Source organism: Paenibacillus sp. 2TAB23 (assembly GCF_052115165.1).
GTDB lineage: Bacteria > Bacillota > Bacilli > Paenibacillales > Paenibacillaceae > Pristimantibacillus.
This window is the reverse complement of record NZ_JBFRGD010000005.1, coordinates 57672-115342: the sequence shown is the minus strand read 5'-3', so window position 1 is coordinate 115342 and position 57671 is coordinate 57672. Positions and strand designations below refer to the sequence as shown.

Annotated in this window: 49 protein-coding genes and 1 pseudogene (2 of these 50 cut by a window edge); 8 read left to right on the top strand and 42 right to left on the bottom strand. The window is 44.6% G+C overall.

What is annotated here, in order from left to right:
- Nucleotides 1-656 carry the 5' portion of a histidine kinase N-terminal 7TM domain-containing protein gene (locus AB4Z29_RS10035; protein WP_441942917.1) on the bottom strand. It extends 1162 nt beyond the left edge of the window, so only the first 656 of its 1818 coding nucleotides appear in the window; the start codon lies at nucleotides 654-656; its stop codon lies off the left edge, out of view.
- Nucleotides 657-856: 200 nt separating this feature from the next.
- Here AB4Z29_RS10035 and AB4Z29_RS10030 point away from each other — a divergent pair, with 200 nt between their 5' ends.
- The gene (locus AB4Z29_RS10030) at nucleotides 857-1774 is read left to right on the top strand and encodes an aldo/keto reductase (RefSeq protein ID WP_441942916.1); all 918 of its coding nucleotides are present in this window, start codon (nucleotides 857-859) and stop codon (nucleotides 1772-1774) included.
- A gap of 54 nt (nucleotides 1775-1828) precedes the next feature.
- On the opposite strand, the gene AB4Z29_RS10025 is transcribed toward AB4Z29_RS10030, so the two are convergent.
- A complete protein-coding gene (locus tag AB4Z29_RS10025) occupies nucleotides 1829-3022 on the bottom strand; it encodes a YhgE/Pip domain-containing protein (RefSeq protein WP_441942915.1) in 1194 nt (397 codons plus the stop codon).
- 181 nt (nucleotides 3023-3203) lie between these two features.
- Here AB4Z29_RS10025 and AB4Z29_RS10020 point away from each other — a divergent pair, with 181 nt between their 5' ends.
- A complete protein-coding gene (locus tag AB4Z29_RS10020; RefSeq protein ID WP_441942914.1) occupies nucleotides 3204-3842 on the top strand; it encodes a TetR/AcrR family transcriptional regulator in 639 nt (212 codons plus the stop codon).
- Between the two features lie 189 nt (nucleotides 3843-4031).
- On the opposite strand, the gene AB4Z29_RS10015 is transcribed toward AB4Z29_RS10020, so the two are convergent.
- The 6 genes from AB4Z29_RS10015 to AB4Z29_RS09990 all read right to left on the bottom strand — a co-directional run bounded on the left by AB4Z29_RS10015 (nucleotide 4032) and on the right by AB4Z29_RS09990 (nucleotide 10538).
- Nucleotides 4032-4889, bottom strand: a complete 858-nt coding sequence (locus AB4Z29_RS10015) for a class II fructose-bisphosphate aldolase (RefSeq protein ID WP_441942913.1) — start codon at nucleotides 4887-4889, stop codon at nucleotides 4032-4034.
- Between the two features lie 275 nt (nucleotides 4890-5164).
- On the bottom strand, nucleotides 5165-7093 hold the full coding sequence (locus AB4Z29_RS10010; protein ID WP_441942912.1) for an S-layer homology domain-containing protein: 1929 nt from the start codon (nucleotides 7091-7093) through the stop codon (nucleotides 5165-5167).
- Nucleotides 7094-7251: 158 nt separating this feature from the next.
- A complete protein-coding gene (locus AB4Z29_RS10005; protein WP_441942911.1) occupies nucleotides 7252-7533 on the bottom strand; it encodes a putative quinol monooxygenase in 282 nt (93 codons plus the stop codon).
- 14 nt (nucleotides 7534-7547) lie between these two features.
- Nucleotides 7548-8285, bottom strand: coding sequence for an NADPH-dependent oxidoreductase (locus AB4Z29_RS10000; protein ID WP_441942910.1), 738 nt, complete (start codon nucleotides 8283-8285; stop codon nucleotides 7548-7550).
- 132 nt (nucleotides 8286-8417) lie between these two features.
- Complete coding sequence (locus AB4Z29_RS09995) at nucleotides 8418-8879, bottom strand: MarR family winged helix-turn-helix transcriptional regulator (RefSeq protein WP_441942909.1); 462 nt, start codon at nucleotides 8877-8879, stop codon at nucleotides 8418-8420.
- 78 nt (nucleotides 8880-8957) lie between these two features.
- The gene (locus AB4Z29_RS09990; protein WP_441942908.1) at nucleotides 8958-10538 is read right to left on the bottom strand and encodes a stalk domain-containing protein; all 1581 of its coding nucleotides are present in this window, start codon (nucleotides 10536-10538) and stop codon (nucleotides 8958-8960) included.
- 181 nt (nucleotides 10539-10719) lie between these two features.
- Between AB4Z29_RS09990 and AB4Z29_RS09985 the strand changes: the two genes are divergently transcribed.
- The gene (locus AB4Z29_RS09985) at nucleotides 10720-11514 is read left to right on the top strand and encodes an AIM24 family protein (RefSeq protein ID WP_441942907.1); all 795 of its coding nucleotides are present in this window, start codon (nucleotides 10720-10722) and stop codon (nucleotides 11512-11514) included.
- A gap of 106 nt (nucleotides 11515-11620) precedes the next feature.
- Here AB4Z29_RS09985 and AB4Z29_RS09980 read toward each other — a convergent pair whose 3' ends face one another.
- From AB4Z29_RS09980 to AB4Z29_RS09950, 7 genes are all read right to left on the bottom strand, one after another.
- Entirely contained in the window at nucleotides 11621-12748 is a 1128-nt protein-coding gene (locus AB4Z29_RS09980; protein ID WP_441942906.1) for a response regulator, read from the bottom strand.
- A complete protein-coding gene (locus AB4Z29_RS09975; protein WP_441942905.1) occupies nucleotides 12748-14478 on the bottom strand; it encodes an ATP-binding protein in 1731 nt (576 codons plus the stop codon). The genes AB4Z29_RS09980 and AB4Z29_RS09975 overlap by 1 nt, the downstream gene beginning before the upstream one ends.
- A gap of 475 nt (nucleotides 14479-14953) precedes the next feature.
- Nucleotides 14954-17953, bottom strand: coding sequence for an S-layer homology domain-containing protein (locus AB4Z29_RS09970; protein ID WP_441942904.1), 3000 nt, complete (start codon nucleotides 17951-17953; stop codon nucleotides 14954-14956).
- 527 nt (nucleotides 17954-18480) lie between these two features.
- The gene (locus AB4Z29_RS09965) at nucleotides 18481-19332 is read right to left on the bottom strand and encodes a DUF5666 domain-containing protein (RefSeq protein ID WP_441942903.1); all 852 of its coding nucleotides are present in this window, start codon (nucleotides 19330-19332) and stop codon (nucleotides 18481-18483) included.
- Nucleotides 19313-19810: an RNA polymerase sigma factor gene (locus AB4Z29_RS09960; protein ID WP_441942902.1), complete on the bottom strand. Its 498-nt coding sequence runs from the start codon at nucleotides 19808-19810 to the stop codon at nucleotides 19313-19315. Before AB4Z29_RS09960 ends, AB4Z29_RS09965 begins: the two co-directional genes overlap by 20 nt.
- Nucleotides 19811-20127: 317 nt before the next feature.
- Nucleotides 20128-21864 carry a sensor histidine kinase gene (locus AB4Z29_RS09955; protein ID WP_441942901.1) on the bottom strand — a complete coding sequence of 579 codons (1737 nt, stop codon included), beginning with the start codon at nucleotides 21862-21864 and terminating at the stop codon, nucleotides 20128-20130.
- Complete coding sequence (locus AB4Z29_RS09950; RefSeq protein WP_441942900.1) at nucleotides 21854-22579, bottom strand: response regulator transcription factor; 726 nt, start codon at nucleotides 22577-22579, stop codon at nucleotides 21854-21856. The genes AB4Z29_RS09955 and AB4Z29_RS09950 overlap by 11 nt, the downstream gene beginning before the upstream one ends.
- Nucleotides 22580-22775: 196 nt before the next feature.
- Here AB4Z29_RS09950 and AB4Z29_RS09945 point away from each other — a divergent pair, with 196 nt between their 5' ends.
- A complete protein-coding gene (locus AB4Z29_RS09945) occupies nucleotides 22776-23801 on the top strand; it encodes a M23 family metallopeptidase (RefSeq protein WP_441942899.1) in 1026 nt (341 codons plus the stop codon).
- A 19-nt stretch (nucleotides 23802-23820) separates the two neighbouring features.
- A complete protein-coding gene (locus AB4Z29_RS09940; RefSeq protein WP_441942898.1) occupies nucleotides 23821-24591 on the top strand; it encodes an alpha/beta fold hydrolase in 771 nt (256 codons plus the stop codon).
- 138 nt (nucleotides 24592-24729) lie between these two features.
- Here AB4Z29_RS09940 and AB4Z29_RS09935 read toward each other — a convergent pair whose 3' ends face one another.
- Genes AB4Z29_RS09935 through AB4Z29_RS09925 form a run of 3 tightly spaced genes read right to left on the bottom strand, consistent with a single transcriptional unit; the run spans nucleotide 24730 to nucleotide 26923 of the window.
- Nucleotides 24730-25161 carry a hypothetical protein gene (locus tag AB4Z29_RS09935; protein ID WP_441942897.1) on the bottom strand — a complete coding sequence of 144 codons (432 nt, stop codon included), beginning with the start codon at nucleotides 25159-25161 and terminating at the stop codon, nucleotides 24730-24732.
- Nucleotides 25162-25171: 10 nt separating this feature from the next.
- On the bottom strand, nucleotides 25172-25711 hold the full coding sequence (locus AB4Z29_RS09930; protein WP_441942896.1) for a LytTR family DNA-binding domain-containing protein: 540 nt from the start codon (nucleotides 25709-25711) through the stop codon (nucleotides 25172-25174).
- A 30-nt stretch (nucleotides 25712-25741) separates the two neighbouring features.
- A complete protein-coding gene (locus AB4Z29_RS09925) occupies nucleotides 25742-26923 on the bottom strand; it encodes a serine hydrolase domain-containing protein (protein WP_441942895.1) in 1182 nt (393 codons plus the stop codon).
- Nucleotides 26924-27228: 305 nt separating this feature from the next.
- Here AB4Z29_RS09925 and AB4Z29_RS09920 point away from each other — a divergent pair, with 305 nt between their 5' ends.
- Complete coding sequence (locus AB4Z29_RS09920) at nucleotides 27229-28608, top strand: SMI1/KNR4 family protein (protein ID WP_441942894.1); 1380 nt, start codon at nucleotides 27229-27231, stop codon at nucleotides 28606-28608.
- A gap of 432 nt (nucleotides 28609-29040) precedes the next feature.
- Here the strand turns inward: AB4Z29_RS09920 and AB4Z29_RS09915 are convergent, their stop codons facing one another.
- The 3 genes from AB4Z29_RS09915 to AB4Z29_RS09905 all read right to left on the bottom strand — a co-directional run bounded on the left by AB4Z29_RS09915 (nucleotide 29041) and on the right by AB4Z29_RS09905 (nucleotide 31697).
- Nucleotides 29041-29538 (bottom strand): DinB family protein, encoded by a 498-nt coding sequence (locus AB4Z29_RS09915; protein WP_441942893.1) that lies wholly within the window; start codon nucleotides 29536-29538, stop codon nucleotides 29041-29043.
- A gap of 12 nt (nucleotides 29539-29550) precedes the next feature.
- On the bottom strand, nucleotides 29551-30366 hold the full coding sequence (locus AB4Z29_RS09910) for an alpha/beta fold hydrolase (protein WP_441942892.1): 816 nt from the start codon (nucleotides 30364-30366) through the stop codon (nucleotides 29551-29553).
- Nucleotides 30367-30458: 92 nt separating this feature from the next.
- The gene (locus AB4Z29_RS09905; RefSeq protein WP_441942891.1) at nucleotides 30459-31697 is read right to left on the bottom strand and encodes a YbfB/YjiJ family MFS transporter; all 1239 of its coding nucleotides are present in this window, start codon (nucleotides 31695-31697) and stop codon (nucleotides 30459-30461) included.
- Between the two features lie 117 nt (nucleotides 31698-31814).
- Between AB4Z29_RS09905 and AB4Z29_RS09900 the strand changes: the two genes are divergently transcribed.
- A complete protein-coding gene (locus tag AB4Z29_RS09900) occupies nucleotides 31815-32711 on the top strand; it encodes a LysR family transcriptional regulator (RefSeq protein ID WP_441942890.1) in 897 nt (298 codons plus the stop codon).
- 249 nt (nucleotides 32712-32960) lie between these two features.
- On the opposite strand, the gene AB4Z29_RS09895 is transcribed toward AB4Z29_RS09900, so the two are convergent.
- The 3 genes from AB4Z29_RS09895 to AB4Z29_RS09885 all read right to left on the bottom strand — a co-directional run bounded on the left by AB4Z29_RS09895 (nucleotide 32961) and on the right by AB4Z29_RS09885 (nucleotide 36800).
- Entirely contained in the window at nucleotides 32961-35510 is a 2550-nt protein-coding gene (locus AB4Z29_RS09895) for a LuxR C-terminal-related transcriptional regulator (RefSeq protein ID WP_441942889.1), read from the bottom strand.
- 322 nt (nucleotides 35511-35832) lie between these two features.
- The gene (locus AB4Z29_RS09890) at nucleotides 35833-36297 is read right to left on the bottom strand and encodes a phage tail protein (protein ID WP_183563272.1); all 465 of its coding nucleotides are present in this window, start codon (nucleotides 36295-36297) and stop codon (nucleotides 35833-35835) included.
- Between the two features lie 23 nt (nucleotides 36298-36320).
- Entirely contained in the window at nucleotides 36321-36800 is a 480-nt protein-coding gene (locus tag AB4Z29_RS09885; protein ID WP_441942888.1) for a GyrI-like domain-containing protein, read from the bottom strand.
- 106 nt (nucleotides 36801-36906) lie between these two features.
- Here AB4Z29_RS09885 and AB4Z29_RS09880 point away from each other — a divergent pair, with 106 nt between their 5' ends.
- Nucleotides 36907-37872 (top strand): helix-turn-helix transcriptional regulator, encoded by a 966-nt coding sequence (locus tag AB4Z29_RS09880; RefSeq protein ID WP_441942887.1) that lies wholly within the window; start codon nucleotides 36907-36909, stop codon nucleotides 37870-37872.
- Nucleotides 37873-38059: 187 nt separating this feature from the next.
- On the opposite strand, the gene AB4Z29_RS09875 is transcribed toward AB4Z29_RS09880, so the two are convergent.
- The 18 genes and pseudogenes from AB4Z29_RS09875 to AB4Z29_RS09790 form a co-directional block, all read right to left on the bottom strand.
- Nucleotides 38060-38536 carry a hypothetical protein gene (locus tag AB4Z29_RS09875; protein WP_441942886.1) on the bottom strand — a complete coding sequence of 159 codons (477 nt, stop codon included), beginning with the start codon at nucleotides 38534-38536 and terminating at the stop codon, nucleotides 38060-38062.
- Complete coding sequence (locus tag AB4Z29_RS09870; RefSeq protein WP_441942885.1) at nucleotides 38526-39728, bottom strand: glycosyltransferase family 39 protein; 1203 nt, start codon at nucleotides 39726-39728, stop codon at nucleotides 38526-38528. The genes AB4Z29_RS09875 and AB4Z29_RS09870 overlap by 11 nt, the downstream gene beginning before the upstream one ends.
- Before the next feature lie 54 nt (nucleotides 39729-39782).
- The gene (gene cysC / locus AB4Z29_RS09865; RefSeq protein ID WP_441942884.1) at nucleotides 39783-40346 is read right to left on the bottom strand and encodes an adenylyl-sulfate kinase; all 564 of its coding nucleotides are present in this window, start codon (nucleotides 40344-40346) and stop codon (nucleotides 39783-39785) included.
- A 52-nt stretch (nucleotides 40347-40398) separates the two neighbouring features.
- Nucleotides 40399-42195, bottom strand: coding sequence for an ATP-binding cassette domain-containing protein (locus AB4Z29_RS09860; protein ID WP_441942883.1), 1797 nt, complete (start codon nucleotides 42193-42195; stop codon nucleotides 40399-40401).
- 24 nt (nucleotides 42196-42219) lie between these two features.
- Nucleotides 42220-44061 carry an acyltransferase family protein gene (locus AB4Z29_RS09855; protein WP_441942882.1) on the bottom strand — a complete coding sequence of 614 codons (1842 nt, stop codon included), beginning with the start codon at nucleotides 44059-44061 and terminating at the stop codon, nucleotides 42220-42222.
- Nucleotides 44062-44102: 41 nt separating this feature from the next.
- Nucleotides 44103-45173 carry a glycosyltransferase gene (locus AB4Z29_RS09850; RefSeq protein ID WP_441942881.1) on the bottom strand — a complete coding sequence of 357 codons (1071 nt, stop codon included), beginning with the start codon at nucleotides 45171-45173 and terminating at the stop codon, nucleotides 44103-44105.
- Entirely contained in the window at nucleotides 45170-48166 is a 2997-nt protein-coding gene (locus AB4Z29_RS09845; RefSeq protein WP_441942880.1) for a sulfotransferase, read from the bottom strand. The genes AB4Z29_RS09850 and AB4Z29_RS09845 overlap by 4 nt, the downstream gene beginning before the upstream one ends.
- A 184-nt stretch (nucleotides 48167-48350) precedes the next feature.
- Nucleotides 48351-48548 (bottom strand): annotated as a pseudogene (locus AB4Z29_RS09840) (phage tail protein); the annotation flags it as partial.
- 162 nt (nucleotides 48549-48710) lie between these two features.
- A complete protein-coding gene (locus AB4Z29_RS09835) occupies nucleotides 48711-49892 on the bottom strand; it encodes a hypothetical protein (RefSeq protein ID WP_441942879.1) in 1182 nt (393 codons plus the stop codon).
- A gap of 224 nt (nucleotides 49893-50116) precedes the next feature.
- Nucleotides 50117-51814: an ATP-binding cassette domain-containing protein gene (locus AB4Z29_RS09830; protein WP_441942878.1), complete on the bottom strand. Its 1698-nt coding sequence runs from the start codon at nucleotides 51812-51814 to the stop codon at nucleotides 50117-50119.
- A 69-nt stretch (nucleotides 51815-51883) separates the two neighbouring features.
- Nucleotides 51884-52735: a glycosyltransferase family A protein gene (locus AB4Z29_RS09825; RefSeq protein WP_441942877.1), complete on the bottom strand. Its 852-nt coding sequence runs from the start codon at nucleotides 52733-52735 to the stop codon at nucleotides 51884-51886.
- Nucleotides 52732-53397: a glycosyltransferase family A protein gene (locus AB4Z29_RS09820; protein ID WP_441942876.1), complete on the bottom strand. Its 666-nt coding sequence runs from the start codon at nucleotides 53395-53397 to the stop codon at nucleotides 52732-52734. The genes AB4Z29_RS09825 and AB4Z29_RS09820 overlap by 4 nt, the downstream gene beginning before the upstream one ends.
- A 4-nt stretch (nucleotides 53398-53401) precedes the next feature.
- The gene (locus tag AB4Z29_RS09815) at nucleotides 53402-53821 is read right to left on the bottom strand and encodes a hypothetical protein (protein ID WP_441942875.1); all 420 of its coding nucleotides are present in this window, start codon (nucleotides 53819-53821) and stop codon (nucleotides 53402-53404) included.
- Between the two features lies 1 nt (nucleotide 53822).
- Nucleotides 53823-54863 carry a hypothetical protein gene (locus AB4Z29_RS09810; protein ID WP_441942874.1) on the bottom strand — a complete coding sequence of 347 codons (1041 nt, stop codon included), beginning with the start codon at nucleotides 54861-54863 and terminating at the stop codon, nucleotides 53823-53825.
- 38 nt (nucleotides 54864-54901) lie between these two features.
- The gene (locus tag AB4Z29_RS09805) at nucleotides 54902-56074 is read right to left on the bottom strand and encodes a nucleotidyltransferase family protein (protein ID WP_441942873.1); all 1173 of its coding nucleotides are present in this window, start codon (nucleotides 56072-56074) and stop codon (nucleotides 54902-54904) included.
- Between the two features lie 398 nt (nucleotides 56075-56472).
- Nucleotides 56473-56745: a heme oxygenase gene (locus AB4Z29_RS09800; protein ID WP_441942872.1), complete on the bottom strand. Its 273-nt coding sequence runs from the start codon at nucleotides 56743-56745 to the stop codon at nucleotides 56473-56475.
- 130 nt (nucleotides 56746-56875) lie between these two features.
- The gene (locus tag AB4Z29_RS09795) at nucleotides 56876-57583 is read right to left on the bottom strand and encodes an ABC transporter ATP-binding protein (RefSeq protein ID WP_441942871.1); all 708 of its coding nucleotides are present in this window, start codon (nucleotides 57581-57583) and stop codon (nucleotides 56876-56878) included.
- Nucleotides 57583-57671, bottom strand: partial view of an ABC transporter permease gene (locus AB4Z29_RS09790; RefSeq protein ID WP_441942870.1) — the end only. 1033 nt of this gene lie beyond the right edge of the window; 89 of the gene's 1122 nt are visible here — the last part of the coding sequence; the start codon falls outside the window, past its right edge; its stop codon occupies nucleotides 57583-57585. The genes AB4Z29_RS09795 and AB4Z29_RS09790 overlap by 1 nt, the downstream gene beginning before the upstream one ends.

Genomic DNA, 57671 nt, shown 5'->3' with positions numbered 1-57671 from the left:
TAGAAAATACCCGAGATGACAAAGCCAAATGGGGAAATGTCAATTGGCATGTACACTATACCGCTTACATAAATCAGAGCAAATCCAAAAGGCCCCCAAGACCCAATAATCATTAATGCGACTTGTTTTTTTATGCGCGGCGTTTCTTTCAGGAACATTCGGACCAGCATGACCGTGCCAATAACAAAGAAAACGTAAGAATAATAGACATGCATATAGTATAGAGGTCCCTTTTCCAACACGAGCACCGGGAATCCTTCTGAATAATCGAGTGTCATACTTTTATAGAATAGATGATGTAATTCATTCGTGTGGTGGGCAATAAACGTAAGCATTGGGACGGACATAAGCGCGGCCACGACCCGTTTGTTAACGAGCGCTTGGCGCCCCGTGTACTGGAGAACCATTATGAACCAAAAGAGTGTGCCGAAGGGTATGCCCATGTATTCCAATCTAAGCCAGAAACGAATGTGATCGAGCGAGGTACTTACAATCTCAAAAGCATATCCGAACGTGTAAAAGACGCCCGTAAGCATTCCCAAACCATAGCTCACGGAAATGGGAAGATCCCTTCTTTTCCAGCAAAGGTAGCAAATGATTATAGCACAGCAGGCCGCTGCCATCAGAAAGACCGATAAATATATATTGTAGCTCATAAAGGGCTATCCCCCACGCTGGATATGGTCTTCTATTAAAACGGAAATATTATTCATTTAAGTATATCACTTTTGAATGACGTAAAAATGACAAACTTCGACAAGATTTGCAAGCAAGGTTTGAAAAGAGTGCCTTATGTGTGAGACAATCATTTCGTTCCCTACATATTTCAACCCAAGTACCGAGGAGGAGTTTCATAATGAGAACAATAAAGCTTGGAACAAGCACGCTAGACGTGCCAGTCGTTGCGGTAGGCTGCATGCGGATCAATTCACTCGATAAAACCGAGGCCGAGCGTTTTGTCCAAACGGCACTTGAAGAAGGAGCTAATTTCTTCGAGCATGCCGATATTTACGGCGGCGGCACATGCGAGGAAATTTTTGCGGAAGCGGTCCATATGAGTGCAAGCGTACGTGAAAACCTGATTTTGCAATCCAAGTGCGGCATCCGTCCAGGAATGTTCGATTTCTCCAAAGAGCATATTTTGAATTCTGTAGATGGCATTCTAAAACGATTGAACACGGAGTATTTGGATGTTCTTCTGCTCCACCGTCCGGATACATTGGTTGAGCCAGAGGAGGTAGCGGAAGCCTTCGATCGATTGGAGAGCTCAGGCAAAGTACGTCACTTCGGTGTATCCAACCAAAACCCGATGCAAATCCAGCTTCTCAAAAAATCGGTCAAACAGCCGCTTGTCGCCAACCAGCTTCAACTGAGCATTACCAACACAACCATGATTTCTGCCGGGTTTAACGTGAATATGGAGAATGAGCCAGCCGTGAACCGCGATGGCAGCATATTAGATTACTGCAGATTGAACGATATGACGATTCAGCCATGGTCGCCGTTCCAATATGGCTTCTTCGAAGGTGTTTTCTTAGGCAATGAGAAATTTCCGGAGTTAAATGCAAAAATCGATGAGGTTGCAGCCAAATATGAGGTGAGCAATACGACGATTGCCGTTGCTTGGCTTCTGCGCCATCCTGCTCGCATGCAGCCGGTCATTGGCACAATGAATATAGAGCGGTTGAAGGACTGCTGCAAAGCTAGCGAGATCTACCTAACCCGCGAGGAATGGTATGGTATTTATCGCGCAGCCGGCAACGTGCTGCCATAATGCCCTTCACGTTAAAACAGCCTCCTGTCCACGCGGACAGGAGGCTGTTTTGGTTTAATTTATTGGTGCTGGCACTGTCGAAGCATGGGATGCCTCGATCGGTGCCTTCCCTTTTTTGAACCCTGAAGCAAGCAGCAGTAAGAGAAACGCTCCGCCGATGCTCCACACAATCGCTGCATTCGATGCAGCCGCCTTCAACCCGCTAAAGTACATGACCTCTCTCAGGCCATCCGCAACGAATCGAAGCGGTGTCCAAGAGTAGATCCAATCCCGCGTCGTTTGGGTTAGGAATTCAGGCGCAGCGTTCAGGATCGGCATCGAGAAGAACATCAGCAGCACCATGATCGCCATCGCGGGGAATCCAATCCAATTGAGCAATGCAGACTGAATCAAGAAATACATCGATCCAGCCAGCCACAGAAACAACCAGGTTTCCGACGCGTGAGCCAGCTCCATCCCGTACCACGAAGATGCCATCCATATAAGGAAGCCAGAAGCTGCTCCAATTATAATGACGCCCATACCGAGCTGTGCCAGAATGCTCACCCAGCTATTCGCCCCAGCCTTCCTCGCGTTCCCTCTAGCGAGGAACAAGATTACGGCTGCAATCAGGCTGCCCATCCACATAATCTGCGTCAATAAGCCAGGCGCACTTCCTGAGGCATTGTTCGCTCCGACGGCGTGAACAGCCTCTTCTTGTACCTGAATAGGGGATAACAAAGCCTGAGCAACAGTAACCGGCAATTGCTCTGTCTGGTTACCTATTTGTGATAGCATCGTCTTCGCAAGCTCTGCATTGACCATCCGCATAGCTTGGCCCAGCCCTTGCTTCACGGCAGTAGACGCCTGAGTATTGAGCCCGTCATTGCTTATAATGCTTACAGATGCTTGAGCTGGCTGTGCGCTCATTAGCGATGAGACATTGGCGCTTAGATCGGCAGGCAGCACTAACGCACCATAATATTTTCCTTCGTCTAGAGCTCCGCGTGCAGCTTCTTCTGATTCAATCATAGTAAACGTAAACGGCATCTGCTCGTTAGTAAGTAGCACCTGCTTTATCATTTCTCCCACAGCGACCGCTTCACCATTCGCTGTCTGAACAGGCTGATCAGCAACGATTAGCGCTACAGGCAAATGCTGAGGCTTCATGCCAAGCACAGAACCCATCATTGCCGCGCCGAATACAATCAGTACGACAAAAACGCCAACAAACCCAATCCAAGTTATTTTTTGCTTAAATAATGCCATCCTATACATTCACTCCTCTATTTTAATGGACATTCTGTTGATTAAAGGTCACAATGCTTATTATAATAAGCAGCAGTGAAAGTACAATAATCAGTTCTTCCCGTACTGTTTATTACTCAGCAGTTCAAGGATAGAGTGTTGATTTTCTCATAAAATAGTGACGAAGAGGTGACAGGATTAGATGAGCAATCAGTTGGATAAGCGCCAGGTCCGCACGAAGCGCCTGCTTTATGAAGCACTAATGGGCTTAATTGAGGAAAAAGGCGCTGATCACGTAACGGTTACGGATATCGCGAACCGCGCCGAAATAAACCGCGGCACTTTCTACCTCCATTACCGTGATGTGCCCGATATGCTGGAACAGTTGAAGGAACATGTATTTGATAAAGTAAGGAGCCGGATTACACAGCTGAACTTTCAAGATGCCATTCACTATATGGACAGAAACGAAGTATACCCTGTGAGTGTTCAACTGTTCGAGGAGATCGCCGAGCATGCCGATTTTCTCAAGACGATGTTTGGTCCCAAGGGCGATCTTGCCTATGCGATACGATTCCGGGAGCTGTTCGCAAGCCATATCTATGCCAAAACACAGCAGCTCGGCGGTACGAGTCCTACTGCTATTCCCCCAGATTATATCGTCGCTTATGTGACATCTGCCAACTTTGGCCTAATCATGCATTGGCTTGAGACTGGCCTTAATCGAACTCCGAGCGAAATCAGCTCCTATATGGCGCGAATCATTAAATTGGGCCCGATGCTGGCTTTTGGCTTGCATGGGTTGCCAAATGTGGATCATACCCTTAACAGGGAACGGTAGTGAAGATCATGCTTTAAAGGATTACGCCAAGCGTAAACGGCTGTCGCCGTCCTCTTCGGCAGAAGCAGTCGTTTCGAGGAGATGTATAAGCATATATATATATGTGAATACATATAGATACTTATGTATAAAAAAAGGTTGGGTTGAATGCTTATCGCATTCTTCCCAACCTTTTTGCATGTATATGGATTACGCTTTGTTTGAAGAACCAAACTCACGAATTTTGCCTTGAACGGTTGCTTTGATTGCATCGCGGCCTGGGGACAAGAATTTGCGCGGATCGTAAACTTCGGAGTCGGAAGTTAAGATTTCACGAGCAACTTTTGTAAACGCGATTTGGTTTTCTGTGTTTACGTTGATTTTTGCAGTTCCCAGCGAGATGGATTTCTTAATGTCTGCAGTTGGGATTCCTGTACCGCCGTGCAATACCAATGGAAGCTTGATCGTTTGGCAGATCTCTTCCATCTCTTTGAAGCCTAGGTTTGGTTCGCCTTTGTAAGGACCGTGTACAGAACCTAGTGCAGGAGCTAGGCAATCGATGCCTGTAAGCTCAACCAATTGTTTACATTCTTGAGGATCAGCGTAGATAACGCCATCAGCGATAACGTCGTCTTCTTGTCCGCCAACAGTACCAAGCTCAGCTTCAACCGAAACGCCGCGCTCGTGAGCGTAAGCAACCACTTGTTTTGTCGTTTTTACGTTCTCGTCGAATGGCGAGTGCGAAGCATCTATCATAACGGAAGTGAATCCAGCATCGATCGCTTCTTTACATTTCTCGAAGCTTGAACCATGGTCCAAGTGGATCGCAACAGGAACAGTGATCTTCATTTCTTCGATTAGGGATTTCACGATTGCAGTTACAACTGTGAAGCCGCCCATGTAACGAGCTGCACCTTCGGAAACGCCAAGAATAACAGGGGATTGCTCGGCTTGAGCAGCACCTAGAATCGCTTGTGTCCACTCTAGGTTATTGATGTTGAATTGACCAACTGCGTAACCTTCTTTTAAACCTTTGTTCAACATTTCTTTCATTGATTCCAAAGCCATGATAAATCCTCCTTCAAAATAATTGCAATTTAGTAACTCGACCTTTCAATCATACCCAATTCATCCGCAGTTTAAAAATGCGTCCGCAAACTGCGGTGATACTGGCACGAACGGAATCGGCTTTCCCACGTTCACGTTCTACTTGTCAGTCTACATGTTATCACAAATTTCGTTATAAGACTACCTATAGGCACTGTGCTGCAGGTTTCGAACGACTCCGATTTAACGAAAAACTGCAGCGGTTAGCTGCAGTCTCCGATTGAGAAAGATATGTTTTATTGCAAAAGCTCGTTAATCGCTGCTGAAGTTCGCAATGAACGAATAATAAGCGCCAGTGCCTCAGCACGTGTTGCCTTATTCTCTGGAGCGAATTGATTCGTGCTCACCCCATTAATCATACCTGCACCTGCTGCTTCCTCGATAGCTGCTTTTGCCCAGTATTCGTCCGAGATATCCGAGAATTCTGCAGGGGCATCGTTCTGGCTCAATGCTTTCAAGTTCACAATTCGAGAAATAACAGTCAGCATCTCCGCACGCGTAATTTCATGGTTTGGCTTGAAAGTACCATCTTCATAGCCGTTGATGATGCCGCTCGAAGCCAAGCTTTCGATGTAGGTGCTTGACCAATTCTGTGAATCCAGGTCGCTAAATGACGTGCCTGTGGAAGCCTTGCTCAAACCAAATGCCCTTACGATCATCACGCTGAACTCTGCTCGAGTTACCGATGCGTTTGGCTTGAAGCCACCGTCTTGGAAACCTTCAATGATCTGAAGCCGTGATGCAATACCGATATCCTTGAATGCCCAATGAGAAGCCGTATCCGTAAAAGCAACCGGTTCAGAGGCTGTCCACTTTTGTTTCAGCTCAGCTGTCAGTTTGTCGACATCGATGGCCGCAGCCGACAAGAAAGGGTTGGATGCCGCTGGCGCAGGCGTAGGTGCAGTCGTCGGACTTGGTGTTGCCGGCGATGGTGTTGCTGGTGTTGGTGTCTCTGGCGCGGATGCCCTTGTGACAGCCACTTTATAAACTTGATTGCTGCCGTCCTCGGCTGTAACGACGACGCTAATATCATTTAAACCTACTTGCAAGGCAATCGGATTGCTTACTGGTGTTTCATCTCGTTTGTAAGCAACAGCAGCGAAGCTATCATCTGGCGTGTAAGTCGCCGTTGTTACAGATACCTCATGAGGTGCCTGCCCCGTATACGAGAGAACTTGACCGCTAAAAGCTTGATCTAATACGACCCCGCTTAAACGAAGCTCGCTTAGGGTAGCTACATAGCTGAAGGTATCGCCTATCACGCGAAGGTCAAACGATTTATTGATAACAAGACCATAACCGGATATCGTTGCTGTCATCGTGACGTCTGAGAATCCGGTGCTCGTTTTAGGCTTATGAATAATCCCAGCCTCAGTCATGACATCTGGATTGCTGCTTGCCCACGAGATGCTAATTTTCTGGTCATTAGATGGTGGCAAACTAATATTTTGTGTTATATTCTGTTCGGTATCACCTTCAGCCAATCCAATTGACAATGCTGAAAAAGCTCTATTAATATTGGAATCGTATATTAATTTCGAGCCCGAGTACAAGGAAATGGGCAGCTCTGAGACTTTATCAGCAGTTGTCTTGATTTTAAAAGTAACCTCCCCTTCTTCTGTATAAGAGGAAAAACCCGTTTTTACTTCAGTTTCGCCAGATCCAGTATTAAAAAAAATCACATCTGAATTAGTCGAATGAGCAAATACTTCGGTATAGTCATCTACCGATTTGCCGCTCGCCTCATAAACTGAATAGGTCACACTTACAAACTCAGAATTGGAATCCGCTACAGGATCGGGCTGTTGAACGACATAACCAACCGGTGACAATGGTTTAGAATAGGTAATGTTTGTAACCGTAACAGAATTAAGCCCATAAGACAAAGATGGTACCCAGCTTACATTACCATCGCTGACATAGCCGCCTACGATCGTTTTTTCCTCATCTGTCTCGACTATTGTTGGTGAAGGATCGTTAGAATTAATCTCCACAAGCTTTACTGATTTATCTGAATATCTAACATACATCTGATCGGATCCTTCTAGAGCTTCTCCTAGGCCGAAATAAATGGTGATTGAGCTTGTATTGGTTACGCACCCGCTTAATAGTAGCAAAATCACTGCAGGGATAAATAAAGAACGACCTATCGAAAAACGTTTCATTACATATTCACTCCTAAATAATAGTTTAATCCGATGTATGAACCATCTATCTAAGCATATAACATCCCAATGACGGGAAAATGACAAACTTCGACAAAATCACTAAAGCATATGAATCAATAAAAAAGAGGAGAAGCTCGGTGGCTTCCCCTCTATTCCTACTCGTTCAAGCGATTTATTTTCACAGGTTCAACGAGTACTTGGCGTGCATAAGCAAAAAATCCGGTGAAGTGCTCCGACTGGTTATGCATGTCAATCGCTTGCTCATCCTGCCACTCCTCCAGCATAACGAACTTGCCCGGTGTAGACACATTCTCGAACAACTGGTAGCTGATATTGCCTTCCTCAGCTTGCGTCGCGGACAGCAGTGCCATCGATTTAGCAAGAAACGCCTCACGCTCTTCTGCCGCCACAGTCATTTGTACTTGTAAAATGATCATATAAAGCCCCCTAATTATTTGGTATCGAATTTTTGCTGCTCCAGCATCTTTCTCACTTCCGGATAATAGATCCGGTTGTACAAGGAAGACACGGCTTGCGACCAGCCTCTGGACTCCTTCCCGTCCGTGCGTTTCAGCATGTAGGCAGAAACCTCTTCGTCATATTGCTTAATCATGCCTTCCAGCTCCGTGTTGTACTTCTCCTTATGCCAAACGGCCGCTTGCGGCAGCCGATGCTTCTTCTCGGAAGCTCCTGCCGGGTGACCGACCACTAGACCGCTAACGGGGAATACGTAATCAGGCAGCCCCAGCAGCTTAATCAGTTCAATCGGCTGTCTTCTCGCGCCGCCAATTGGCACGATACCGAGACCTAACGATTCAGCAACGGCAATTGCATTGCCCATGGCAATTCCTGCATCGGTAGATCCTACAATGATGGACTCTACCCCATCCGTCACGACCAGCTCTTCACCGTTCAGCTCGGCTGCAATTTTGGCACGGTAGAAATCTGCGCAAAACAGCAAGAAAACAGGTGCCTGAGCAATCCACGGGTTGCCTCCAGAAAGCTCTGCAATTCGCGCTTTCGTCTCTGGATCCTGTACGCTGATGACCGTTACTTGCTGTCCATTAATGGATGATGGCGCAGCCTGTACGGCTTCAATAATCATTGTCAAATGCTCTTCGCTCACGGGTTCATTCGTATAGCTTCTAATTGATCGGTGGTTTGTCACGGTATCATATACTTTATTCATTATAGATCGCTCCTTCATTTATCATTTATTCAAACCTATATTTCCCACTCATTCAAAACGAGTCCTCACTTCACGCAACTAATGAATTATTACATAATTGATATTTGCAACTATTAGTGAGAGAAAACCTTCTTACTGGGAAGAAGGCTGTTTCTTGAATGGGGTATTGTTCAGTGCCTGGTTCATCAAACGTAATGTTTCGAAAACTTGTTCATGCTTCTCAGCCGGAATACTTGCAAATACATCCCCCAAATATAGCTCCATTGATTCTGTTATATGCAGCTGCTTCTTCTCGCCATCAGAGGTCAGCGACAGCACAACATAACGACGGTCATTCGGATCAGGCAGCCTATTAATCAAATTAAGCTCTACAAGCTGTTGTACTTGCCTGCTAAGAGAGCTTGTATCCGTCATAAGCAACTGCGCAAGATCATTAAGCGAGATGTTTGGCCGCTTGCCCAGCTCGTATAAAATATGGCTCTGGATAACGGAGACGCCGCAGCCTTGCGCGCCATCCTTCTGCAGCATACCGAAAACCCTAACCAGCAGTTGAAAAGTTTCCCGTACATTTACGTAGGGAGAAATCTTAGTCATTGTTATCACCTGAATAAATTGTATCACACAATAGTTTAACTTTGCAGCTATTGTAATATTCAACAACAGACGATTATATTAAGCATGGACCGGATCACTTAATTTTTTAAGTGCTAATGACAGATCCTGAACCCCACCTCCGCCATTAACCGTAAACGTAACGTCTACCGTATGCGGTTTACCTGAGTTGTCTCGATAGCTTATAATACGATACTGTCCAGCAGATGCATACAGATTAAATGTCGATTCGCTTACACTAACATACGAAAGAGAAGCATTTTGGGAATTATACACCATAAGTAATCCACCATCTATGGAGATCGAATCACTGGTTAACTTAGCACTTACATTTAGCTCAGGCAGCTTGAACGTAGTAGGCGTGGTGGTCGTTCCTTGAATCGTGAAAGAACTATTTTGTTGTAAAATATAGGTCGTACCGTAAAACATCAAATCCATGATTTGATATCTCCCGCTTGGCACGTCTATATTTGCTTGTCCATTGGTCCAGCTAACATAAGTAGACAACTCATTGGGCGCGTCCAGGGAGCGAATGTTCATGTTGCCTTCATCGATTTGGCGTCCCTTGGCGTCCGTTATGATGATCGAAGGTAATTCAACGCGCACATCCTGAATGATCAACCAGCGATTAATATTTTTTTGAAGACTTAATTCGTAAGGTGTCGTACCGTACTGATTTACTTTATAGGGATCAGCGCCGGCCCTGAGTAGCGATTGTATGATACTATAATTTTGGGACTGAACTGCTTTATAAAGGGAATTGTCCAGGCCTGGATCTGCTCCATGCTTCAGCAGCGTATTGACGATAGCAGGAGATGGATTCAAGTTTTTATAGGTGCCGTTCCCCGAACCAACTGAAATTGAGCCAGAGGCTGACTCGAGTAATGTCCCTAAATGATCCCGTTTATTCGGGTCCAAGCCCGCCGATAGTAAAATATCAAGCAATTCGACATTCTGAAGTGAAATGACGTTAAATCCAATATATTGGTCATTACCTTTCATTTGAAATCCACCCTCTATTAAAGCACGGGCAGCCGCCGTTCTATTATAAGTAACTGCATAATCCATTGGGGTGCTGTTAAAATATTCATCCAATAACTTACCACTAGGATTGGCGCCTCGCTTAATCAAGCTAGTAACGGCTGCGGCATCCCCTTTTCTTACCGCTTCAAATAGGCTGCGCTGCAAAGCCTTTCTAGCTGCTTCGGTTAATCCAAAGACTAGCTGGTTTGCCTTTTCATCGTTAGTTGCTTCTTTGCCGATTACAATTCCAACAAACCTTGCAGGTACAAAAACCCGCCCTTCCCTGACGATGGGAGCCTGCGTTAAACGAAGCTCACGGCTTCCAATATAAATCGTTGTTTGATCTACGTTCGCTTTGTAAGTAATATCCTTGTACTTCACCGTAATTTGCTTCTTATCGAAGTTCGAATTAATCTTCAGGGCATCAAATATTCCCTTTGCATGCAACATCGTACTTCCATTAACGACTATGGGTTTAACGGCAAGCTTGATTTCAGTACCATCAACAACAATTCTCGTTGCTGGCTTTTGTGCGGCCTCAACGAATGATTCTAACTTCAAAAACGAAAAAGAAAAAAGAATTGCGGTTAAAATTAAAATACTCTTTGTTACTCTCATCAAGAAAAGCTCCTTATTTTATCAATTTTTACCATTGTATCATTTTGGAAATGTATAGCTATTCATTTTTAGTTGCTTAGTAAATAAAAAACGGCAAGGATACTGCCTCTTTTTGTCGAATACCTAGATTTGGAAGGATTCAATTTGATCATCATAACTTCTGCAGGAGGCGAGTATCAGTATGGCTTTCACGATAAATAATCTAACGGACAACAGCAATGTTGTCATCAAGGAACAGCTCGGAGGATTTACCGTCATTGAGTATAAAGAGGATTTGAGCAACACGACCATGTTAGAGGCACAATCAAACTTTTTTATGAGCAAAAGCAATATGCGCAACAAGCAGCTCATGATTGAGATCAAAAATAGCGAGGTCATGCTGAGCGCCGGGGCTATGCAATATATGCTTGGCAATATTGAGATGACTTCTGGCGTAAAAGGCGTCGGCGGCCTCATGAGAAATCTAGTGTCCAGTGCAGTAACGGGTACGAGCGCCGTCAAGCCTCTATATAAAGGCACCGGCACCATTTTGCTGGAAACGACCTACAAATACCTGTGGTTAATTGATGTTGACAACGACCATATCGTCATCGACGACGGCATGTTCTTGGCATGTGAGACAACTCTTGAGATCGGAGTATCTGCACGCAAGAGCCTCTCTTCAGCCGCGCTGGGGGGAGAAGGCCTGTTCAATCTTAGCGCCAAAGGAAAGGGAATTCTAGCGCTCGAAGCGCCTATTCCATCCGAAGAGGCTGTCGTCATCGAATTGCAGAACGACGTGCTGAAGGTTGACGGGAACTTTGCGCTTATGTGGTCGAATTCCTTGGACTTCACCGTTGAGAAATCGGGTAAGACTCGGATGGGCTCCGCGGCTTCCGGAGAAGGACTCGTCAACGTATACCGGGGAACGGGCATGGTATGGCTCGCACCGCTTATGCAATATGGGAACGGCCTGATACCTAAAAACACACCATAATCGAAATGATAAAAGAAGGTGCCCCAAAAGCCTACGGCTATCCGGACACCTTCTTTTGCATGATAGACAACAGCAGCTTGCTGCCAAAACCTTGTATATTCGCTAATTACTCATATTGTTCGTATAGCCGCTGAATGACCGGTGAAGGCTTCAAGCCAAGCTCTTGAAACAGAGATTGTGAATAGTGCTCATAATATTGATGAAGCGACTGTCGATCTCCCATAGCTCCATATATGCTCAGCAGCAATATCGTTGTCTCTTCTTCGAATTCATTGCGTGATACCATTCGCCTTGCAATATGCGCTGCCTCTCTATAACGCTTCTGATTCAAGAGCCAGCTTGCTAGACGCTTGGCAAAGGAATCATAAACAATCGATAAACGCTCACGCTCTAAAGATGCCCACTCAAAGGATTTATCCTCAAACAGCTCGCCCGCAAAATGTTTTTCCAGCTCTATGGCCATCGCTTCATTCGCAATATTAATGTCGGATATTTCCGTCACAGCCCGTTCAAATTGAATAAAATCAACATCTGCATGCTCCAAGAGAACACGGTATTGTTCCTGAGCGGATACCACGATTTCCTTAAAGCCGTGAAGCGATAACACCTTTCTGAGCTGATAGACTGCCGTATTTAAATAAACCTCTGCATTCTTAAGAGGCATCTCCGGAAAAATGTCCTCTAAAATTCTAGTTTTCGTTACACTTTTGCCTTGATTAACAAGCAAATAGGCGAATAGCTCCATGCTTTTTTTCGAAATCCATTTCAACGTACCCGCTTGCTCGCTGCTGACCTCAAAACAACCAAGCCCCCTGATTATTAGTCGGTTAGCAGGAAGGGCGTTCTCCGTATCCAAATCCATATCCAAAGAAATGCTGCGTTTATTAGCCGCCCTTGTAATCGTTTGAGTCAGACGATTTCTCGAAATGGGCTTAACCATATAATCCAATGGATAAACGTCATAAGCTTCAAACGCATAATCCGCATGAGAGGTTACGAACACGATGTCGAGATCCGTACAAATGGCACGCAGGCTGCGAGCAAGCTCCAAACCGTTATCCTCTGCGATTTGTATATCCAGGAAAGCAAGATCCACGTCCGTTTCCCGTACAAATTCCAGCGCCTCTGACGCCGTCTGGAATCCTCCAACAAGCTCCACAACTTCAACATTTGAGAGCAATCTTTTCATAGCCAGCAGCATAGCAGGCTCATCGTCAACAATGAGAACCTTCATTATCCGCCCCCACCTCTAATCGTGAAGTGAAATACGCTTCCTTTTCCCGCCTTGCTTTCCACCCATATTCGCCCGCCGCTTCGTTCTACGAATTGCCGACTAACGAGCAGTCCAAGCCCTGTGCCCTTTTCACCTGAGGTACCGGTTAATGAATGAAGCTGCTTCTCTGCAAATAATTGGCGGACCTGCTCTTCATCCATACCTACCCCATTATCTCTTACAGAAACAACCACCATATCGCCCGATATCTCTGCGAGGATTTGAATGAACCCTCCTATTTCAGTGAACTTAATAGCATTGGATAACAAATTTCGGATAACTAACCCAAGTGCTTCCCGATCGGCGAAAACAAGCTTTTCTACGGCAACGGCATTATGCATACGTATATGCTTGGCCTCGTATCTAATGTGCAGCATATGACAGCAATCCTCGACAACCTCATGCAATTGTAGTATTTGTGGGCGAAGTACCATATCTTCCCGCTGGCTGCGAAACCATTCCAACAGATTATTTGTCATTCCAAGTGTTTGCCGAATCTGATCGCCCAACGTCTCAACGATTTCGCGTTGGTCCTTATCGAAACGGTCTCTGTCCTCTTCCAGCAGCTCAATAAGTTGGTACTGCAGGGCGAGCGGACTGCGAATATCGTGAGATACGATCGTAAATAGCTGATCCTTCATTTGATTTAATTGTGCAATCTGTTCGAGATGCCGCTGCTTCTCCGTAATATCGACAATAAGCGATATGCTTCCCTGCCCTTGACGGTGCAGTATATGTAACGGGTATACGTTTACACTGTATATTTTTCTTGCCCCATTCAGCCAGACATCGATCTCAACATTGCCCTGCTGCATAGACTTGCATAGCTTATGCCATTCCGGCCAAGCCGACAATAAATCGGCTATGTTTCTACCAAAAACAGCTGTGTAGCCCATCTCCGCAAACCAGTCTATTGCTCTTTTATTGCTGTCGATGATTTTTCCCGATGCGTTTGCTGTAACAATACTCTCTTGGAGTGTGTCGAGCACGATGCTTCTCGCAATCGGAACGGTAGAGAAGAACTTGATCCGAAGCATAATCACCAGCATCAAAGTACCTGTAAACCCGCAGAAAACGGTCAGTGAGAGCAACCAAGAGGACCATTCCGGATTTACAAATCTCAAAATTTCAAGCACAAACGGCAATGTGGACAGAAGGAGCACCCACATCCCCGGCTTGCGGAAATCATTACGAATGCTCCGTATATACTGAAATAGAAAATAAATGCATAGAACCACCAAGCTGTAACAAATCATAGTAAACGTTTTGGAATAAATGGTTTTCGTTGTGACTAAGCTGCCGTTGTAGAGCTCAATCGATTGAAAGATTACATGAAGCTGTGGATCGAACCATACAAGCAACGACCAGAGTGAAAATATAGCGAACAGTAACGTTTTCCACAGCGGCTTTAACAGCTTGTTACGTCCTACTAACTGATAAACGAATAGCACCGCGAAAGGTACCATTATGTTAAGTGCCGTATGCTGCGCATTGCGGAAAAGCAGCTTTTCCAGCAATAAATCGCTGTTCTTTTCCAAGATGATACTGCTGGAGTAAACAATCCTGCACACGATCAAGCCAACGAGGTAGTAAACGCCGCGCTCTCTTCTAAACCCATAAACATAGATTAGAATAATGCCCATCATAATCAATGATGCAATCATAATTACGAATTCAACGGTGGAGCTCATGCTGAAAATCTCCTGTTTCTGGAATAGTATGTTTTTTTCATGAATAATGGCCTTAACACTAGTATACGATACCATTGGGTGCAGAATATCATATTTTAGCAGTCAACAGTAAATTTATTGTCCGAAATTGTCAAAAATAATAACATTTTGACTGCTTTCGTCTTGAATGGCGCACTAATTCCTATCCTATTTAACTTATATCTACCCAATAAGAAAAGCAGGCGCCTAGGCACCTGCATTTTCGTATACGGATTTAATATTCGACCTTTATCGGTTTCTCAAATCCATGATAATATGACTAACAAAGATAAGAATCATCTACCTGCAATATTAACGAAAGACTATAAAAAATTTTAATTTCACATATATTACTCAAACATTTAAAAGAACCTAGCCTTCATCTGAATACATGTATACAAAGATACGGCAGAGGCTTATCACTCAGCCTCTGCCGTATCTTTCGTGGTATTTTCGATTAAAGCTTTAGACCAAGCTCAAGCGTTACGTTTAGCAAACGAAGAATCATGGCAACAGCCTGCTCTCTTGTAGCAGCTGCATTAGGATTAAACGTATCATTGCCTACTCCGCTGACAATGCCTGCATCCGCGACTGTAAGAATAGCTTCTTGTGCCCAGCTGCCTTGGATATCAGAAAACAATTTTCCATTGCTAGCCTTCCCTGCGTTCAACACCTTAGCAATCATCGTTACCATTTCTGCCCGGGATATCGTTTGATCCGGCTTAAATGAACCATCGGCATACCCTGAGATAATTCCGTTTGATTGTAAGGCTAGAATGGCATCTTCTGCCCAATGTCCTTTGATGTCAGAGAAACTTGCGTCATTTGCAGTTTGCAACCCAAGCGCATTGACGAACATGGCAGCAAATTCTGCGCGAGTTGTCCTTTTTGTAGGATTAAACGTGCCGTCCTCGAATCCTGAAACAATGCCCATTCTGGAAGCAAGGTCAATTGTCGCCGCACTCCAAGAAGCAGCTGGCACATCACTAAATGTTTTGGAAGGTACGGTCTCCGCCTTCGCAATGATGTTCTTGACCGTTTCAACATTAACCTTATTGTTTAATGACACTTTATCCTGCGTACTGCCAGGAGTCGGTGATGGTGTACCATCTGGTGTTGGTGCAGGTGTTGGTGCGACAATAGGTGGAACGACTACCGGAGGCTCAACTACTGGCGGTAAACTAGATGTAGTCACTGCCTTTGTAATACCCGTACTTTCAGTACCTGCTACGTTTACGGATTTGAATACAAACGTATACAATGTGCCTGGTGTAAGGCCTTCTGCGTTATATACGCCTTCCGTTACAGAAGCAACTGACGCGCCGTTCATATACACCTTTACAGCTGATAGGTCTGGATCGGCAGGGATTCCAAATGTAAAATGCACGGCGGTCGTTGTATGTGTCTCTTCCAAGTTTGTAATATTTGCTGGGACAGGCATCGGTAAACGTAATACATGAATGGTATACGTTTTGATAGTACCATCCTCAGCCGTTACTTCTACTTGAATATCATTTGGGCCAAAAACGAGCTGAATTGGATTTGAAATATTCGCTTCATTGACCGCAATTCCGTTTACAGATGCCGCAGCATGGGTATCGGATACGGCAGCCGTAACGGTAATACTCTCAATCGTATTTTGCACAGTCAAGGAATAATCTGTTGTGTTAGCCTCAAACAGAGGGTCTAGATCACCTACTGAAGTGTTCAGCTCTTTCAAAAGATTATCCGATGACAAAGCAGCTCTGTGAACGGTTATCTCATAATGATTAACTATTTTGCCGTCTTGCGCCGTAACGATAACATCAATTGTGTTCTCCCCAACCTTCAAAGCGATCGGATCAGATTGCGAACCTGTTATCGTATCTGGTGTCCCTGGTATGGCTGGCATGGCGGGCATTCCCGGCATTCCTGGCATTCCCGGGAATCCCGGGAATCCCGGAAACCCAGGAGAACCCTGCATAAATGTCTGTTCAACCCCTTCACCGTTCACAGTTACCGTTGCATATCTATCTTGTACGGTAGGCGTGACAGCTATAGATTCAATATCGTTTGACACTTGAACCGTGTAATTAAACTCATTGGATTCAAAAACAGGATCCAGCGTTCCTTCTGTTATCGTTAAACTGGATAATCCTGCATTATTCGATACAGGCGTCACAGAAACGTCTTCACTCGGTTCCGAAGCATGATGGCTCGTATTGATTGCTGCCACCGAGAAGGTGTAATTTGTGCCATTCACCAAATTCATTGCATCGTAGGATGTAATTTCGGCAGATACTTGTTCTGCAAAAAGACCGTTTTTATAAATGATGTAACCTGCAAGATCGATATCTTCATTCGCAGCCCAAGAAAGCTCCGCATGCTGATTGCCTGCTTCCCCTAATAGTCCAGTAGGAATTGCGGGAGGATTGGGGTTAAGCGGTGTGACGGATATGCTATCCGAACGCTCCGAAACAAGCTCCGAGGTATTGACAGCCTCTATTTCAAATTCATACGGCCTAATGGTTGCCAGACCATTAATCTCGTAGGATTCTTCCAGAATAAGCTCCTCATTATACTGCACCCCATCCAAGTAGACATTATATCCTGCAATGTCATTCTCAGTATTGGGTTCCCATGACAGGAGCACCGAATTGTCCTCTGGACTACCCTCTAAGCCATAAGGTTTAGCTGGCGGTTCTTCGTTAACGGATTGTAACCGAACAGATTCACTCTTGCTTGATTCATTACCTGCTTCGTCATAAGCAGATACTGTATAGTCATGTGCTTGTGCATTGCTGAGACCTGTTGCTGTGTAGGAAGTTTCCTCCACATTAGCTAGAAAGCTATTGTCTTTATAAACCTTATAACCTGCTACTCCTTTATTATCCGTGGAAGGGAGCCAGTCAAACGATACTTGACCATTCCCAATATTCGTTTCCGAGATAGCAGGCACCGTGGGAGCGGAAGTATCCATTTCATAGGCTTCAAAGGTAAATACTTTTAATGGATTTTGAGTTGTCACATGTTGTGCCACACAAATGAAAAAGCTGACTACGCCTTTAACATTAATCGTTTGGGTATAGTCGTTGCTGGTTACATATATATCTTTTATGCTGCCGTTTGCTAAATTCAACCTAATCGGAACAGGTGCATAAAACTTATTATAGTCATCCACTTTTATTCTAATGGATCCTATATCAGTTGCACGCGGTAGGTTAAACCCATAGGAATGATAATACTCGCCGAAATCCGATGAGGTCGTATCATTGCCATCGGTAGCGAAGGAAGGATTCGTATACTGATAACTATTTACATAGCTTACAGGGATTCCTGCCAATAAATCCGTCTGTGTAGGTGCGGGTCCGGCTTGCACCTGAGGTATAAGCGAGAATAACAAAGCAAATAGAGTCATACATGCTATGAATTGTCTTACCTTCCTTTTACTTGATAACATTATTTTTGAGCTAACCATTGCACACTCTCCTATTTCAATTATTCATATGACCTGCAAATACTCATCTCATTTGCAGACACCCGAAGTTATAACCAATATAACGCAGCCCAATGACGGGAAAATGACAAAGTTCGACACATTACTTAATTTATGACCGAATCCATTCAATATTGGGTTCATAAAGCTCTTGATACCTATTGATTACATACATTAATTCCTAAGCCCCTCTATTTGTAAATGCAAATAAAGCACCTGTGTAGGTGCCTTCCCCAAATCATTACTCTGAAAATTCTATCCATGTCTCTGATCACTCCGGTAGGCTTATTGCAGACTCGTAGCCGAGCATATCCATCTGCATCCTCCAAGGAGCTTCTTTGACAATTATAAGGGAAGTGACTAATACTTAGTGTAAAGAGTAGCGAACAAAAAAAAGAACATCCCCCCTATGGAAATGTTCTTAGAACATGGAACCCTTTTCGAAGCCTTTATGCGCAGAAAACGATCGTTTCGCCGGACTCATGCTAACGTATGCTGTGTAAAGTCGCTTATTTTTGGGGAACCATATTGTTATAAATGTTCGTTGCATTCACTTTTCCTGTACCAACATCCTCAGTCGTAAATCCGGACACGATATTGCCGACTTTGAATTCTTTTTGCAGCAGCTCTTCAGATGGCTCAGCAGCCGTCGGGCCTCCGATTCCGAGTTCTGTATCTGGCGTTACCGTTACCCACAAGTCGCCAACCTTGAAGCTATTACCGTCTACGCTTACTTCCGTAATCACGCCTTCAATATTGACTGCCGCTTTGCCTGTAGTAGGCGGGTTCACGCTAGCGTCCTTCTGCGGAGCCATGTTGTTGTAGATCACATCTGCAGTGACTTTGCCGGTACTGACATCCTGAGAAGTATAGCCCGATACGATATTGCCGACTTTAAACTCTTTCTGCAACAGCTCTTCGGAGGGCTCAGCAGCCGTTGGTCCTTTAATTCCTAATTCGGTTTCTGGAGTTACGGTTACCCACAAATCGCCTACTTTGAAGCTTTTACCATCTGCGCTTACTTCAGAGATGACACCTTCAATATTAACCGACGCCTTACCTGAAGTCGGAGGCTGCGTTATACCAGCCGTAGGCTGCGGTGTTACATTCGGGGCATTCTGGTTCATGGTGAAGAGACTAACCGACAATACCGCACACGCTGCAATTCCGACAGTCCAACCCGTTAATGCTTTTTTCTTTGCTCTTTCCATTTTAAATCGCTCCTTTTGATTGCTATGATTGGTTTCTCTTGTTTGAGTTGTCTTGTCCATTTCCTGCATTAGCTTCTGGTAGGTTTCCTCTTTGAAATCCTCACTTGTTTTCACACGGGACATTGCGGATTTATAAACAGATTTCTTCATCCTCAAGGCCTCCAATCTTCTCTTTTAAGATTAACCGTCCTCTTGCCAGCCATGTTCCTACCGTTGCAGGCTTAGACTGTAATATAGCTGCAATTTCCTGGATAGAATATCCCTCATAATAGTGCAAATGTATCGGAATGCGGTATTTCTTGTCCAAGGCCAGTACGGCCTGCAAAACATCATTTTCTTCCTTCGGGAGGTAGCTCAAATCTTCGGGAACAGGGTTCCTGCTTTTGAACCATCCGGTTTTAAGCATATTTTTGCTTTTGTTAATTGTCGTTCGAATCAGCCATGCTTTTTCATGTTCGCTATTTTCAAATACAGGGCGCTTCTGCAAATAGGCGAGAAATACTTCCTGTGCCACTTCTTCCGCGTCAGCTATATTTTTCAGGTACGCAAAGGCAATTTTAATCAAGCTTTGTGAATATAAATCCAAGGCCTGCCGCACAGATTCATTGAGCTCTAATGAATTGTACACCTCAGCACCCCCTTTCACTATGAATACAACTGAGAACCCTCATACTTTTCATTACGGAAAATATTTTTTTAGCATACGGCTATTTTCATTAAAATAAACGTTTGGCTGGAAGGAAAACAACCTGATGATCCGTTCCATACGGCTACACGCCCCCTGTCTATCTATAGACGCAAAAAAAGCGCCAAAGACACACAAGTGTCCTTCGGCGCTATATTTATTTTCTGCGATTCCCTATGGGCTCCCTTGTTTGCTAGACAGCTCCCCTCCATGGAATCGGGAAATTGACTTACATGCGTATAACCGATTGTTATTGGATTTCAAGTATCCCAAATTATACTGATCACTGTGCCTTGGCCTATGTTCGAGTTTACTTGGATCCGCCCACCCATTGCATGTACCAGCTCTTTGGCAACAGCCATGCCAAGACCGCTGCCTTCCACTTCGCTATCCGTGTTCGTTCCTCGATAATAACGGTCAAATAACCTGTCCATTGTCTGCTCGTCAATCCCCTGGCCATTATCCCGGAAGTCCATTCGCCATCCCTTTTCCGAGAACTTAACCAGTTCGATGTCTATCCTGGTGCCTGGCGGATTATGTATAAGCCCATTAGCAACAATATTTTCGATGATCCGCTCAAACCATGGCCTGTAAACGGCAGCGAAAATAGGTGCGGACGGTGTCGAACAATGAACCGTTCTATCTTCATATGCCGGATACGATGCGGCCCGCGACACAGATTCGGTTAATAGCATGCCGATGTCTATGGGCTCGAATGAAACAGGCATTTCCCCGCTTCTAAGCCGGTACGTTAGCGCTAAATCATTGATGAGTTTGTCCATATACGCCGTCTTCTCCAATATCGTTGACGCAAACCGGCGCACCTCCTCCTCGGACCAGCTGTATTTCTCAGCCTCCAGCATATGCGCATACCCTTGTATAGAAGCAAGCGGCGTCTTCATATCATGCGTAACGCCTGCGATCCACTCTTCTCTGTTCCGCTGGGTTTGCTCCGCGGCATTGCTCCCTGCAAGAAGCCTTACAGCAAGTGCATGAATGGATTCTATGACTTCTTCAAAGATGCGGTACTTGCGCTTCCAATTTCCCTTGCTGTTTCTGCTTTTCCCGTTGCTATCCTCGGTATAATCGCCTTGCCCCAGCCTTTGTATCCACCCAAGCATATAAAGAATTGGCGTTCCAAACCGGTTAGCGTACCAGAGGGAAAGCAGGATAAACACGATAAATGATGAGAAAAGAAAAGCTGCAATGCCGATGATTATAACCTGGACCTCCGATTGTACAAACGGGGCAAGACCTGCTTGATTTTTGGTTTCGCTCATTGAATATTGAATAACCCAAGTCAGACCAGTCTTACTCTGATATTGCGTATCCATAGCTATGCCGTAATAAACCTGATTATGGGCTCTCATTGCTAATTCCTGCAGCGTATAAGATGTCATAACGTCCGCAGGCTTCTTCCAAGCTGCGATCTCCGTTCCTTCACGGTCAAGGACTTGAACAAAGCCCCCTATTTTATTTAGCAAATCCACCGAGCTGTCTGTAAATACAATCGTACGGTCCACGATATGTCCATCATCAATAATCCGTTGGAGCAAATCCTCTGTTTTGGACCGTGAGCCATAAAGCAACGTATATAAATGCCCATCCTTTTCTTGAATCCACAGCCCTAGCTTATAGGGAAACGGTTCGTTGCCAATCCAGTAATCGATGAGTTGCCCAGGTAAATAACGAGCTGGCAAGTCATTCGGAGTATTAAAGGACTGAAGGACATTCCCCTTCCCATCGAGACTTTGCAGCCAACCCCCATCATCCCGAAGCTGCTGCAGCAGCTTCGGATCTACGATCAGACCTTGCGAGTCAATGCCCGCTTCCGAGATAAGACGCGATAATCCTATTGGGGCAAAATTTCGGCTAACCTCAATATCTTCGAACTCTCCCAGCATCCATATCACAATGGCTGCAGCTAAAAGTACCAGCATTGCGCCAGCGGCTGCCATTTGCAGCGCAAATCTTATCGCCAGTCTTTTACGAATCACCTGAATCTTCTCCTTGCGGCAGGATTAGCTTATAGCCCATCCCTCTAACATTAACAAGGTACTGTGGCTTTGACGGGTCTCGCTCAATTCTCTCCCGTATGCGATGAATATGGACCATGACGGTATTGTCATCACTGTACATTTCCTCTCCCCATACTCGTTCATAAAGCTCGCTCTTGCTGAATATCCGGTTAGGATGCTCACAGAAAAACAAGAGCAATTGGAAAACCAGTGCCGGGCAAGGAGATACACGACCTTCTACCGTCAGCGTTGCTTCAGATGCGTCTAATTGAAAGCGGCCAATCTTAAAAATCCGGGAGGGCTGGTGATTTTGCTGACGACTCTGCAAGTATCTGCGCAGCTGGGCTTGCATTCTTGCCACAACCTCGAGCGGATTAAAAGGTTTGGTTATGTAATCATCCCCGCCAACGGCAAATCCCGACAGCTTATCGAAATCGGAAGTTCTTGCCGTTAGGAACAAGATTGGCGCATCCGTAGTGCGGCGTATAAAGGGACAAATGTCCAGACCGCTTCGACCGGGCATCGTAACGTCAAGAAGCACAATATCATACCGTTTACGTTCACAAGAGGCAAGCGCCGATTCACCGTCAAAGAACGTGTCGATATGAGAAAAACCTTCTTTGCGCAAAACGGTCTCCATGATATCTACAATTGCACGTTCATCATCAACAATGAGTATATTAACGTTCTTCATCACCATCACCCCAACAAAAGATATGTTTATTCTATCATGTGTAGATTGCCTTACGGGAAATGGAATCTTAACGCAGCCTTACTTTTCAGCCTCATTTGCAAATCATGTTTAACTGGAATTTATTTTCGGTTAGAGATGGCGTAAGTTTCATGCATTATACTGACCCTAAGCGATTAGAAAGGGGAACATCCGAGAGATGAAGAAGAATAAAGCAGGACATATATCCGACCCGGGAGCTATCATCATAACTGCGTTCGCCTGCATGCTGATTCTGGCAAGCTGCAGCGGCAATGGAGAAAGGAATAAGGAGGCGATTATCGTGGCCGAGCAAAAAGAAGAAATAAATGATAACCTGAAGCGAATCGGCGGAGAGGACATTGCAGCTGCAATGCTTGAGGGTGAATACGAACGTTTGTATACCCAGTTCAGTAATGCGTTGAAGGACATCGTCACGCTTAAAGAAATTCGATCCATGGGTCAAGATTTTGTATCCGACATCCATTCATTCAAGCTCACATCGAAATTGCAGCTTAATGGACAACAATCCATCGTTTGGGACGGGCAAACGGGGAATAAGGGACTGATGGCAGCCATAGATGAGAAAGGGACAATCAACGGCATCCAGATTATCCAGCATTCTTCTTATCCTCAGACCGATGAAGCCTATTCCAAGACGGAGTTTCATTTTCCCTTTCTAGGGGAATGGCTTGTTTTCTGGGGAGGAAAAAATACATTTATCAACTACCACTACGAGTATGAACCCGTTCGCTATGCGTACGACTTTGTGGTAGAAAAAAACAGTTATTCCTATGAGGGTGATCCAACCGTTAACGAAAGCTACTATGCCTTCGATGAAGATGTTCTGGCACCAGCCGAGGGTGTGGTGGCAGCAGCAGTTGATGGTATATTGGATAACGATCCCGTAGGCACAGTTAATGAAGATCAACCTGCAGGAAATATGGTCACTATACGGCATAGCAATGGGGAATATAGTACAATTGCTCATCTGAAAAAAGGCTCCGTAACAGTGAAAACGGGTGATACCGTTGCTGCGGGACAGCTCATCGGGAAATGCGGCAATTCGGGAAACTCTACTGAGCCCCATATCCATTTTCAAGCATCTGCCCCAGCGGATGCAGCAAATCATGCTACCATTCCGATCTCATTCAAGGACCATATACAGCCGATTCGCGGTGATAAGGTGACAGGATCTTTCCATTAATTAAAAAGGTGGCACTACGATGAAATCCATTCCTAAAGGTAAGACTCATACGCCAAGCGGGATGATGGAGTACGCACAAGCGGTTAAGCAAGGTCCCGCTGTCGTCCTCATTAACGGCGGAAGCGGCCCTATAGAAGGCTGGTACAAGATTTTTCATAAGCTAGCAGAGACAGCTACCGTCGTGGCCTATAATCGATTAGGTGTCGGAGGCAGTGATAAGCCGTCAACTCCCCAGCATGGGGAGACTATTGTAACCGCACTTCGTCAGTTACTCGCGGAATTGAGCATCCATCCTCCCTACATTCTCGTTGGACACTCCTTAGGAGGCTTATATGCCAACCTGTTCGCAAGACAATTCCCACACGAAATAGCGGGCGTTGTACTGCTGGACTCCAGCCACCCGCAAGATTTAAGCATAAATGAAACACAAAATCCATTCATCAAGAGGATTAACCGGATATTAGGAATGTTCGATTCATTCTCTCTAGGGCGCAAGTGGAGCGAGGTTAACTTTGTGGAAGAAACCGTGGCGCAAATTGAAAAAGCGGGCTCCTTCCCCGACATTCCTCTTGTTGTTGTATCCGGAGGCAAAAAACCGCCCATGATGCCTGAGCATGTCATGGAGATACGTGCAAACAACCAATTAGATTTCGTCCGGTTAAGCAAACAGGGCAAACATATGATAGCTCGCCGAAGCGGGCACTTCCCGCAACTAACAGAGCCTGAGATTGTTATCCGCGCAGTTCTGGACTGTATTCAAATGGTGAGAGAGAATTTGCTACGGGAATAAGCAATTAGATTCCCCTTGGCTCACTTATGTCCACAGAGTAACTCATGGAACAACGGAGTAACAAGATGAGGTTGAAAAGGACCTTTCAGCTCCGCTTTTATAGCGATGTAGAAGAGTCCTTTGCGTATGTGACATAGCTTATTTATCTTTTATCCATGCCTTGAAGGTTTTCAATTTATTCTGAGCTCGCCGATACATCAAATAGTCAAATAAATTTGCAACGCATATAATGCCCAGCACAATCAATAATACCGTCATAAATTGCTGCTTAATCTCCATGCCGCTGCTTGTAATCATCATTAAGGCTGCCATAATGAATATTGTTACGACTAGTGCAATGAGGTTATTGATAAAGAAGTACATTCGAGCATTTGCGATGCTAATCGGGAGTATGGCCGTTAGCCATTCTGTAATAAAACCAATAATAAATCCTATGCTTCCGCTCGCTAATATCGTCAAAACCTTATAACTGACTAACACCTCTGTACGGTCGTAGAACTGCAGCACAATGCCCATAAAAATACCGAGAAAAAAAGATTTTATAATATTTTCCATATTTATTTTTTCCATTATGGTTCTCCTACATCTTGAGTGTGTTTCTAAGCTTTTTTGAATACATTTTGGATACTTCCAGTTCAGCTAGATTATCCATTCTAAGTACATACCTTGAATTAAACCACGGAATAATCTCTTTTACGTGCAGCAGATTAACGAGTTGTGATTTATTGATACGTATAAATCCTTTTGCCGCCCAAATGCTCTCATAATATTGCAGCGTTTCTTTGATGCCGTAGTAATTAGACTTTGTATAAGCCATCATGCCTTCTGGACCTGCTTCTAGATATAAAATATCCCTTGGTTCAATAACGGCAAACTTATTTTCGCTTAAACCTGTGAGAGTATTCAAATAATGAATATCTTCTCGAACGCCGGAGACCAATAGCTTAACAACATCCATGTAATCAATCGCATCGAATACAACACTAAGCTTTCCGCTAGGTATGTCATATCCATTCTCAACGAGTACCAACTCACTGTCTTGCTCGATTTCTATTTGGTATTTGGATAACTCTTGCTTCAACTTCTCATAAACCTTATTTGAACACAATAATTGAACCATCTTATCTCCTAATGACGCCATTTGGATTGTTTATTCAACTATCATCCTATCATAAATCATTCTTATTTTTACTAATTCTTCTATCCCTTTTTCCGCAAAATCAAGCGAACCAAAATTAGCGATGAAGAAGGTATCCTTTTTCTTGTCATATAAGATATAAGTCCCTGTTGCTCCGACACCGCCATATACATCCGTCATGGAGCCAAGCAGGAATGACAACTCGCTAAAGTCAAAATACATCATACCCATGCCGTAATAAATACCTTTTTCATAGCGTTGGTTAAAGTCCGTCATTTGTTTATACACTTCATCAGACAGTAAAGCCCCTTTTTCCAAAGCCCGCATAAACGTTAGCAGATCATTCATAGTCGTTACTACACCACCGCCTGACCAGTCGATCGATAATGCGTTTTTGTCGCTATAATCGATGCCATTCAAGTAAACCCCTAGAATATCAGCCGGCTCATCATGATAAAACATTAGATAGCTATCCTTCATGCCTAACGGCTCGAATATTCGTTCCTCTAAGATATCGGAATAAGGCTTTTCCTCGATTGCTTCCAGAATAAGTCCAAGCAATATATATCCCGTATCCGAATAATTGAATTGTTGTCCAGGACGTCCAACAGGCTCCTGATTTTCCCTAGTAAATGCAATCAGCTCTTCAGGAGTGAATGAAAGGTCTGGATTGGATGTTATGATTTCCAATATTGGCTTTCCTCTTTTGACCGGACCTTCAAAATAATCGGCAACTCCCGATGTATGGCTCAGTAAATGTTTGACTGTCACTTGATCACTATAATCCGTGCCGTCGATTACAAATAACCCATTTAGAATCTCAGGAGCCAGCCAAGAACTGATTTTATCGTCATAACTAATTTTGCCCTTATCTACTAACAAGCCATAAACAACAGCACACATCGTTTTGCCGACACTTGCTGCATGATAGGGACTATTGGTTTGAGCAGGCTGATCTGAAATATGATTTTTTGTGCCTACTGCAAATTGCTCCATGTAGTCTGTCTGGTCAGATTGTATCGTCAATAACACGCTCGATAACGAATCATTTTTTTCGAGTACCTTCGTGATATGTTTATCAATCTTTTCATGAACTGCTTCTTTCGATATCGACCGATTCAAAAACGCCAATAAACCAATTCCAACTGCAACCAAGACGATTAAACCAACCAATATTTTAATTCCTATATTCATGTTGACCACCCTTCGCGCAAAGTCGTTTATATCCATTAATGTAAGCGATGGTGTACGTATTAGGAACGCATTTGCACCAAGCGGTCGAAATTGAAGGGTAACATGACTTTTTGGCGGTCTAACAATAGGTTATCATTGTAGGAATTCTGCGCAGGGCATCTTCGCTTTACTCTCTGTTGCCTATGCTAGTCTCCGCATAGCCCATTTTGCCGATGGGATTAACTCAATCGCCCATTTCAGTATATAACCTTATATCTGGTAAAATAGAGAAAAACATATTTTCACTTGGGAGGCAGAAGAAAACGATGAAAGAAGAGCTGAGCGTACAGATCATGCAGTGGCACGAGGATAGCGAGCACCAGCAAATCATTGACATGCTAATGAAGATTCCTCCTGCGGACAGGGATTACGATATGGTCAGCAGCATGGGCCGGGCGTATAACAATCTAGATTTGTATGAAGATGCGCTCGAACAGTTTGCTTTCATTGCTGAACAGGGAAAAAATGATCCGTTATGGCATTTTCGCGTAGGGTACTCCTATTACTATATGAAGCGTTATGAAGAAGCGGTAACTGTGCTGAACAACGCCCTGGAGCTGGATCCTGACGATCAGTATTCAGCCCGGTTGCTGGGTTTAAGCCGTAGTAAATTACAGAAGCAGCAAAAAGCCGAAGCCCGGCGTACACTCAGCAGGCAGCAGAAGGATTCGGAATTGCCTCCATTTGAAGGAATGGATCTCGACAGCTTCTGGGAAGACAGTACCTATGCCAGAGATCAATATGTCTCTGAGCCGCCTACGGATGAGCTAATTGCTTCCGTGGAAGAGGAACTCGGCTATAAGCTGCCAGCAGCCTATATTGCTTTAATGAAGCATCAGAATGGAGGAATTCCCTATCGCACATCCTTTCCAACAGATGAAGCTACCTCTTGGACTGAGGATCATATTGCCATTACCGGAATTATGGGGATTGGACGCGACAAAAGCTATGCGATCTGCGGTGACCTCGGCAGCCCGTTTATGATTGAAGAGTGGGGTTATCCGAATATCGGTGTAGTGATATGTGATTGCCCTTCGGCAGGTCATGACGTCGTGATGCTGGATTACAGGCACTGCGGAAAGGACGGCGAACCAGAAGTCATCCATGTCGATCAAGAAGATGATTACGAGATCACGTTTTTGGCACCTGACTTCGAGACGTTCATTCGCGGGCTGGTGAGCGACGAGGAATACGACACTTCTGAAGAAGATAAAGAGGATGATCTGCGCAAAGTAGCAGAAGGTAAATTCTCGCCACTTCTGGCAGAGCTCTGCGATAAGGCCTCTGAGGTGGACGATCTGGAGTTCAATATTCGCAGGGTCTGTACCCGGATTGTCCAGGAGAAGGGCCATTTCTCCTTTCATGCAGATGAGCTGTCTCATCTCATGTATGATGTGCAGTTTTGGCTATACACGAACTCGTACACGGCTACTAGTCGTCAGCTGTATTTAGATACGTATAGTCAAATCATCGCTTTTGGCGGCGAGTTCGGACAAGGCGGATATGCGCCCGGCTTCGTCAGCGATTGGCTGGATTGGCGAATGCGAGAAGGACTTATCATTCAGGAAAACGGAGCTCTCCGTTTCACGGACGAGGCGCGCAGCGCGGTAATGGCAAAGCTTACGTCAGAAGCGGATGCCGCATAGTCTTTGGTATTTGGCGGTGAAGTAAACAATGTCCTTCCATTCATTTTTAGGTGCATAGTACCTTAACGTTATGATACTCCTAACTCATTTGCATTTTAACTGCTCCAATCAGTCAGGTGTTTGAGCAGTATAAGCCCCAAATTTGCATGCTTAACGCTCCAAGAGCTCAGTTATTATTGGGTTCTATTATTACAATGACGCTTCAAGATATAATTAGCATTCTAAATATATCTCCCGTGACACTCTTTCCTATTTTAAAAATACTTAGGCGTCCTTCCTACACGAACTATTTTGCTCGGAATTTATCACTGTTAGTTAAAATGCCTCACAGCCTCACTAAAAGAGCAAAAGTCAAAGGCACCCAGTCGGATGCCTTTGACTTTCCAATACAGAATTCTACCATGATGCTAAATACTGATAATTGTCGCCTGCTCAAAGTGGTGGCGTCACTCCTAGCTGCGCCCAACCCTCCTTGGAAGGACCATATACTGCGGGTATAGGTAACCCCGCTTGCCGCATTAGTACCGTAACCTGTCCCCGATGATGAACAACGTGCTTAATCAATCCCATAAATATCGTTGCGGTGGATTCCGTTCTTCCGAACGCGTTCTGGGTTTGTTTCAACGTATCATCCGTCCATTGCTCTTGTAGAGCATTTGAAACCTGGAAGCTTATTGCTTTAAAAACGTCTGCCATTTCCTTTGCGGATGGTACTTCACTCGAATTTGGTACTTTTGCTATCGGGACGCCGAATTCCGTTAAATAATCCGGAATGTTCGCTACGAAATGCCATGCGATTCTTCCCAACGTGCGTCCTTCAGGATAAACCTGCTGCAAGAGCGCATCATCAGTCAAGCTATCTAATATCTTCTGGGTCAATACGGCTTCGTTTTTCCACTCTGCGACTAAATCTTTGACTGTACGATACATCTTTTCATCCCCTTATTTGAGTTCCATTAAAAAATCGTTTACCGTGTGATAATAACCGTCCAAATCCTCGGAGTGGACTCCGTGACCACATTGTTCGAACACCATTAGCTTAGTATTCGGTCTTCGCTCTTCCATTCGTCTTGCTTGCTCGGTATCAAGAATAAAGCTCTTGCCGCCATGAATAAGCAGAACCGGGCATCGCGAACCTAGCCAATCATCCCACCACACTCCATTGGACCTTGGAACGGATACTTGCAGCCCCTTCAGATCCGTTCGGAATCCCCAACCTTGTTCGTCCTCCAGTACGCTTTCGGCAAAATAATCAATGGCACGCAGCCCTACGCTTGCAAGTGATTCTCTCAGCTCCTTTAAAGACGCCGATCGAAAGGGAAGCTTGTCGGCAAAGGAGAAATCGGCGTTTATCTCCGCGCCAATATCCTCGACAATAACGGCATTCACCAATTCCGGATAACGAGCCGCGAATTGATAAGCATTCAATCCGCCCAACGAATGCCCTAGAATTGTGACAGGCTGTCCCCCAAGCTCCGAGTGAATGAGTTGTAGAATATCATCCACGTAATTCTCTCTTGCATACTCCTTCTCTGAAGGATGCTCGCTCCAACCGTGTCCTCGTTGATCCAGAGAAACTATCCGCCAATCTTTGAAGCGCAAGGCCAGCTCCGAGAATGATCTTGCATTAGCCATATACCCATGCAGCATAACGAGTACTCGTTCGCTATCTCCGCCAAAATCAAGGTAAGAAAGCCGAAGATTCGCAGAGTAAAAGAACTTCCTCGTAGCTGAGCCGTTATGACCGGAATTCAACATCTTGTTATCACTCCTCTTTGTTTAACTCTAATCTCCCTCAAATCCATCTTAAACGCTAATAGTGACATCTTTTGTCATTGTTAAACCTATTTTTAGCCGCTGTGAGATAAATCTTGGCGATCCAACTTTCGTTGTCGTTGTCCATACACGCCAGCCAGCGCAGCGGCTATCGCCATAAAGATCGCGCTGGTAGCGACGCCGAATTGTAAACCGTACCTTTCAACTGCAATGCCTCCAACGACGGGACCCATCATCTGCCCAGAAGCGAAACAGGCGGTCGCTAAGCTGAGGCAAGCTGTATAGGCGTGATGAGGGACATGACGCCGAAGCAGCGCGGTCGTCATCAGCGGAGGGGTAATAAAGGAAACCAGCCCAATCATAATAGCGCCCAATGCTGTAAAAAACATATGATTGGTGGTCACGCCAATTACACCGATCGTCCCCAAAATTAACCCCGCTGCAAGTGTATATCCGCTCGGCCAACGGTCAATTGCCTTACCTCCGATCCATCCGTTAAATAAGCCTGCAAATCCTATACCGGACCAGATCAACCCAGCATAGAGAGGCGGAATGCCTTTGCTCACCAGATAGGGAATCAAATACGTGAAGTAGATGATGTAGCCCCAACCAAAGAAGAAATAAGATCCAATTAAAAACAAAAGCTTTTTTGGATTCAACAGGAGACGGTACACATTCACGCGTTCTTGCTCTCGCGAATCCAATTCCGTCGTCGAGGGTATTGTTGCGGATTCCCGCTTTCCTGTGACGATCTCGAAACCTAACGCAGCGATTACGCCAAACACGCCCATGGCCGCCCAAGCATATCGCCAACCCTCCAGGTGCGATGGGTCTATGGTAAAGGGGGCAAATAATCCCGTCACTAGAATGCCGGCGCAACCGCCCGCCCATATTAGACCCGACGCTGCTCCTCTTTCCGCCGGTCGAACGGCATCCATTGCAATGGACAGGACTAACACTGTGGCGAAGGCCGAGAACAACCCAATCGCAAACCGCCATAACCCAAGCTGAATGAAATGTTCACTGCATGCTGAGCCAATCATGGCCAACCCGAGCAGAAAACAAGTCATTCGATTGATGACATGTTTTTGATTCGGGAATCGCGAGATTAAAGGCGAAAGACATAATGTTCCGATCAAATAACCAACAAAGTTGACCGTACCTAATATGCCCAGTTGACTGTAGCTCCCCCCGATCTCCCTCTGTATACCTGGCAAAAACATGCCGTAAGAGAGTCTAGAAAAACCGAGAATGACGATAAATAAAAGTGATGCCCATACAGTAATCCCATTTAAGGCGGGTTTCGTACCCATTGCCGCATCTTCCCCTAAAAAAATTTGTTAACCCTAGTGTAAATTCAGTGGAATGTTTTGTAAAATTGAATTAAATGAACCGATTGTTCATATATCTTAAACTAAAGGATGATGACAATGGATTTTCGTGCTTTAAAAACCTTCGAAGCTTGCGTGCGTCTTGGCTATTTTCACAAAGCTGCCGAGGAACTTAAATATGCTCCTTCTACGGTAACCCTTCAGATTCAGCGCCTCGAAGCTGATCTAGGCGTTTCTTTATTCGTGCGCGACGGCAAACGCGTAATCGTAACTGAAGCCGGCCGATGGCTCCAGCATGAGGCCTCAGCTTTACTGAAGTCAATCGGAGCCATGAAACAGACCGTCTCCGACATCGCGGCGGGTGATGATGGTTCCGTTCGATTCGCCGCCATTGAGCCCATGGCAAGCCAAAAGCTGGCGGCCGTTATAGCCGACTTTTACAAGACTCGTCCGAAAGTGGAGTTAACCATGGAAGTGAGCGGCAGCAAATTGATTATGGATAGGGTTCGAGCCGGTGAACTGGACTTCGGTATATGCTCGGCACCGCCGTCGAATCTCATGCTGGAATTTGAGCCGCTAATTGAGGAACGATTAGGGGTTATGTTAAATGTGAATCATCCCTTAGCCAATCAAGATAGCATTACGGCAAGCGATTTAACGGGGCTAACCGTTCTGGTCAAAGAATCGACTTGTATCTATAGGGAGCTATGGGAAACGTCGTTTTGTCCAACCGGCCAATCCCCTTTCACTTGTATCGAGATTGGTAGCTTCTTTGTCATCCAACAAATGGTTAAAGGCGAGTTTGGGGTGGGTATTGTTCCGATTTACAGCGGTCTGGAGCTCGAAGGCTCCTCGGTCATTCGACCCGTTATCGACCTAAACCCTGTTCTCGGCATAGGAATCGTGTATAAAGATAAAAATCTTTTGGGAAAAGCATCGTTATTATTAATGAACGCCATACGAGATGTATGCGTATCCGAGCCTATCGTGAAATAAAGGAATGACATGGATTTGAACAATCACCTTTTGAGCGCAACAGCCTCCGCAGGGCCACCTGTTTTAGTCTCTTCGCTCAAGCTGCCGAATTAAATCTTCGTATAACCTTCATTCTACAAATGCTATTTGAGGGGTCACAATGCAAAAAAAGACAGCATCCCCGAGGATACTGTCTTTTAGGTTTCCCTTTATGCTTGAAGTCCTTAACGATGCCGTTTAATATGCTCGTCAACCTCACTAGCTACATGCTCAGTCCACATTCCGATGCTGTTTGACGCGTTGAATGGCTTGTGTCCGATTACTGACCCCTAGCTTTCGATAAACATTCTTCATATGGAACTTTACTGTGTCCAACGTAATGCCCAGTCGAACGGCTATTTCCTTATATATTAATCCTTCTGTAAGAAGAACAAGTACCTTCTCTTCCTGTTCCGTCAGAGCCTCATTCGACAACAACTTATAAGACTGGCTGCTATTTGCAGCTTCAAGGATCTGTTGGATATATTTCAAGGGCATCCCCGGCTTTGCAGCCTCTTGCTGCTCACTCACGAGCTGGCTTAGCATCTCGGCCATCAGCGGGCCTTCATCGAGAAAGCTGCGAATATAGCCCGGAGGTTCTGAAAGCCTTAAGGCTATCTCCAAGGAAGCGAAAGCCTCTTTGGGACAATCGGATTGCCACAGCACCGCGCTTTGCAGGATTTTTAGCTTAATTCGGCCTCGAAGACGATTCTCCTTTTCCGCCAGACGATCCAACTGCTCTAGCAATCGCTTAGCATCCTCAATCCGTTTGTTCGCCGCGAGAATTCTCACCATAATCAGATACTCCTCGAAATAGCGAGGCGTAACCTCGTCCACATGCGACATTCCGCTTTGCTCCAACCAATCGTATGCCTGTTGCGGCAGCCCTTGACTCAGCAATAGTTGCGCCTGCTCCGCCTTGATCCTCTTCCAAATGGCTTGCTGATCGGGCGAATCCACATTAGAGCCGAGATCATTAAGCCATTCTATTGCTTGGCTTTCTTTCCCCGTTGCACGTTGAACCAAGGACGAAGCAAGACCGATATGAATCCAGATCCATACGTTGGTTCGCAAATCCTCCCGATTTATGGCTTGTTCAAGATACAACTCCGCCTCTTCCAGTCGATTCCACTCATATAGAAGCAGGCAATACGACAAATAATGATATCCGACAAATGGGTAGTTTTTTTTCTTTTCCCACGTCTTAATCCACTTCAGCAGAAATAACTCCACTTCGTGAAGATTGTTGCTTAGCGATAGAAGATCCATGAATCCTTCGTGTCCTTGATACCGTTTGCTTGAAATTTTCTGAAAGCTGCTAGCTTCCGGCAAATATAGCTCCGACAGCTCAAAATATTTTGAAGTTAGCGGCAAGTCCTGCTGCAAATAAGAAAAGATACCGCATAGGTAATAAAGATTGCCAATTAACTGATTAAATGCGGGTTCCGGGATATATTCTCTCATGGCTACAAACCGTTTTTCCGCTTGCTCAGCCCTATGCAGCCCTTGACGCCATTCTCCTTCCATTAATAAGTTGGAGATATAGAACAATTCGAAGGTCGGCATGTGCTCGTAGCTGCTCTCAGGTAGAGATGTAATCCATCTCACGAGTACGCTGCCCTTCGATAACATGAGATCCGGCAAAAGGCGGTCAATAAGCCGTACGGCATCATCTGACTGCTGCGCTTTGATGTAATGCTCCACGGCCTCTTCGTTGAGTCCCTCATTCTCATGCCAAACGGCAGCTCGCTGATGAGATTGTCTCCACAGCTCCGTATGCTCTCTAGCGCTCAGTTGCTGCAAAAACTCGGACAATAGGTGGTGATATCGGAACCAATTGCGTTGATCATCCAGTGGAACAATAAACAAATTCAGCTGTTCCAGCTGTTCTAATTGCTCTTGACTGTCGCTCTTTCCCGTTACCGCTAGGCACATCTCCCAGTTCATGCGATTTAGAACGGACGTGGCCAGCAGAAATTCCCGCAAGGATACCGGTAAATGCTCAAAAACCTCTTCCAGCAAATAATCGGAAATGTGACGCTGCCGACCATTAAATTGGCTAATTGAATCGGCTATGTTGCCGCTTCGTTTCAGTGAGATGGCTGCGAGCTGCAGTCCGCTCACCCAACCCTCCGTTTGATGGAACAACTCAGCCACTTGCTTTTCCGTCAAAGATAAATCTGTCGTCTCCTTGAAGAAAACATACCCTTCCTCCAGCTCGAATCGCATATCTTCAACCCGGATGACATTTATCTCCCCTTTGGCCAGCAGCCTGGTAGTAGGAAAGAGTAATTCGGTGCGACTTGCTATATAGAGATGAACATGGGTAGGTAGATGTGCAAGCATATATCGGATTGACTCGTTTACCGGCGCATTCTCAATGACATGGTAGTCGTCTAAAATAAGAACGAAATCACCTTTAATTGAATTTAGCTCATTTAAAAACGCCGAAATGGCGGAATCAATGGATGCCGCCGACGCTTGCTCAAGTATATATTCAATCGACTCCCCGAAACGTGGCACTTTCTCTCGTATGGATGCGAAGACGCAGCTCCAGAATGCACTCCAATCGTTATCGTACTTGTCTAGTGAGATCCAGGCAACTGGGTGTTGGCATTGCCTCGCCCATTCGCTTAACGCTGTCGTTTTGCCGTAGCCAGCTTGGGCGGATAACAACGTCAGCTTGGTCCCCATTCCTTCCTCAAGCCTGCGCGTCAGCCGCGGCCTTGATACCAACGATTTTCGCACAGGGGGAATAAGAAGGCTTGTACTGCTAATCATAATTGAGTCCTCCGCACGCTGAATTAAACAGATAATATCTTCGATATATTCGACGTGTTTAGACATATTCCTGTTGTCATAATTATGACAATTGCTAATTTTTGTACTATTTATAATGATGTTTTGTATTAAAACCCGCTAAGAATACGATTTTTATGATGAGAGTGCAGCTTTGATTTACTCTATTTGTGGTACGGTTCTCCGTTCTGTCTGTCGCGACAAGACTAAGGGCCATCCCTCAAAAGGATAGCCCTTAGTCTTGCATTTTGCAAATGCTAATAGAAGAAATGGATGGATTTATTTAATGGAACTTTTACTTACTTTAATATTCTTTTTTAATGACAAAAAACGAACCTCGGATTGTTCCAGCTAGTTTAGACTTCTGCCTAGCAAACTTAAACTTCTCTGCTAACTCCTTAGGTATCTCCATACCCTCGGAAAGCTTAAAACCAACGGCCCGCTTCTTAGGGTCATCCACCGTATACATGACGTTGATCGAAAGACCATCCTCATAAAACACATAGGCAAATTTAATATTTTCCACTTGAAACCGCGATGTTTCTAAAGGCTTGGCCGCAAATTCAATATCACGCTCTTCCTTCAAAATTCGGTTCACATAATCAAGCGTATCCTGGCTTTCGCTAGCTTGTTCAACCGTAAATTCATGCTTGTATTTGTTCATAAAGTAACGGGCTTCATTCGCACGTAAACCAGCCAGCGCTTCTACTACAGGTGAAGATTCTAAACCAACCGTAGATACATTTTTAAAATCAACGATCTGAGACACTCTAATCCCTCCTATGATATAACTTATTTCCTAACAACAGGAATCCATACTTCACCATAGACGAGGCCGTCTCGCTGCCCCATCTCAACCGTTGCATTTGGCCCGCCGACATAAGAGAAATTCTGGGCTTCTGGCAAGACTTGGCCAAAGGCAATGCCCGTGAGCATATTACTCAACTCATCCGCCGTCTTCCCTTCGCCTTTAACGACGAGGTATTGTCCCTTAGGGAATTGAATAACTCTGTGTTCTTCCGGGACCGATGCTCCTGTCATGACGCCAGCATAATACATCATCTTTTGATTTACCGCTTCGCTTACGGCAAAAATGTAGTCGTTCGTGGCAATGGCCTTTAAAGCGTTAAGCCTTCCATCCTGCTCCACTGCCCGCCAAAAGCTTTCCTTCTCCTTGTTCATGCCGGCATAATCCGTGTAATCGCTCTTCAACTCCGTGCCAATACCTAGAACGATAAAGCTGTCTTTTTCCTCAAGGGTATACGTTGCCATAATCAAATCTCCTTCTTTCAAATTGATTAAATGATTTGTTTTTTCACTTGATACGTTTATAATAATCTTAAATCATGTCAAAATATGATACTGTTTAGAGGACCCGATGAAAAAAGTAGAACGAATTAACATCATCATGCGGTATATCAACAACCGAGCTCACTTTACCATTTCCGAAATTATGCGGGAATTTAACATCTCTCGTTCAACAGCCATTAGAGATATCAGAGAAATTGAGACGATGGGGATGCCGCTTGTCGCTGAAGTTGGGAGGGACGGAGGTTATTTTGTCATGAACAATTCCGTCCTACCGACTGTCCGCTTTACCGATAATGAGATTAAAGCACTGTTTATTGCCTTCATGGCCACAAGAAATCAACAACTCCCCTATCTCAAGAGTCGCCAATCTTTAGCAGAAAAATTACTCGGACTCATCTCGAAAAACCAGCAAGATGATCTTGTTCTGTTAAATCAAATCCTGCTGTTTGAAGGAACCAACCCCCATAATCCCGACCTACTTGATCTGTCAGATCTGCCCCATCCTATGTTAGAACAACTCATCCAAATCATTATTATGGACAGCTACTTAGTGGTTTCCGTCGAAGTAGGCAGGGAAATAAAGTCTTATCCCATTTATCTGTTGCACTTATATCGTGAAAAAAGCTATTGGCAAATCGAAGGCTTTGACCTAAAGGAAGAAAAGAGGCGGATTATTCCTGTCGACAATCTCACCAATGTTACGCCATACGCTGAGAAAAAAAGATTTAGCAAGAAAAAAATTATTGAACAGCTAAGCAAGCAGGAAGAAGCTATTAACCTTGTCCTTGAACTGGGTCCAAAGGCGATTGCCCAGTTTAAAAAATACCATCCGTTAAAAATTTCAATTTCATACACGAATCCTTATCAGACTACGGCAATTTTAAAGACTTTCATCAATGTTCATCATTCGGATGAATTGGCCGAAATCACAAATTGGCTGCTTTTCTTAGGTGAGGATATCCGGATTAGAGAGGTGCCGAAAGAGATTGTGGAAGGTTTACAGGAGAGAATAGTTGTATTAGGGAATAAGTAAAATGCGCTGTGATGACGAATACTTGCTTACCGGACTCATTCGTAATCTTCACTTCATCCCCAACGACAATTCAGCTTTTATCCAGAGGCGAGTTGTCATTGACTGTCTCCTTGAAACTTATTCTTCTGCATCGAATCTCGCCCTACATGTGATACATGAGTAAAAGGAAATAAGTTGTTAAAACGGGCTAACGATACTTCTCAATACGCACCTCATGCATAACGAAATCCACTCCTGGTTTCATAGTAGGATCGATTCGAATCTGCTCAACATCGCCATCGACCATCGATTCGATCGTCTTACCGGAGTATACTTTGCTTTTCGTTTCCGAAAATGATTCTCCGGCTCCCCTCCAAAATACTTGAACCTCACGTCCGCCATTTACTGAGAGCTCGATGAGAAAATAAGTTTGCTTGACTTGTGAGGTCTCCATGGAAGGGCCGATCAAGATCGGGTCATTTGTCGTGGAGGCCCATTCGCTCCCCTTCTTGCTAATGTTATAAGCTGTCCAATCCTCAAAATTTGTAAACAAGAATTCTGCAGTTCTCTCTGCCTGAGCCTGTCTCCACTCCAGCTCTCCTTTATCGCTGTCGAATATAAATACGCTGTACAAGACAAGAGTGGCAAATACAAGGATAACCCCAGCATAAACTTTATAAAGCATGTTGATTCTCCTTTTTTACACTCTTGTCTACCGCATCATAAAGCAGGCTCATTCCGTAACAGAAAAAGATAATCATGTACGGCATTATGGGGTAAGCATAACGGGGAATAGGCAGCATGATTTGATGCATAATCGTATAAATAACGATAACCAACGCCATCCAAGCGATCGCATGCTTGCGCAAGACACTTACCATTAAGCCCAGCCAGCCCCCCGCAACGAACAACAGGTGCAGAGGATTTCGCCATTTTTCAAAAATGTGAGCAATCTCCCCGTTTTCGACCCAAGGGATTCTCCAGAAACCATTCAGCTTGCCGATTAGAAACCATTTGATAAATCCTGTCTGGGGAAGTTGAGAGAGGAACATTTCTTTCGCCTTTTCACCCCATAATGCATTCCGCTCAAGCTCAGTAGGATGCAATTGATAAATCGAATCGAAAGTATCCTCCCACCCAATGGAATAAGGATGGACACCCCACAGTAAAGGATTGTTTCCGGAAGTAGCAAATAACACAGGCTCGCCGAATAACATGAAATTTCGAATCCACCATGGGAGAACGACGATAAACGAACAGAAACCGACATAGAACAGCGCTCGAAAAACAAGCTTTTTGGATGGAAGCTTGATTGCGAAATAAAGAGCCAAGGGCAGAACAAGAATCGCGGGGGTCGGCCGGACCATGACGCTGAATCCCAGCAAAATTCCGGCAGCAATCAATGTCAAACTCCGGCCTCTTTGTAACCCCTCCAATAGCATTAACAAAAATGAGGCCAGCATTAGCGTAAACGTAACCTCGGTCAGAAGCAGTCCATTGGCATAAATAAATCCTGGATAAATGACCATGCATGCAGCGCTAATTAAACTGAACGTCTCGCTTAAATACTTTTGGGCGATTCGATAGACAACCCATATCGTGAGTACACTGAATGCAACTTGTAAGAGTTGAACCCCTAGTTGATCGGTACCAAATAACCCGTACACTGCGGAGAGAACCAGCGGAAACCCAGGCGTGACATAGCCATTAGGCTCTGTTGAATTATAGCCTAGTATCCCTGTTTCCAGAAATTGCTTTGCCATCTTACTATAGAACATCGCATCGCCGACCAGAGGGGGAAACGAGTTGCTGAAAATGTAGTAGAGTCTAAGCGCCAAAGCACTCAAAAGTATAATATAAATCCATTTGAAGCGCATTTGTTTAGCCTCGTTTCCATAAACTTGAGTTCTTATACAATTGCCTATCTTCCTTTACAACTCGTTTCCCTGGAGGATGCTATCCATAAGAACTTGAACGCAATACTCCAAGGGCTTGTATTCTGTATCCAACGTCAGCTCCGCCTCTAGTGGTGGCTCATACAGCGAGTCGATCCCTGTAAACTGCTTAATGAGGCCGGATCGCGCTTTTCGATATAACCCTTTAGGATCGCGCTGCTCACACATTTTAAGAGAGCACTTTACATAGACCTCCATATACTCTTCCGAAAGGAATTGCTGCCGAATCTTGCTTCTATCTTCCGCCGATGGGGAGATCATGGACACAAGAACGACAAATCCAATATGTAAAAAGAGTGAGGCGATCTCAGCCGCGCGCCGCAGGTTCTCTCGGCGTGCCTCATCTGTGAACCCAAGGTCGCTATTAATGCCTGATCGAAGCTGGTCCCCATCGAGCACCACGCAGCGGATGCCTCGCTGGAACAGCTCTCTCTCTGTTTCGGCAGCCAACGTCGACTTGCCCGAACCTGGCAATCCCGTGAACCACAGTACTTTACCCTTATGGCCATTCACACGTTCCCACTCGTTTTTGCCTATCATGATGCTCCTCCTTCAGTTCCAGCCTATATGCACTGCTGTCATTGCACGTTTATCAGTCCCAATCGTAAGTTTCTCCGATCAGCTCGAACAACCGCTGGTTAGGTTCTGAGTAATAACTCTGCAACCATTCCATCGTATCCTTCGGGATAGGCTGGTCGTATTTGCCTTCATTTAGCGAAGCGTACTCGCCTGGCTCCCACAACGGCATATCAAGAAAGGAAAGCACGTTTCGATAGCTTTCCGCCGAATTTCGGAAACATGCCTCACTGCTCATAACAAGGATCTGATCCCTTGGAAAATATCGATACCACCGCTCCAATTGCTCCGCGTACAACCCTCGCTTCAAATAGGAATAAATCGAGCAATTCTGGCTTGAATAGCGGGGGTCCCGGCTCATTCGGTCATATTCCTCTTTCACCCTTGAGCGTTCGGCCTGCAGCGCCTCCGGAAATGACATTGGTTCCAGGCCTCGCCTGACCATCATTTGATAATGCGAATAGGCTCTGTAAATAGGATTGCGCAAAATGGCAATCAATTTAATATTAGGCAGCCATTCGCGCACCCTGCCGGGCGTCTGGGGATGGAACATATAGTAGGGACTCGCTTCTCCTGTTATGGTTCCTTCCGGCAGATCGGGCGGAAAGTTTTTCTTATACCAGTCAAACCCGAAGTGATATTGCTCATCGAAAAAATGAACCTCCTTCACAGCAGCGGATTTGATGCCCGGATGTTGTAAGAGGTCGTGATACAGCGAGGTCGTGCCACCCTTCTGCGTCCCAATAATCAGAAAAGCAGGCTCCGTCGTCGTGTTATCGAAGAGCTTCGTCCTAGAAGACCGTACCCATTCCACATGACGTTTGCTGTTGATGAATTGTACATGTTGAACAATGTTCTCCATATCCGTGCCTGCCGGTGCGATCTCCAGACACCGAACAGCATCCTCGCTTGCTTCTTCTTGCATGCCTAATTCCAGATACACGGACGAACGCAGGATTTTAACGGAAAATTCACTGTAGCCCTTATCCAGCGATTGATTAAAGAACTTCAGCGCTTGTTCGAAGTCCTTCTGCTGCTGGCTCCTGCCGCCCATCCGGTAATAATATTCCGCCAGATAATCATATGCGCCCGCGCTCTGCTCATAAGCCATGACCACGTCGCGCGTCGATCCACTGAGCTTAATCCTGCCTTCCTCGAGCCAAATCGCCTGATCACAAATGATTCTAGCCTGCTCACCGGCATGACTAACAAATACAATCGTGGTACCCATGCTCTTCAATCGCAAGATTGCGTTGATACACTTCTTTTGGAATTCATGGTCGCCGACGGCCAATACTTCATCAATAAGCAGAATATCTGGAGTCATGTGGATAGCTACGGAGAATCCCAGCCTCATATACATTCCGGTCGAATAGTTCCGTACTAGCCGGTCGATATCTTCTCCAAGCTCGGAGAACGCGATGATACTGTCCATCTTCTTTTGAATCTCTTTGCGGGTAAAACCGAGAACGGAACCGTTAAAGTAAATATTTTCTCTACCGGTAAAATCGGCATGGAACCCGGCCCCGAGCTCCAGCAGCGTCGCTACTTTGCCGTCGACTTTAACTGTGCCTGACGTAGGATGCAGGATGCGGCTAATCAGCTTAAGAAGCGTGCTTTTACCGGAACCGTTTTTGCCGATCAACGCCAGGCTCGTACCCTTCGGTATCTCCAGTTGAATATCGCGCAGAACCCACTTGTCATTCAATCCTTCAGGCACAGGCGTCGTCACAATGTCTTTGATTGTATTCCGTTGGCCGCTAAGTTTGTTGAATTTTTTGGATACCCGTTGCAGTTCGATTGCATTTTTCATGCACACACCTCCGTTCATAAGCCATCATACTTCCTCAACCACATGTTTCTGCAATATCGAAAATAGGGCCAGCACCACAACGTTAATGATTACTAGAACGACCATCATCGGGAATATGTTACCGAAATTCGGCCATTGGCCGTATAAGAATATCTCCCGGTAAGCACCAATGATTGGCGTCATTGGATTGTAATCGAATATCCATCGGAACGAATCAGGGATAAGCGATAAAGGAAATAAAACCGGAGTCAAATAAAAACAGCCGATCATCAGGACGTTGAGAATGTGCTCTAAATCCCGTAGATAGACCGTACCTAGGGCAGCGAGCATTACGATAGGCAAGGTAAGCAGTGTCTGCATCAACAATATGATCGGAAAGGCTAATAGGGTCAATGTGAGCGGAATCCCGCTAATCCAGAGAGCCGGGACTAAAATGATCAGTGTAAGCAAATAGTTGATTAGATTGCTAACGATGACCGATAAAGGAATCACTTCCCTGGGGAAATAAACCTTCTTCATAAGCTCTGCGTGATTTAGCAGACTTCTGGCACCACTGGTGACCGATTGGGAGAATAAATTCCAAGGCAGCAATGCCACCAAAATAAATAATGGGTAATGTGGAATATCCGCCTTCATTATGAAGGAGAACACAGCTGTATATATACCCAGCATAAGAAGCGGATTTAGGAACGTCCAAAGGAATCCAAGCGCGGAGCCCTTGTAGCGCCCACGCAAATCCTTCAATACCATGCTTCGAAGCATCTCACGATATCGGTAAATTTCCTTCAGCGGATGGATCGAATCTCTTTCCTCGACAATACGAACGGTTAAGTTGGAAAACCCCTTTAACACATGGAGGCATCCGATCCAAATAAGATTAAGCAAGAGAGACAATGCAATGATGATGACGGCGACAATTGGTACATACCCCAACGGATTGCTATGAATAATATCCCACGGCTTATGCTCGTAAATCCATTCCATAATCAGCACATGGCTTAAGTAGATATGGAACACGGAAGAGCCCGTAACTGATAGAAGTCGCGAGTCGCCAGCAATTGCCGTACGAAATCTGATATGCTTGACGCCAACGAAAACCGCCGCAGCTGTAAGAAAAACAGGAACCGACGTATATTGATAAAAATCCATTCCTGCAGAGGGGTATGAGATTAAGAGCCAGTAGCTTCCGCCCACGATGGCCACATAAGACAGAAAACCGGACACGTAAAGGAGCCGTCTGCTAGCTTTGTTCAGAGCTATCATCGAAAACACATAACCAAATAGAAAATAACCGACATAACCCGGGATGCTGAACAACTCGATCACGAATCCCCAGCTTTTCCAGCCTACTAGCGCCGATAAATTTGTGAAAGCCAACCCCGCCGCCCCGATATAGATAACAATACGCAACGGAATGCGTCTCACCAGCACTCGTAAAAGAGGAGTAATCAAATAAAGAAGAACGATCATATAGACATACCAAAGATGGTAATGGAGCGTTCCCTTGACCAATCCTGCGGTTAATCGGCTCCAAGCGAAAGAATCAGAATTTTTGTGAATGTCCCACACATAATAAACCATACTCCATAGAAGAAACAGCGGTAGAAGTTTAGAGAGCCTTCTTCGATAAAATACCATAGCCGATTCGTCCCTGCCCGGAGCGAGCAGAAGCATCCCGCTAATCATGATGAACACAGGAACGCTCCATCGAAAAGCGGAGTTGATGATATGAGACGTCCACCAATAACTTACGTCACCAACCTCACCCCTGATTCCAATGACCGGTGCGGTTATGTGGATGAGCACCACCCCGATAATTGCCACAATTCGAAGAATATCCGGATAGATCCATCTTGAGCTTGTCATATCGTATTTCTCCTAAAATAGATTTCCGCTTAGCTTGTGATTTACCGGTTAATCAGACGCTTCAGCAGCTTTTTCCCTTGCCTAATCACGTTGCCGGCAATTTGCTCCACGCTGACGTACCTTTCGAAGTATTCATTACTGAGCGCGAAAGGATTGTCAATCCGGTATGGAATCTCAGGCGTATCCCGATAGACAATGCGAGCAGCGCGTTCAATCCGCTCCCCGCTTAGATAATAATCATAAGACCACTTGATACGGCCTAGATGTGCCTGATCGGCCTCCTGCAGCTCCCGTATGTATTCATCGCGCAAATGATAGACGCTATTGTTTCGATCGGGAACATACTTGTTAATCATTCCTTCGTTTGCGCCCGAATCGAATCCGGAGTAGTGGAAAAATCGCAAAGGCTGCCCATTAACCCGATTACCGTCGTCCGCCGTCAACTTGCGCTTGGATAAATTCCATGGCGCTACATTGTAACCGGGATGCTTCAGAATATGGACGTCGAAGTAGCAAGGCGCCAGATCGATCCATTTCTGATCGGTGAAAATGCCCCTCGGGATATCATCATAGCAAAACATCGCCAGTCGGCTCGCCCACCACTCGGCGAAGCGCACGGCTTCGTCGGATCTAGAGATCGCAAGAAAGCCGAGATTGAACACACCGTGCTGCAAAGCACTTAATTCATTATCCATCACCGCATCCATAATATCCTCGGGATGGCATAGATGCGGCGTCAACACGATCGAATGACGATCCAACGCCTCCACCAACTCCGTCATCTCACCATAAACCTTGATGTCTGGGTCCAAATAAACGAAACGGTCTTCTGCCGCATAACGTCGCAATAAATACAGAAATAGTTGTCCCTTAACTGCTGTAGATGCTTCGACAATCGAATGCTTAAAAATAAACTTCTCAAACTGTTCTAGTCCAAGATCTTTCGCGAGTATAATATCGTCGAAATGCTCACAGCTTTGTGCGGCGGGATGGATGTCCCGTTCCAGCAGACACACGATGAATCGCGCTTCCGGATTCGACTCCTTTAGTGACTTCGCCAGCACCATCGCTTTCGGCAAGTAATTGGCGCATATAGATGTTGTAATGATCATGAACGAGCCTCTCTTTCGGTATAAAGCAAATGGTTGTACTCCAGTATGTATCGTGCCCGATCCCCTGATACATAGCTTATTACCTGCTCGGAATCGAACAAAAATGCTTTTAGCTCATCCCCGCCGTTCAATACTTTGCCAAGTTCCGGGTGCGCATCAATGGTCGCGGCAATATTGCCGCTGAGCGGCGATGTAAGGACGGGAACGCCTGCCGCAATCGATTCCTGAAGCGTGTAGGAGTAACTCTCCGGAACAATTGACCAAAGCAAAACCAGGTCGATGTCTTGCGCAATTAACAGTTTAGGCGCCCCCATTCTGCCTTCACGAAGGAAGGAATAGCTATGTACCGCGACCTGATCGGCATATTTGTCTTGAGCGCCTATATGATGAAATTCATACAGGCATCCAAGCGCTTCATCTTTATACAAGGTCTCCCACAACAACCATCCCTTATTGTCCATTTTATAACCAAGAAAGGCTAGTCTGATTTTCCGATGCTCAGGCATTGGCTTGTAGACAATCGTTTGCCTGTCAAAAATCAGATGCCCCCTGACTAACATTTTATCCGTGAGATCCGGATAGACAGCAGCCAACGTTTCTTTGACAAAAGTAGAAGGAACTACAATTCGATCAGACTGATGAAGCACAGGTCGAATGGCTTTCCTCCACTCTGCGAGCACTATGCCGTGCGTACAGCTCTGACAAATGGCCGCATCCTTTTCCGAGGCAGTGACGATCTCGGCAATGCAGGAACGTCTTTCTTTCGCTTCCTTAATGCTTTGGCCTATCTTTGGCTGATACATCATGTGATAACTGGAGCATAGCGCAAAAAAGTCGTGCATAAAAAACGTATGTTGTAGGGCACCCACCTTTTCCACGTTCTGCAACAGATCTTTGTAATCGTTGATCTGCCAGTTTAACAAGTGGTGCGTATAAATCCTGGCAAGCTGCTTATGAATGTGTGAGAGCCACTCCATAATCTCAATGATTGAATAGAAGCCTATGAATTGATCGTCTACGATTACTCCGTAGTAAGTATCTTCCTTGGTGTTTAACAAGGAGTAGCTCTGGCCTGGATAAATCTGAATAATACCCACATTGTTTTGAGACAGATATGAGGCTTGCTCAAAAATATACTTCTCGGTACCGCCCATGGACTCCAAATAATTCGTGTGAGAGAAGATCAACGCATATTGCTTGTGAGGAAGCCTGCCGACCAAGCCAACGAAACGAGAGCGGCGGTTCCTTCTAATCGCATACCGCTGCAACAAGCTCTTTGCCTTTCCTTTGAGCCTCCGTTTAGCTCTACGCGCGATCTCTGCCGCCACCCGAAGCGGCAGGGTCGCCTTCCAGGACAACGACCCTGAATATAAAGTGACTTCCCGCCGATATTTTTCGATCTCCAGATCCTTTTTCCGAATCAACAAAGTCTGTTCGTCCTTCACTTGCTGCTCGCTTCTTGCAATTTCGGCTATTAATCGGTTCGATTCGTCTCGTTCCTCTTGCATCTCGTGGTTTAAAGCGGCGAGCTTTGTCTCACTTCTCCTGATGTCTTCGCAAAGTAGTTCCAGCGTATCAATTTGCTGCTCAATTTGGTTTGCAGCCAGTTCTAGATCTTCCTCATTCTTACCGTTCGCTGTCAGCAGCCTTTCGATTTTCAAGCTGGCATCGTGAAGTTCAGTGGATAACGCCACTTTAGAAGTGTGTTGAAGCTGAAGCTCTTGAATCACATCTTCACTTATTTGAAATGAGCAGCTTAACTCCAGGTGCAAGGTCACAGCCTCTTCATGCGGGGGCAAATCCCGAATTACCAGTTTCGATGTACTGCCCGTGCTTATGCCGGAGACGCAATTCGTCTCTTCGGTCAATGGTCTGAAGGCCAGAAACTGAACGTACTCTTTGGCATAGTCGCGAAGAAGATCTGCTTCTTGTCCATTATGGACAAGACTCAGCCTGAACAACTTAATATAGGCAGGATCTGCGAAAAAATCGATACGCAAATCCAATCCAAGCGATTCGCGAATCTCAACCGCATGCAGACTTGTCTTTCCTGTCGCGCTTATGGTTATGTAGGTTGATTTATCCTCCGTGAACCGCCCGTCTGTACCTGCCCAATATATTCGAATCCTAAAGGATTTCTCGTGACTCAAGAGCCGTTCGGCTTGCACCAGCTGATCATAGGCGGTTCGCACGCCCTCATGTAGATCAACATTATGCTGCGGATAATCCTCTCTCATCCCGCTTAATGCGAATTGATATGTTTGCCGTACCATGGCGGGAACTATGCGATTCTCCCACACATCCTGCATTGAATAATTGCTGTGCCGCATGGCGAGCTTTGGTAAACTGCTGGCTCTCTCCTGCTCCATGGCGCCGTACGGAATATTTAAAAAGTCGCTAATCCTGCGACAGATCTCGACAGGCTGTTCTAACAATTGATCATAATGAATTACAATTCTTCGCTCATGGCTCGTATAATACAAGCTGGAGAGGACGTGCAAGTTCCATATCGCAAATGACTTGTCATAAAGGAATTGATCTCTCTTATGCAGAGAAGCGGCTACGTTTAAAGGATTGCGCAGGCTGAGAATATACCTGGAATCTATTTTTAATTCTGCAAACACGGATTGCCATAACGGAAGCAGCAAGCACGTTCGCGGATCCTTAAATCCCCACAATGGCTGGTTAGAGAAATCTCTAGTGACAATATCGATTAGTTTTGTACGACTTGCTATTCCTGCTTCTGTCTGCCACCACAACTCGGGCAGCGGCTTCGTGGCATCCCAAGATGAAGATAGCTGATCCAACAACTCATCGTGAACAGCCACAATCTCGGCGTGTTCCCAGAAGCCCTCAGGGTTGTCCTCCCTAGGCAAGACCATCTGATGTTCATTCCCTATGTAGACTCCCAACGATCTGACGGTTCGAACCAGAAGTGATGTACCGCTTCGATGCATTCCCAAGATGATTACCGCTATTGGTCTATCTGACATTGCTGCACCTCTTCTAAATAAATACCTTTTATGAACCTTTAACGACAATACTCGATATAATTCGACAGAATCTTGCATGGATCCTGCAATGAATCTGTAAGTTTTAATTAACCTCACATCCATATATGTCTGTAGACGAATTAGACCGCAATGTTAGATCCCTCCGCTTGCCCATTGGCTTACTTTAATATTGTCCTTTAATAACAAAATACAAGTCACAAATGGTTCCAGCTAGTTTAGATTTCTGCCTAGCAAGCTTAAATTTCTCTTCTAACTCCCTTGGTGACTCCATCCCTTCAGAAAGCCACCTCTTAGAATCATCAACTGTACACATGACGTTGAACGTAAGACCATCTTCATAAAAAACGGAGGTAAGTTGAATAAACCACGAGCGGTTTTAAAAAAAAAAGGCGACCGCCCCTGTTGAATTCAGGAATGCCATCACCGATTATTTCACTGTTTTTTAATTGTCAACTTAACGGGAATATGAACACAGTTCAAGTTCATCCTTACGGTCCTTTTTATTGTGACTACCGATTAATGCCTATCGAATGACCTTCCAGTCAATGCCGTTGCTCGATAGCAGAACATGCTTATCGGCAATACCCAGCAGCATGCTTCCCGCTTGAGAGACGTACATGTTATCGGTATTGCGGCTCAGCTTCGTCCTTTTCCAATTAACCTTGTCAGTGGAAGTCAGCACATTTAAGCGCATAACACCGGGGGCGTACCAGTACTGGGTGTAAATCATATACTGCTTGCCAATCTTGTACATCGGTGAGCGGTAATCATTCGTTGGGAACAAATCCGGACGGCTTGACATCGTGAATGAAATACCGTTTGTTGATTTCAACGTATTCCCAAGTGCATCGAATAGGATGATCGTTCCATTCGTAACCGGCTGCTCTTCCGAGACGTAGTAAATTGGATACGGCCTGTTATTGACATAAAGTGAATTATAAAAAAAGTTCTTTTTAATAGCTCCCGATTGCATGGTCCAATCGCGTAGATCTTTAGAAGTAAACACAATCAACTCAACCCAACTTCCATTTTTCAGCTTAAACTGGTTGCGGGTCAGCTGCTGGCCTTGTTTTAACGGTATCAATTCATACCCCGAACCATAGGCTGTATAGTAAATGCCGTTCCAGGTTAGAAATTCAATGCCGATCGGTATGGAGCCGACCTCTGTCCAGGTAAAACCGTCCGAGGACGTATATACAGTTGTAAGTTCATTGAGCAACTGCTTGCCGAGCAGAATATATTTGCCATTCAAATATTGCAGATTGCCAATTGTGATCGGTCCACCGTTCTTGGCCCCAAGGGTCATCTTCGTCCACTCGTCACCGCCATTGCTGGACAAATAGATACGAATCACCGAGTAATGCTGGTCGACGTTCATCGTGGATAGATAGAACTTCCCTTTCAAATAGCGCACTGCATACATGCCCGACGATGGGAGGGATCGGGACACCCAGGTTTTCCCATAGTCATGTGTAATATTAAGATATTGATTCGTCACAATAAGGATACTGCCCTTATCATCCGCTGCCGTAGAGACGATAGCATCGCCCGTTGCGCGTTTGAACGCGATAGGGAATACCACCTTCGTGGACGAACTGTCAGAGGTAGGGGTCGCAGCTGTATTAGATAATTCTGCAAAAACTGATTGAGGTAATAATAGCAATAAACATACAATGAGCACGGTTTTTTGCAATGATTTCAACATGATTTTAAACGAATCTTCAGTCGCGTTGTAAAAGAAATGTCTGAACACACAGGACTCTCAGAGGGTAAAAGGCAAGATCCCTCCTCATTACCACAGAGGTCTCGCCCCTTCATATTATATCGTTTTTTATAGAGTTAAAGTAGTCTCCGTCATCAAGCGCCTGACGCGCGAGTGCGGCCAGATCTGCGGATTAGGCGCCCTCGAGCTCTTCGGTACTGTACTAATCACTTAAATTCATAGATGAAATCACAATGCTTTAGAGTCGATTCTCGATGGGATGCAATGATAACAGTCTGATTATTTAATCTAGACACTGCCCTCATGACTTCCTCTTCAAGGCATTCGTCGAGTGCAGAGGTTCCCTCGTCTAACACCAAGATATCCGGAGAATCATACACCGCCCTCGCTAGGCCCACGCGTTGGCACTGTCCCCCGGAAAGAAAGATTCCGTTTTCGCCAAGATTGGTGTCCTCTCCATGACTTAACCCTGCAATCATATCTGCTATTTGAGCTACCGATATAGCATGCTTCATTTTTCCTTTATCATAGTTTCGATAGAAGACAATATTTTCCTTCAGGCTTGCATTCAACAAAAAAACCTTTTGCGGAAGATATCCGAAACGAAGCTTTATCTCGCTAAGTTGTTCCATCGTTCCATCTTCATGCTCCACATCTAGTCTTCCATCTTTCGGTACAAGAAGACCCGTCAACAAATTTAACAGTGTACTTTTGCCTATTCCGGAGGGGCCCCTTAAACCAATGATAGCACCGCAAGGAATCTCAACATTTATTTTCTTCAAAACTTCTTGTCCATTCTCATAGGAAAAAGACAGGTCACTACATACAATTTTGCTTCCCTGTTTAAACCCGCCTGTAGTACGTGTATCTTTGTCTTGATCAATTGCTGCATGCGACTTGCTTTGTTTGTCTTCCTTTAATATCTCTTTAATCTTCTCGTAGAAACCTCCGTCCATTCGATCCAAAACCGAGGAATTGGCATACAAAGAAGATAAATAACCGTTTATTCTTGTCACTCCTGGCATAACTCTAATTAAAATTAAGGCTAGAATGGCCATTTTCGACATGACGTCCTCGGATGAGCCATTTGTTACGTAAACAGCAAGAAAAGCCATCAACATACAAGCCACCGTAATCAATTCAATCAGATATCTAGGCAACGTGGAGTAAACAGTCTGCTTTACTTCTAATGTTGCATTCTCCTGAATATACCCTTCATAGAGATGCTCCACTGCATCTTTCGCGTTATACAATTTTACTTCCTTAATACCATTTATGGCCTCTCTCGTAACTGCACTCATTCGGTCAAAGCTGTGATTGGAACGTTTGCCGGTATCTCGCACTTTCGTATAAATAAACCGATGGAACAGGAGCATGATAAGAACATACACCAGAATCAAACCCGCCGATATATTGACATTTAGAATGCACATATAAGCCAAAAGCATGAGAATGACTAGAGCTTCTGCAATAAATTCCAGCATACTCTGTATACTCAAGAAAATAGAACCCGTATATTTGTTAATATTGTTAATAAGAGCCGACGAATCTTCATCAATGAAGGATTGATAATCTTGATCCAGGTACATACGCAACAGTGACTTGCTTGTATCCTTATAATTGTTAACGATATATTTGCGCTTTATAATTCCTAACCCATATACAAACACGTTTTTTAATAGAAAACATATAAAAACAATTCCCGCAAAATAAGCAACTTTTCTTATACTCTCATGCCCCCCCTCTAGAATCGCAGAAACAAAGGGGAAGATAAGTGAAATGCTTGCGGTCTCTAACGCTGCACCTATTACATAGAAAAAAACAAGCACGCAAAATTGAATCTGTCTCTTTCGACCAAACAGATTCCATAGTGTAAGTACATTCACTCCGAGTGATTTATTCAAGGCAAGTCGCCGCTTTCTTAAGATAGTCCATGGAATTAACCTTATTATGAATCGTCAATATTCCTGTATTCACTCTATGCTCGTTCTCTTTCTTGCCATCATCGCCGTAGTTTGCATTAAGGTCTTCTTAAATGCAGCAATCATATTTTCCACTTCTTTGCGATAATACTCTTGATCACATTCACAGTAGGGCAAAATACTTAAATAAAGCTGCTTGATATCTTCTATCCGTTTCATAGTCTCCGTGAAACTACGCTTCGTACTCGAATGGCCACTGCTTCTCCTGCAGTATACATGTAGCTCCTCGTTTAGATAAGCACACTTGCTTCTGCTCGCGATTGGAAGCAGCAGCTGCGGATTCTGATCTACAGTGGATGCCGGAATCTGACGATTGGGATAACAGGAAAACAAGGCTTCCGTTCGCACCATAAATCGACCCGCAAGCTCCAAAATACGCTCATGGAACAAGTCATCAAATATATCGGATAAAAACGGCTGATTTTCTTTTTCTCTATACCTAATCGGATTTTCTGTCTCATCTTTGATCAAGCCATTGCTCCGCACCATATTGACATCAGGATGAGCAAGAAGACACCCCACCATCTTTTCAATACTGTCTTCTATCCAGTAGTCATCCGCATCGCACCAGGTTAATAGTTCACCATGGACATTCGGAAGCGCCAAGTTTACAGCAGCCACTTGTCCTGCATGGTTCTGGGAAATAATCTTCACTGATATGCCTTTTTTCTCCATTATTACAGCTCTCTCTGTAAGGACTGAGAGTGAATCATCGCTAGACCCATCATCCACCAAAATAAGTTCCAGCGGCGCATAAGTCTGGTTTTCTACGGAATCCAAGAAGGTGTGTAAATGAGGCATGGCATTATAGACTGGCGATATGATGGATACTAACGGTTTCATTCCTTTGACATCCTTTTTCTTAAAATAGCCGCATAATTTCTCATTTCTTCTTCACGTTTTAAACGTCCTGTATTGGTCATATGAAGGCGTCGCCTTAACGTTACTTGATTGATTTCACGAACCACAGCTCCTGCTTCCTTCACATTCATCATCCAATCTACAGTTTCTCCGCTTGAAAGATTTTCATCGAAGTAACCGCTCCGATTAAAGACCGATTTTTTGATAAGCGCACAGCCCGGCAATACGCCGCCATAACCGTTTTCTCTTACCTTCAGTTTCGCCCTTTGTTCACTCGATAACTCCGGCGAAACAAAATCCTTTGCCTTTCCATATACAACATCACAGTCCGATTCCTCTTCCATGGCAGTAAAAAGATTGACCAATGCATCCTGCAACAACACATCATCTGCATCCAGAAACAGTACATACTCCCCACAAGCCATCTTGAGTCCGATATTCCTTGCCTTTGCTGCACCGCCATGTTCCACCGAGATCACACGATCACCCAAGCTCTGGGCTTTGGCAAAGGAATGATCTTCTGAATGATCATCCACAATAATAATCTCCTTCTCGCCATTCCAGATCTGGCTCGATATCGATTCCACTGCTTCTTCTAAATAATTTCCGGCATTGTATACAGGCATAATAATAGATAGCTTCACTGTATTAATCCTCTTCTTTTAGTCTTGGCCATCCCATATCTGCTTCCACATCATGTACGGGGTCTGCCAACAGAAGGTCTTGAACCTCCGCGAATTCATTCAGTTCAAGGCTGTAATCTCCATCAACTACGACAAAATCGGCCATTGCTTCCTGGCTGTACGGTTGATCATTCGAAATGAAAATTTCCTTTTCCGTAAGCGCAGCAATAAACCGCTCTACACGCTGGTCAATATCTGCCACACAGCCCTCATTATTTTTGATTGTATCGACAATCTGTTTCGGTGCCTTGCCCTGCATCAACGCATCTAAAACCATCGATCCAAGAGCACTTGCTCCATAATACATTCCGGTAACAAAATTAATTACTATGGCCTGTCCATCAGCCATATCATAAAACATCTTCTCTTCATTTAATTTATACATGTTAAAGTCCCTCCATAAATTTTCGCAATACGGTTACATTCTTCTTAAGGTCTTTACTTAAACAGAACTCATAAGTTGGCAAATCCTTCAGTCTGTCCATCATTCTCTTAACCATTTCTGTATCTCTCCGCCCGCCAATCTGACTTACACTGGAATGAACCAATTTCACCAAAACCGGCCCTCGGTCTGTTGGCACAATCATTGGCTCGCTTCCATCCGTAACTTTTGGACACAAAATAGCTTTAATCGGTAATTCTTCTTGAAAAGGATAGGCGGATGCATCAAAAAACTTCTTCCCGTTTCGCTTTTCCTCTGTCTTGATCACAGGCATATTCGGTTTCAAAATCTGATTCATATCCGAATTCAATCCAACCATTGTATATAGCGGCAATGCATTTCGTTCTCCCGCTTCACGCATCATCACATAATCATCTGCCACGAAATCCAATCCCTCAAGCAAGCAACTCACCGACAAAGTTGACTTTCCAGCACCGCCCCGCGCGCTTATCAATACCCCTTTATGATTAACTCCTACTGCAGCGGAATGCAGAATCAATAAGCCCTCCTGCTCTGCCCAAAAATAAAAACATCTTATAAGCGGATGTCCCAACATGCAATCATCATAATCAGTGCCTGCTTGTCTGCAGAAATAATAGGTCTTTCCAATGTAGTCGGCACCCTCCATCTCCGTACTTCTAGTAACCTTGATGCATCCCGTAGTGTCCTTTCCCTGATATACATCGGTTATTGCTCCTTCGGGCAGCGGCTTATCTCGAAACGAATCGGGAATATAGATGTTAACATCATCCGTATAGTACCATATTACTGCATCCGGTACTCCGTACATCTCTTTTGAAAGCACTCTTCCGAGAAGAGAGGATCTTATCAATGACACCTCCATTTCATCCCAATATCGAATTTCAAGAATCCTACCTGCTAACCCGATTTGCAAGTTCTTATAGAGCATCCCGTTTTTCTTCAAAATTCGTTTATTAACATGTTCGAAGAAGGTGGAAATTGTTGTAGCTTTTTCATTCCCCATCTATTATTCTCTCTTTTCTCGCATAGTATTTGTTCCGATTAACGAATTCGTAACCGTGAAAGATATTTTCGATACAGTTTCATGGGTTTATTAAAATGATAAAGTTCCACAACATACCTTGCAAAACACATTCCAGATCTAAATTCCTTTAATTCATGAGAATAATACCTATACTCCTTTCTAATGGGCTTATATTTTATTCTTAAATTTATTACCCGCAGCGTGATTGAACCATTTCCGTCCGCACAACGTTCTTTCATATAAGGTACAATCATCTCATAAAAATCCATAGCGTCTTTTAGCCATTTGGTATATCCGCTATTCACTGCAAATAAAATCTCTACATCCTCTAACGAAATGTCCTCTGGAAAACAGATTGCGAATAACTTCATCATCAAGTGAACGCGATAACTACAATGCAGTTCTTTCGCGCGCTTTGCTATTGCTGCCCAATTCGTGTCAGGCATCATTTTCAACACCATTTTTGCATCAAATAACCATTTCATCCGACGTTCTGGCATCTCATCAACAAATATGCATCGGGATTGCGAATCTAATAGGTGTACGAACATGTCTATCGGAGCCAATACTCTGAATTGACAGCTATTAACCTCAATTTGTTCAACTCTCTCCCAAATATCACTGCCCTTTTCTAGATTGTTCTTAAAAATAACATGATGAATATCAAACTCCGTCTTTCCCAATTTATATGTAATTGAATACGGAGCCTCTACTGTATATTCCGCACCCATATCTTGAAAAATCGACACCGCTTTCTTATATTGATCGTACTCAAGCGCAAAGTCTAAATCAGCCATCATTCTAGATACTCCTGGGGCAAAATGCAGACGCATTGCGGCTCCCTTTAAAAGCAACGGGTATATATTCTTTTCATTCAGCTTTTGCATACTCATAAAAAGTTTCTGCAACATCAGCGCGTTCTCCACCTGATAATAGCGGTAGATGCCTTTTAATTGCGGGATAACATGCTCCGGAAATCCCATCCAATCGACATTATATCCAAAATGAGCTAACATCAGCAGATAATTATGATTACCCGAATCCATATCCAGATCTTGAAGCTGATACTCTATTTCTTCTATACTCACATGTTCCTTAAACAGGAGTGACAGCAATCTTTGCTCGCACGGAACAATCAGCCGTTTCTGCAACTCCTTTTCTATTTCATTATTCATATCTTTTCTTATCATCCATTCCTCTTTGTGGCTTTAACATATAAGCCGCCTTCACCGACTTACCGATTTTATCACTTTTGGAATTATAACAGATTGTTATGAAAGAATAATGAAAAAATAAACTAACCGAATAGGGATTTATCATCATTACGATTCGCCCTATTTGTGATAGGGCTCACCGTATCATCTATAGGGCGAAATCTGGGTATAGCCACCAGCAATATTTATCCCAACTTGTGATATGTTTGTCTGTACCATCTGTAGGGCTACATCAAAAGACACCCGAAATCGGGTGCCTTTAATCTAGTCTGCCTGGATGTTATTTTTTGGGGCTCTATAGGTCATTGCCCTCGCCCCCAACTCGCCATCCACCGTCCGGATGAGGAGTATTAATTACTTCACTATTTCTTTCACTATGCAACTTCATAAGTTATAAGTTCACTTCCGAGAACCGGAGATTCCATTTGCGGAGCTTCTGAACCTGTTTCTGGATGTTTGTGTGTAGTTTTGAAGCTATCGCTGTTTTTCCAAGCCGTGAAATGCTCTATGGACTCGCAATACATATTTACATTTAACTCGTCATAATCGGTTATGTTTTGTGTCAGCAGATCTTCTACCTTGACAAGGCCTTCTGTCGTATCTAATGAGCCTGAGGCTGTAAAACTTGGAGCCATTACCGCACCCATTCCTTATATCACTTTAATTCTGTTTGTTACGACTAACATCCTCAACATCTCCTTTACTTTTTTAATGTTATTCAAGTTTTCTGTTAAGTCAGTCCGATCGAAGAGCCAAGAACAAGCGTCTTAGTTGAACTCAAACATGGGCTACCCCTGATCTTGGCGACTCAGCCAACAACAATTTCCCATCTTCCATCCGATATACCTTGTCGCAATATTCAAGCATACGCTCATCATGGGTAACCATAATCGCCGCTTTCTGGCGTGACTTCACCTCTTGCGCTATTAGACTGACCACTTCATGGGCGCGCTTGGTGTCCAAACTTGCTGTCGGCTCATCCGCCAAGATGATGTTAGGATTATTAATTAAAGCACGAGCAATCGCTGTCCGTTGTTTCTCACCACCTGATAGCTCTTCCGGAAGACTTTTTAACTTTGAGCCCAGACCCAGCTCTTCCAGCAACTTAGTGGCGAATTCCTTATCCTCCCTTTTAACCTTCCCCGACATCCTCTTTACTATTAACAATTGATCAAGAACATTTAAATAGGGAACCAAATTCGATGATTGCATAATAAACCCGATTTCTCGTAACCTTATATTAGATAGTTCCTTCGCAGTAAGCGTGGAGATATTATACCCATTCAGCTTAACATCTCCTTCAGAGGCCTTAAGCAGTGCTCCAGCAATGGATAAGAACGTACTTTTACCAGACCCGGACGGCCCAACTACAGCAACAAATTCACCCGGCTCCACTGATATTGACACATGATCGAGTGCCGCAATCCGATTGCTTCCTTCGGCATAATACTTTGTGACTTCACTCATTTGCAATCCCTTAGTCATTATTCAATCCTCCCGAGCGCTTTGAGCGGATCAATCTTTGTAATCTTGCGAACAGATACCATCGAACTTAGCATAGCGATTATTAGCA

What these genes read in the sequence shown, in the direction of transcription:
- AB4Z29_RS10020 (WP_441942914.1), top strand. Translation starts at nt 3,204, where the DNA reads ATGAGCAATCAGTTGGATAAGCGCCAGGTCCGCACGAAGCGCCTGCTT.
- AB4Z29_RS09935 (WP_441942897.1), bottom strand. Translation starts at nt 25,161, where the DNA reads ATGGAAAAAATAAATATGGAAAATATTATAAAATCTTTTTTTCTCGGT.
- AB4Z29_RS09980 (WP_441942906.1), bottom strand. Translation starts at nt 12,748, where the DNA reads ATGAAGGTTCTCATTGTTGACGATGAGCCTGCTATGCTGCTGGCTATG.
- AB4Z29_RS10030 (WP_441942916.1), top strand. Translation starts at nt 857, where the DNA reads ATGAGAACAATAAAGCTTGGAACAAGCACGCTAGACGTGCCAGTCGTT.
- AB4Z29_RS09945 (WP_441942899.1), top strand. Translation starts at nt 22,776, where the DNA reads ATGAAGAAGAATAAAGCAGGACATATATCCGACCCGGGAGCTATCATC.
- AB4Z29_RS09900 (WP_441942890.1), top strand. Translation starts at nt 31,815, where the DNA reads ATGGATTTTCGTGCTTTAAAAACCTTCGAAGCTTGCGTGCGTCTTGGC.
- AB4Z29_RS09825 (WP_441942877.1), bottom strand. Translation starts at nt 52,735, where the DNA reads ATGAAACCGTTAGTATCCATCATATCGCCAGTCTATAATGCCATGCCT.
- AB4Z29_RS10010 (WP_441942912.1), bottom strand. Translation starts at nt 7,093, where the DNA reads ATGAAACGTTTTTCGATAGGTCGTTCTTTATTTATCCCTGCAGTGATT.
- AB4Z29_RS09845 (WP_441942880.1), bottom strand. Translation starts at nt 48,166, where the DNA reads ATGTCAGATAGACCAATAGCGGTAATCATCTTGGGAATGCATCGAAGC.
- AB4Z29_RS10025 (WP_441942915.1), bottom strand. Translation starts at nt 3,022, where the DNA reads ATGGCATTATTTAAGCAAAAAATAACTTGGATTGGGTTTGTTGGCGTT.
- AB4Z29_RS09810 (WP_441942874.1), bottom strand. Translation starts at nt 54,863, where the DNA reads ATGGGGAATGAAAAAGCTACAACAATTTCCACCTTCTTCGAACATGTT.
- AB4Z29_RS09940 (WP_441942898.1), top strand. Translation starts at nt 23,821, where the DNA reads ATGAAATCCATTCCTAAAGGTAAGACTCATACGCCAAGCGGGATGATG.
- AB4Z29_RS09925 (WP_441942895.1), bottom strand. Translation starts at nt 26,923, where the DNA reads ATGAATATAGGAATTAAAATATTGGTTGGTTTAATCGTCTTGGTTGCA.
- AB4Z29_RS09965 (WP_441942903.1), bottom strand. Translation starts at nt 19,332, where the DNA reads ATGAAGAAATCTGTTTATAAATCCGCAATGTCCCGTGTGAAAACAAGT.
- AB4Z29_RS09875 (WP_441942886.1), bottom strand. Translation starts at nt 38,536, where the DNA reads ATGCTTTATAAAGTTTATGCTGGGGTTATCCTTGTATTTGCCACTCTT.
- AB4Z29_RS09910 (WP_441942892.1), bottom strand. Translation starts at nt 30,366, where the DNA reads ATGTTGAATTCCGGTCATAACGGCTCAGCTACGAGGAAGTTCTTTTAC.
- cysC (WP_441942884.1), bottom strand. Translation starts at nt 40,346, where the DNA reads ATGATAGGCAAAAACGAGTGGGAACGTGTGAATGGCCATAAGGGTAAA.
- AB4Z29_RS09905 (WP_441942891.1), bottom strand. Translation starts at nt 31,697, where the DNA reads ATGGGTACGAAACCCGCCTTAAATGGGATTACTGTATGGGCATCACTT.
- AB4Z29_RS09835 (WP_441942879.1), bottom strand. Translation starts at nt 49,892, where the DNA reads ATGTTGAAATCATTGCAAAAAACCGTGCTCATTGTATGTTTATTGCTA.
- AB4Z29_RS09995 (WP_441942909.1), bottom strand. Translation starts at nt 8,879, where the DNA reads ATGACTAAGATTTCTCCCTACGTAAATGTACGGGAAACTTTTCAACTG.
- AB4Z29_RS09795 (WP_441942871.1), bottom strand. Translation starts at nt 57,583, where the DNA reads ATGACTAAGGGATTGCAAATGAGTGAAGTCACAAAGTATTATGCCGAA.
- AB4Z29_RS09895 (WP_441942889.1), bottom strand. Translation starts at nt 35,510, where the DNA reads ATGATTAGCAGTACAAGCCTTCTTATTCCCCCTGTGCGAAAATCGTTG.
- AB4Z29_RS09870 (WP_441942885.1), bottom strand. Translation starts at nt 39,728, where the DNA reads ATGCGCTTCAAATGGATTTATATTATACTTTTGAGTGCTTTGGCGCTT.
- AB4Z29_RS09975 (WP_441942905.1), bottom strand. Translation starts at nt 14,478, where the DNA reads ATGAGCTCCACCGTTGAATTCGTAATTATGATTGCATCATTGATTATG.
- AB4Z29_RS09855 (WP_441942882.1), bottom strand. Translation starts at nt 44,061, where the DNA reads ATGACAAGCTCAAGATGGATCTATCCGGATATTCTTCGAATTGTGGCA.
- AB4Z29_RS09815 (WP_441942875.1), bottom strand. Translation starts at nt 53,821, where the DNA reads ATGTATAAATTAAATGAAGAGAAGATGTTTTATGATATGGCTGATGGA.
- AB4Z29_RS09805 (WP_441942873.1), bottom strand. Translation starts at nt 56,074, where the DNA reads ATGATAAGAAAAGATATGAATAATGAAATAGAAAAGGAGTTGCAGAAA.
- AB4Z29_RS09850 (WP_441942881.1), bottom strand. Translation starts at nt 45,173, where the DNA reads ATGATCATTACAACATCTATATGCGCCAATTACTTGCCGAAAGCGATG.
- AB4Z29_RS09880 (WP_441942887.1), top strand. Translation starts at nt 36,907, where the DNA reads ATGAAAAAAGTAGAACGAATTAACATCATCATGCGGTATATCAACAAC.
- AB4Z29_RS09985 (WP_441942907.1), top strand. Translation starts at nt 10,720, where the DNA reads ATGGCTTTCACGATAAATAATCTAACGGACAACAGCAATGTTGTCATC.
- AB4Z29_RS09800 (WP_441942872.1), bottom strand. Translation starts at nt 56,745, where the DNA reads ATGGGTGCGGTAATGGCTCCAAGTTTTACAGCCTCAGGCTCATTAGAT.
- AB4Z29_RS09885 (WP_441942888.1), bottom strand. Translation starts at nt 36,800, where the DNA reads ATGGCAACGTATACCCTTGAGGAAAAAGACAGCTTTATCGTTCTAGGT.
- AB4Z29_RS09930 (WP_441942896.1), bottom strand. Translation starts at nt 25,711, where the DNA reads ATGGTTCAATTATTGTGTTCAAATAAGGTTTATGAGAAGTTGAAGCAA.
- AB4Z29_RS09915 (WP_441942893.1), bottom strand. Translation starts at nt 29,538, where the DNA reads ATGTATCGTACAGTCAAAGATTTAGTCGCAGAGTGGAAAAACGAAGCC.
- AB4Z29_RS09860 (WP_441942883.1), bottom strand. Translation starts at nt 42,195, where the DNA reads ATGAAAAATGCAATCGAACTGCAACGGGTATCCAAAAAATTCAACAAA.
- AB4Z29_RS09950 (WP_441942900.1), bottom strand. Translation starts at nt 22,579, where the DNA reads ATGAAGAACGTTAATATACTCATTGTTGATGATGAACGTGCAATTGTA.
- AB4Z29_RS10000 (WP_441942910.1), bottom strand. Translation starts at nt 8,285, where the DNA reads ATGAATAAAGTATATGATACCGTGACAAACCACCGATCAATTAGAAGC.
- AB4Z29_RS09920 (WP_441942894.1), top strand. Translation starts at nt 27,229, where the DNA reads ATGAAAGAAGAGCTGAGCGTACAGATCATGCAGTGGCACGAGGATAGC.
- AB4Z29_RS09970 (WP_441942904.1), bottom strand. Translation starts at nt 17,953, where the DNA reads ATGGTTAGCTCAAAAATAATGTTATCAAGTAAAAGGAAGGTAAGACAA.
- AB4Z29_RS10005 (WP_441942911.1), bottom strand. Translation starts at nt 7,533, where the DNA reads ATGATCATTTTACAAGTACAAATGACTGTGGCGGCAGAAGAGCGTGAG.
- AB4Z29_RS09990 (WP_441942908.1), bottom strand. Translation starts at nt 10,538, where the DNA reads ATGAGAGTAACAAAGAGTATTTTAATTTTAACCGCAATTCTTTTTTCT.
- AB4Z29_RS10015 (WP_441942913.1), bottom strand. Translation starts at nt 4,889, where the DNA reads ATGGCTTTGGAATCAATGAAAGAAATGTTGAACAAAGGTTTAAAAGAA.